The sequence below is a fragment of the Arcicella aurantiaca genome (assembly GCF_003148625.1).
In the GTDB taxonomy this organism is placed as follows: Bacteria; Bacteroidota; Bacteroidia; order Cytophagales; family Spirosomataceae; genus Arcicella; species Arcicella aurantiaca.
Genome location: NZ_QGGO01000037.1, coordinates 1 through 56,878, shown reverse-complemented (window position 1 = coordinate 56,878; position 56,878 = coordinate 1). Strand labels below are relative to the sequence as shown.

The window sequence follows — 56,878 nt, the reverse complement described above, 5'->3', positions numbered from 1 at the left end:
CCGCCAATTTAGCGAGGGCTTTTTTAGACTTTCAAGAAAATATAGGTATAGCATAGATAATGAGCGGTTTTCTTGAAGGTCGTTTTTCTCCGCCCTATTGGTTTTGAATAGATTGTGCAGTGGCTCTGTCAAAAAGGATAGGGCAGTAAACATAAACATTCAGCCGCTTTGAGCGTTAGGAAGTTTTTTCTATATGAGCAAACAAGCTGATTATCTTTTGGTACAAAAGGGTTCTGTTTGTTTGCTCATATAGAAAAACGTGCGTGGCGGTTTTTCAAATGGAAATTTAAAGAACTGATATTGAGCCATTCCTTCAAATCTCCATTCATTATTTCAAATTAAAAACTAATTAACTATCATCTTAGTTTTTAATTCTCTGGTGGTCTTTCATTTGACTTAGTTGTTTACTCAGGTCTGCCGTAAAGTCGTACAATTCGCTTCCTAATCCGTTATCATTTTTACAACTTTCAAGTTTTGCTTGAATTTTAAAGGCAAAGGATAACGTTTTCTCAGGATGGGAAACGTGAACGGTTTGACCGTTCACGTTCACAAGGGTTAGATATTGATTAGTGTCCATATCAAAAGCATTTATCAAATTTAAAACTCTCGAAATCCACGTTTTTTCTTTCTATCACTTTTGAATTACCTGCTTCATCATAACTATCAAAATGTATATATTTACTAATTTCTTCGGGACTAAAAAACGTATAGAATTTATCGCCCTGTTTTGTTCTAAACTGGTACATAATATTATCGTTTAAGAATTGAATTAATTAAAAAATGAGAATTTGGAAGTATTAAAAGGGGATTATCTCCCCTTTTAAATTAACGATTTACTTTATACGTCTAAATCTAATTGTAGGGTATAAACTCAAAAAATGGCTCAATATCGTCTCCACTAACTTCATTGGGTCTTAGAAATATGATAAGATTCAAAATATCTTGAAGGGTTGAAAGACAATTTCCGTCATCCTTTTCATTTTGTTTATTTAGCTCTGTACCAATTACTAACCCATGACCAGCATAAACTTGTGGATAACCTTTGAGTCTAAAATAGCCTTCTTGTTCACATAATAATCCTTCTTCATCAATATAAATAACATCGCTATTTTCTAAATAGATGGGTTCAATGATTTGACATTCAAGAAGTGGGTAATACTCGGAAAACTTATTTTTGATTTCGATGGGTGTAACGGTTTGTTTGACCACATCTATAAAAAGGGCTTTTATTTTCTTCGCCATGATTTCTTAAAATTAAAAAGGTTGGAATGAAAGGGGATTACTCCCCTTTTTAAATTGGTTCAATTAGAAGGGTAAATCGTCTCCTACTTCTTCATTCACAAATGGAGTTTCTTGTTCATCACCTTCTATGGGTTGTGTTCTATTGGTATTGACTGGCTTTGTTTCGTAACTGACTCCTAAAATAAAATCTACCGCTTTCTGTGCTTTGGAAGATGCTTTCAATATCAGGGTTTTATCATCCTTCAATTTCCGTAACCAACTTTGAATGTAAGAAGCTGAACTATTTAGTACATTTAGGGTATCAATTTTAATTTCTGCACATAAAAAAGCTGCTCCTATCTCGGCAGTTAGTTCTTCTTTGGAATAATTTTCATCCCCAAAAAAACTCATACCTTCCAACTCTTCCCTGTCTAAACGGCTTTTGTGTCCTGTTGAATGTACTAACTCGTGGAAAAGGGTAGCGTAATAATCGTGATTACTGGTAAAATATTGTTTACTTGGCATATGTACATAATCTCCAGTAGGGGAATAAAAAGCTTGTACACGGGTTGAAGTTTCTAATCGGGGCTTTTGTGGCATATTAAGATAAATATTCTCTCCTGCAATAATGGTATCACTTTCTTTAAACTCTATTGGCTTGGGGAAATTATACTCAATGTTCTCTGTTTGTGCTACATTAAAAACGTGATAGTGTTTTAACATCGGCTTTTTATCTGCTACTTCTTCTCCTTGTCGGTTGGTATGCGTATCTTTATTACTTTCCAACATTTTCCAAAATACGACTGGAATACCTTTTTCTCCTTTTTTAACTTTTCCTCCTAATTCTTTTACTTGGTCAAAAGTTAAGAAATAAGGGTTTTCATAGTTTAACGATGCTAATAACAGTGTATTAATTCCTCGGTAGGGTCGTTTAGAAACGTAATTCTGTGGAACGCAATAACCTTGATATGGCATTTGCCAAGGAATTACCCCTTCTTCTAATCTTCTGATAACAAAATCTGTTACCATTTGCTGAACATCCTTACGGCTCAATTGAGCGTTTTCGTTAGATTGACTAACACTTGTTTGTGTTGGAGCTGTTTTTTTTGTTTGCTTTTGCATTTTCTTAAATGGGGAGTTTTTAAGATGATTAATACTTGTTTTAACTGCTATAAAGATACAAGCATTTTTTCACAAAAACAATACAAAAATATATCTTATATGTGAATTTTTAATTTATGGCTGACTTTTTTTCCCCTTAGTCTATTATTATATAGTAGTTTAAATATTGTTTAATAAATGGTCGCAATCTTATAACGGTGAATTTCATAAAAAGTCGATTTGGAGTGAGTTGATAGGATAATTGAGTGATTTTCAACGGTCGCAATCTTATAACGGTGCAGGTATATTTCATCAAAAAGTCGCAATCTTATAACGGTAAGTCGCAATCTTATAATGGTTTTGAGTCTAAAGTCGCAATCTTATAACGGTAGGTCGCAATCTTATAACGATACATATAGTCTGGGTCGCAATCTTATAACGGCAAAACAGCTTTCAGTCGCAATCTTATAACGGTTGTGTGGATAAGTAGCCACAAAATGAAAAAGGAGGCATTGCCTCCTTTTTGTTATTTTTTTAAATTTTGTAAGAACTCCGACATCATAAATTGCAATTGTTGGTCTTCGCTAACATCTTTTTCCGAATTCATGTAGGTCTGTCGGTGTGCATCTCGAATTACTTTATCTTTAATGGCTTGGTCATTTTCTCTATCTGTCAGCCAGTTTTGAAAGTTTTCAAAATCATCCGATTTATCAGGAAAACGTTTCTCATAGGCTTCTCTAAACAAATCATAAATCTTCTTGAAATACATATTCTTTTTAATACTTTCTACATTTACATTCGTCATATCAAATGTCAAATTGATAGTATAGGCTTGTTTTTGGTCTTTCCCCACAACAAATTGAGGGTCAAACTTTAACGAAGTATTGGTTCTTATCGTTTCCAAATACTTAATTAATCGCTGTTTTCTGTGTTTGGGTTCTTTATCTTCAATTCCTGCAATACCGCAAAGCATTTCAAAATTTGGAGTTAAAACCGTATTCTTATTATAAATCAATACAGGTAACATTCCTGCCAAATAAACATAAAGATTACGAATTCTTCCACTATGTTTGTTTGAAGCAACAGAAATATAATCTGCCAAACTAATAGAAACATAAAAGTTAATCAAATTCTCCATGAAGCCCCTACCTAAACTTAATGAATATATTTTGTTTTGGGGTCTTCGTGTATCATAGACTATTTTAATGTCGCTGATAATTTGGATAAACGAAACATTAAATGCCTTTAAAGTGGGTATTTGGGTACTCTTAATACTTGAAAGGGGAACATTCTGTGCTGCCAGTTGATACATCACATAATCAAAAGTTGATTTAAACTCATACCCTTCAATCATCGGTGGGCGATTATTGGGGTCTTCAAAAAGAGGATGAAGTTTGCTCAAATTAGGTTTTTTGTACTTCATGGTAGCACAAAAATCATTGAGAGTAAAAGAAGTATAACCAAAAATATCAGACTTATAGCGATGAGCCATAAAGACAATAATATCTTTTGCTAAGGTAGAATCATCATTGAAACTACGATTAATGTCAGGCAAATTTAGAAATAAATTTCTATCAAGGCGAACTTGGTCAATCCAACTATGCAAGCCATTTTTTAATTCAACTGCTTGCATGGAAACACTTTTTTCCATATTTTTACAGGGCATTTAAGAAGCACCATTTTGCTTCTGATTAAACTTGTTATGCCGTAGAATGACGCTGGGGAGCAATGTTCTACGGTTTTTTTATACCTTAAAAATACTATCTTTTCTTGAAAAGAAAAAATATGTATTTATAAAAAGACTATCTATCTTCTCATTTTCATCGTTTTAATTTCTTGATTCTCAATTATTTTCTCTTCTTTTTTAACTTCCGATAAAGGTTCTAAACGGTGTTTTTCGGAAGATTTTAAATCTTCGTTAAAATCCTTATTTACGGGTCTTTTAACAGTAATAAAACGGTCTAAATTTTTGATTTCTAATAATGCTTTTTCAACTCGAATTAAATTTTGTCTGTTATTTGTAAAATGTATTTCTAACTCTGAACCAAACTTAGCGTGTTGAGTTACAACAGCTTTGGCATCGGGTTCTAAACCTAATGGCGTATGTTTGTTTATTTCTTCGGTTAATTTATTACTCAAATTTTCCAAAAGTTTTGCTCCTTCTTCTTGGTTGGGATGGCTAACCTTTAACAGTAACAAAGCATGGGTATTTTGAACAAGATTCAAATGAGTTTTGATATACTGGCTTTGCTCTGAATCTGGGTGCGACAAAGCACCAATCAGATTTAGATTCTGTTTGATTCCTGCGTTATCATTATCATTTGCCAAAATGATTTGTCGGGGTTTGAGCGTATCAATTGCCAATTGGATAAAGCGTGGTTGGGTTTCGCTCAAATTTCCTGCGGTGGCTAAATAAACTCTCTTTTCATCCGTTTTAGGTTTCATCAATTGATGAAAAGAAAGGCTATCAATCGGACTTTCTGAAATAATTAAGCGGTCTGTTTGACCGTCTTTATATTTGGTATTACTAATCCAAGAAGCATCCATTTTGGGTTCTTCTATCTTATTATAAGATTCATTACGAATGATTGCGGCAATTGTGCCTGTCTCATTTTTCAATGGAAAGGCAATATTAATGTGCGTTCGTTGGTTTTCGTAAAAATGTTTATTGTAAATACGATGCTGAAACTCAGGTGAAAAAATTGTTTCGTCCGTCAATCCTCTATCATTCAAATATTTAACATTCGTCAGAGGTAAAAACCGAAATTCGTGTTGGATAGCTTGTTCACGATTGACTGAACCAACAGGTTCAATTTTCACTTTTGGATTATAGTTAGTCGGTAACTCATTCAAGTAGCTGTCTAATTTGGCAAAAACTTCTTTCCAATCGCCATTACTTCTAAATTTTTGAAAGTCCACCACTGAACCTTCATCCCTTGAATCATTAGGATTAAAGTAGCCTTGATAGCCTGTATTCTTATTTTTATAGATGATAATGACATCTTCGTTTGTTGTGTGGTGCATCACCACATAACTTCTACTGGTCTTTTTATTATTGATTTCGTAACCTTGTTGCTCTGCATAATTCACAAAATCAATGCGGTCTTTGTAGTAATTCCAATCCCGTTTTCCGTCTGGAGTAAGTTTCATTTATTGAAAATATAGTGTAAGGTTTAAAACAATTTTGAATAGCATCTTCCGTTTATCTTTAAAAATTTATTCATGTTTAATTACAGCATCATATTGATTTTCTGCTTATTAGCAATCGTTGGATTTAGCTATGCTCTGAGATATATTTACAAAAACAGAAAAATCACTCAGAACATTGAAAATAAAACAGTTAGAGAAAATAAAATCAAAATTTATAATCGACAAAAAGAAACTGAAAAGTCAAAAATGAGAGTTCAATTACTCGAAAACGAATTAAGCAAAAATCAAAGTTCAGTTGAAAAAAATGACTTTTTGCCTCCCTTACTCGACCAAGAAAAATCACCTCAAACGAAATCAAAAATTCAAGTCAGAAAAGCTGAATTGCCCGATGACATTGTATTTGAGAATGTAAATGTAATTGAAAATCAAACATTGAAAGAGAAGATGAAAGCAAAACAATTAGCCATGAAGAACAAAATAGGCTAATTTTCAATATCAGTTTATCTCTATTCCTTTCAAAATCGCTTTACACTCCGATATTATAAGATTAAAATTTAACAAAATATCGTAGTTTTTTGAAATGGTAGGCAACCCTTTAACCGTTATAAGATTGCGACCGATAGGTTTTTGCCGTCTCAATTTTGTATAAAAATTGGGATTAGTTGCCCCGACCGTTGTTCCAATAAATTCTCCTACCTGTAAATTAAAAACGTCTTGTGGATGGATAATCTGTCTTTCCTGCAACGTAATTGACATTCCTTGATTACTTGACCCTGAGCCACGATTGGTTTCAAATAAACTTGTGGGTCTATTACTCCCCTGACTTTCAGTCTTGATAATTTTGTCTGCTTTCCCGATAATTTTACTAACCGTTTCGGCAGTTTTAATGTTGGCTACTCGCCCGTAAAAGTGATTGTTAAGGTTAGAAACGATAGTTTCCGCCTCTTTCATTCCGTAATTTTTCTCAATTTGGGATAAATCCTGAGCCATAAAAATGGTAACTACTTTGTTACTACGTGCAGTTGCAGGGATTTGCTCAAATTTAGGAATATAAAGCGTTGGAGCTTCGTCTAACAAAACAAAACTGTGGTGTTTGTTTTGTTGATTCATTGATTTAAGAGCGACTGTACAAATACAACTAATCAAAGGAGCAAAAGCCTCTACCAAAGATGGACTTGTTCCCAAACATAACAATTTAGGATTTTGAGGATTATTGAGGTCTAAACTAAAATCATTGCCTGATAACACATAAGCAATTTCTTGGGTGTTAATTCTCGCCAATGCAATTTGGAGCGTAGAAATAACACCCGAAATTTGTTCATTAGCTTTTTGGTCAATGGCTGTAATTATGCTTCTCACGATGGCGGCACATTCATAATCTTGTCTAAATAAGTTGATTAAATCGTTATAATCTTCGGAAAGAATTAAATTTACCACGTGCGGAATTGTACAATATTTGGGATGATGTTTACGCATATACCAAATAGTTGCGGTGAGCATTGCGGTTGATGAACGAATCCAAAAATCTTTTTTTTGAATAGACTCAGGCATTAAATTGGAAATAATGGCAGTGCTATATTCTTCTGCGTAAGCTGCTGTTGGAATATATTTCGGGTCAAGAGCATTAACTCGATGGCTCTTGTTAAGGTCTTGAAAATTAATTACATAGAATCCAATTTGTGAAGCAGACCTTTGGTATTGTTGAAAAGCAAAATCTGTTAATGAAGGAAATTTGAAATCATAAATAATCCCCGAATAACCCTTTTGAGCGGTTTGTTCAATGATTGGTTCTGCAACACTATACGATTTACCCGAACCCGCCGCCCCAATCACTAAAATTCCTCTAAATGGGTCGGGGACATTCACCCATGAGCCATTTGAACCTGCAAATGAAAATGAATAAGGGGTTTCAATGGATTGTTTGTCATTAGGGATTTTCTTCTGATTTTCGGGTTTTATTTTCAGTAAATTTCCTAAAAAAATTCCCCCAATCAGCACTCCTAAAAATAACAATGGAAAGAAAAAAATTGGGTACGGATTTTTATGAATAAATATCCAAGCAATAGCTGAAATGGCAAAGACAATCGTTCCGATTATATCTCTACGATGGTTCTTTTTGAATAGGGTATAATTGTTAATTTGAAGCGTTGAGTTTTGAAATGTAAAACAAAGTGGATACAAAATGACACACAAAATTCTAATACCAATTCCTCCTTTTTTATAGAATTTAAAAGCAATGATAACCCATTTTGCAGGATTTGTAAAAAGCCAAAAATGTAGAGCATATTCGCCAAAAGCAAGAATAAATAGGGCAACAACGATTCCATAAATCGCCATTTGGTTTTGAGAATTCATAAAATTATTATTGGTAAAACTTTGATAATCAAATAACTAAATCAATTAAACGAAGGTCGATGTATATTATTTCTTCGTTTCTTTTTTCTCACGTAATCTTCGGGTGAATCTCCTTCATAACCAATATCAAAGCCCTCTTTTGAAATACTTATAATTTTTTCTTGGTTTGTATCTTTCAATAAATTGTCGATTTTTTCAGATGAAAATTTATCTTTTATTGAATTGCTGTATGCTTGGGACATTTGTAATTTTTCTACATAATTTGGTGGTACTCCCCTACCCTCTTTAATTTCCTTCTCAATACTCCGTAAATTTTTATAGAACTCATCGCTATAATTTTTTTCCTTTCCAATTTTCCCAATTTGAGCCGCATCAAATTCTTTATCAGATAAATTATATTTGGTTCTGATATTTTCAACTCTTTCAGCCAAATATTCAGCCTTCCGATTGGTTTTATCACCTGCTAAAATATGATATGGATTAAGTATCAACTCCCCCTTTTCAAGTTTTTGCTCTATCTTCTTTAAATCTCTATAAAATCCACCTTCAAAACCTCTTTCTTTGGCTATTTTAACAACTTTTTCAGTCTCAATGACCTTCCCAATGTCAGGATGATTTTTAGCCCACTGTTCGAGTCTTACTCTCAACTTTTTTTCTTCCAATTCTAAATTTTGGGGTTGGCTGTATTCAAACATCAAATTAAAATCTTTGATGTTCGTAAAAGTCCAATCGGCTTTTGAAAACCTTTTCTGATTTCCTTCTGGCGAAAGTGTAATTTTCTGCTCTGCATCCCTCCTTGACACAATTACGTGAATGTGTGTTTGTAATCCTGGCTTTTGCATACCCGAACGTGCTGAACCCTCTTTTACAGCTTCGTCTGTACCCGAAAATTTACGCTCCTGATGAATGGTTGCGAACCATACCAAATCATCTTTTTGAATCTTTTTATTGTTACTTAATTGGAAATTATTTCCATAATTTTCCATTACTTTTTGGGTATATTCAATCAGCTTTTTTTCATCATTTTTAAGATGAATCAATTCATCTTGACTTGGGCTAATTATCAATGTAAAGAATTTTGATTCACTTGCTTTTACTCCACGAATATTATTATCAATTTTATGTAACACATCGTCAGGTTTTATATTTATTTCTGCCTGATTAAAGAAATAAATATCTGACAAACCATTTTCTTTGGCTTCATGTTTTAGATAATTTATTAACCTTTCTGAACTGCCTTTATTGTCATATACTACATTTCCAGATTCTTTTGTTTTCAATATTCGAGTAACCATATTATTATCTCATTTCATTTGTAAATTTTTCAATTTCCTCATCAAAAATTATCTGCATTTTATGGGATAGATTTTTTATAAAATCTTCATCATTATTACTTAATTTATAGCTTGCTGAAAGTTGTATTTCTTGCATAATTTTATTCTTAAAGGCAAGTAATTGGATTGCTTTTTGGGTATTTTCTATCTCATTTATCCTTATTCTTACCTCTTGCATTGCTTGTGCCATTGGTTTGACAAAATCAATTTCTTGTTTTTTCATAAACCCGAAAATTTGACTTCTCATTTTAGCCATTTCTTTGTCTAATCCTTCTTGTTTTTCTACCTTACTTGGGTCAATTCCTGACCTTAGAACGTACAAACAAGAATTGGCTATAAAATCCTTCATAGACATATCTAATTCCTTAGAACGCTTCTCTATTCGTAATTTCAAGGGTTTTTCAACTTTAATTACTGCTCTTGTCTCTTTTTCAACCATTTTTGTATTTTTTTGACACCCAAAATCTATCTGATAATCAAGCACTTAGAAATTAAAGCACCCAACACAAGCAACTATGTTGCTGATAATCAAAGGATTAACTATGTTAAATCCTTCCATCTTGCTAAAAAATAAGACTCCAACATTTCTCCTCTAATATTAAAACTTTTGGCACTTATTTGTTTACAAATAAACAAGTTGTATTGTAAACAATTTACATATAAAATAACTTATAAACTCTTCCCTATTATTGTTATACTATCGTTATTTTAATCTACCTAACATTTATAATTTCGACTTTTTACGCCTTATCACTTCCAATAACTCCAACTGCTCATTTCATAATAGTTATATTGTAAATTTGTAAACAAAACAACAATATAACAAGACAACTATTTATACTAAAAAAATAGGGCAAAAATAAAAGACAACTTGTAAACAAAACAACAAATCAAATATTAAACGATTTTATATATTATAAAATTGTATTGTAAAAAATTAAATTTGTAAAATAGTAAATTTATAAATCTGTTTATAATTTGATTTATAAACTATTAAATAAATTTACAAATTGCATTATACACTAATTGACAAATAAAATTATTAACAAGTTGACTATTAAATAATTTTACTTTTTGTATATTTGTACTGTTTACAAGTTGATTAATTTATTTATTGACTAATAAACATTTTTACTTTTCAACAAGACAATTATTCAACATGGCAAGAATTATTTGCATTGCAAATCAAAAAGGGGGAATCGGTAAAACGAGCTGTACGCTTTGGCTGGCAGGGGCTTTGTCGATAGATTATAACCAAAAAGTATTAGTTATTGATGCAGATGCTCAACAAACTATCAATGACCTTAGAACGATGGAACGTGAGCAAGGTATTGAAGTATTTCCATTTGAAGTAATTTCAGCATCGCCAGAAAGTATTGAAGCGGTCATTGAAGAGCATTTTGATTCATACGATTTAATATTTTTAGATATGCCACGTATGACTGGAAACGATGAAATGATTGTGGATGTATTAGCGGTTTGTGATTCTATGCTTGTACCGTTCGTGGCTTCTACTGCGGACACAATGTCCACTGGTGTATTTATGAACATCGTGGAAAGTTTAGGCGAAATCAGAAAGGAAGAAAACTTACCATTTTATTCTTTCGGTTTTCTCAATAAATCAAGTCGTAGAAAAGAAAATGACTTCATTCCAGAATATGCAAAAGATTTAGGAATAACCATTTTTGATACGCCAATCAAGGATAAAAAGGTCTTTCAACAAATCAGCACAAGTAAATCAATCTTGGATTTTAAAGATGGGAAAGCAGACTTTAAACCGTTTGTTGATGAATTTATCAAAAAGTTTGAAATAAAAATTTCAACTAAAAAGAAGAAATAAGCAATGGCAAAAGATAATAAAAGTACAGGTTTTGCAAGACCGTCAAGAGCTGCCAAAGATAAGGTATTAGCGACTGCAAATGCGGCAATGAAATTTTCAGAAACGGATGATAAAGCTATTCAAGTAGTATCACCGAAAGTTGAAGAAGAAATTGTTGTGGCAGAAAATATAACTCCTATATTGGCAATAATAGAAGAACCTCAAATCGAGGTTGTTGTAAATAATCCTGTTGAAAATCCAAAAAATCAAGAAGATGGAGTAGGGGAGGGGGAGAAACAAGTTCAACTTGTGGGAAAAAAAGTTAAGCGTAAAGCCAAAGAAGCCCGTATGGATAGTATGAGAGACGGACGTTTTTACATCGCTCTTGACCCTGACTATAAAGAGTTGGTAAAATTGGTTGCTACTCGTAAAAAAATGACTATTGGAGAGTTTATTGAAAGGTTAATTGATGGAGACAGCGAAGCTAAAAAAGTAAAACAAGCATTGATGCTACTGAATAGTTAGTTTTCCGTCATTGAGTAATTCAACGCTCAATGATGGAAAATAATTCTGTTAATTCTTCAAAAGTCCAAAGCTCAGGTTTAGCTTGACGACGGTAAAAAACCTGAGCATCCATACCCATTTTCTTTTGGATAAAATTATTTTTATACCCTGATTCTTTGATTCTACTCTCGATACTGTGTAAAAGTGCCAAAAAATTATAATAAGAGCCTTTATCTACTTTTAAATAGTCCATCAACTTCTCTAATTCTTCAAAAGTCCATTGACGTTTACCCGTAATTTTATTGTGAATGTTACTAATTGAACTACCTAAAATCTCTTGTAACAACCTCAATTCAAGGTTTTTAGCATTTAGGCTTATAGTAAGACTTTGAACGAATTGTTGAAATTCATTCAAAACTTCTATACCTGTACGGTTATTGATTGTTGTTATTTCTGCCATAATTTTTACACGAATATAATATAAAAAATTAATGTAATTGAGTAAATGATAGGCTTTGAAAAAAATATTAAAAAAAAATACAATTCCACAAAATAATAATAATCATTAGAGCGTTACAATAAGAACATTACGAAAAAATTGCATAGAAACCATCATACAAAAGAACCCCTAATTATTAACGAGTAAAGATTATCAAGGGATAATTTTGTTTTGTTCAACCCATTTAAAGATTAATGCCCAATGCAAAAAGCTATTTTTGTAAGGTCAGGAAATGTCGTAATGTCCGCCCTACTGCTATTTATTATTTTATTGACTTCCCATGATGTTGCTGCACAACAAGGTGTTACTCAGGCACTTATTAAAATCAAGAATACCCTTTATTTAGTGGGGAATGCAATCTTCGGAATTCTTCTTATCATCGGTATTGTGAAAGTGGTATCTGGATTTATCACCAATTCACAAAGTGCTGTACGCAATCTCATTTACCTTATTATTGGTGTTGCCATTTGGTTTTTCTTCAATTACATGATTGAGGACTTGGCTGGATTAATTGGCGGTGATGGTGGTTCATTTAACAGATAATCTTATTCAAAAAAGATGCACGTTAGAAAATCGCTCGAAAAGCCAACGAAAATTCTTGGAATGAAATTTCAAGAATTGGGAATTGTCATAGTTTCGTTTGTGGCACTCACAGTCTTTATGAGCCTGTTGAGGATGGTAATTACTGTACCGCCGATTGTACCGACTATTGGATTTATTATTGTCATTGGTTTGCTTGTGGTTGTACGAATTGCTGAGAAAAGAAGACACCCTTCGTTTTTGATTTCAGCCATAAGTTTTTATTTAAAGCAACCAAAGAAAATAATAATGACAAACCCTAACTTTTTGAATAAAGATGTCTATAAGAAAAAAGATAAAAACATTTGAAGATATTTTACCCATATTTTCCATTGAAGATAACGTCTTGATTTTCAAGGATGGTAGGGTAGGAGTGGGGTTTGAAGTTTCGCCCGTAGAAATGGAAAGGTTGATGGGAAATGAATACGATTCCATCAACCAAGCATTTTCTAATGCGTTGAAATCGCTCCCTTTAAAAACGGCTGTACAAAAATTAGATTGTTATTTTCATAAGAAATATTTACCCCAAAAAGGTGGATTAAAATACTTTGAAGAAAAAACAGTCAATCGGTTTTATGAAAAGAAAATACTGCATCACAGAAGCTATTTATTTCTGAGTTTCGGCAGAAAAGAGCAAGTACAAACCAACGCATTTAATACGCTTTATGCGATGGGGGAGAGTTTAATCAAAAATCCATTTGAGGATATTTTGAAAACGGTAAGTTTGGCAGAACATTCTACCAAAGAATTTATCAATATGATTTCTATTTATGGAATCATTTGTAAACGAATGGAAAATGAGTGTTTGATGGATTTCTACCAACAATATTTTAATTTGGATTTTGAAAAAAATCAAGGTGGATTTAATAGAAGTTTTGCTGCTCAATCTGATAAAGTTTGTATTGGAGAGAAACAAGTAAATATTGTTTCGATGATTGGGCAAGGAAGTGTTGTGTTTAATTCTGTTAAATCTAATTACGGAGTTGAAACAAATAACGTATATCCATTAGGGTTACAAATGGACTATCCACACATACTATCCACAAATATTTTGATTGAGGATAGGGAGAAGGTTTTGAGTAACTTAGATATGGAGCAAAAATTGAATAGAAATCTTGATTTCTTGATGTCGCAGGACAACAAAATTAAGATGGTAGAAATTGACGATTTTACGGAAGAAGTGCGTTCAGAGAATAAGAGCTTAGTTTCTGTAAATGTTTCAGTCATTATTTGGGCATTATCCGATGAAAAAAGGGAGGAATATATACAAAGAACGGTGGCAGGATTTCGCCAAATGGCAGGGGCTGAAACGTTCATTGAAACAATTGATTCCGCCAATTTATTTGTAGCAAACGCACCTGCCAATAGTTACCAAAATTATCGTTGGTTACTCATGAGTGGAGATAATGCAGCTACCTACAATAACTTCATTACAAGTTATCAATCGGCAGAAAAAGGGGAATTATTGTGTGATAGAATGGGAAATCCTATATTAGTCAATCTCTTTAACACGGAGTTGAATAATCAAAATTCCATTACGATAGGACCAACTGGTTCTGGAAAATCGTTCACGATTGGCAGTTTAATGATACAAAGATTTGAAGGAAGAAATAGACAAATTATTATTGATGTTGGCGGTACTTATCGTTCTATGATGTCTGCTTTACAAGGAAAATACTTTGAATATGACCCTGAGAGTCCTATCAAATTTAATCCTTTTGTGATTGATAGAGACATGGATGGTCGGTATAACATGACAGGGGACAAAGTTAATTTTCTAACTTCTTTGCTATCAGTCATTTGGAAAGGAACAAAAGGCGAAATCACGCAAGCAGAACGCTCTGTTTTTGTGAAATTAATTCCGATGTATTACCGATATTTTGAAGATAAAATGCCTTTTAGTGTACCATCAATAAAGGGATTTTATGAATATTTGAAGTGGTTTCAGAGTGAATTTAAAGATACTGCGGAGTACCAAAGAATTGCTCGTTCTTTCGATTTTGAGGAGTTTTTTATTGTGCTTGAACCATTTGTTTATGGGCAATATCAAGACGTTTTGAATTCGGATGAATTTGAGGATATTTCAGCAAATACCTTGATTTGTTTTGATATGGCAAAGATAAAATCTAATCAACTGTTATATCCAGTTGTCGCCATGTTGATAACGGAATTAGCCCTTGACCAAATAAGGTTATTTCCCAAAGACCGAAAATATCTTTACATGGATGAAGCATGGTCAATGTTATCTGATACAATGGGGGATTTTGTGGAAACGATGTATCGAACGGTTCGGAAAAATAATGGTGCAATGTGCATCATTACGCAAGGGATTGATGAAATAATTAAGTCTTCGGTGGGTTCTGCTATTATTGCAAATGCGGCAACTCAAATTATTTTGAACCATACCGACAAAGTACAAGTGGATAAATTAGCCCAATATTTGGGTTTTACGCAACACGAAGTTGATAAAATAAACTCGATTAGAGTTTCAACGGATTTTCGTGAAATTTTTATCAAACAAGGAGATTATGCAAGGGTTTATATTTTGGAGGTGTCTGAGGCAATGAACGCTGTTTTAACTTCAAAACCCTTAGAAAGAGAACATTTGAGAACACTTCAAAAGAGATACAACGGCAATATACAATTTGCTGTGAATCAATACATTGAAGATAAAAATGAATTTATTGAAACAGATTAAGTTCATCTATCATTAAAAAAAACTGCTTAAACAAAGAACCTATTTATCATGGAAGATTTAGATAATGCACTCAGTTTTACAACTGCTGCCCTTACGGATATGGCTATGAAACCATGTTTGGGCATTATTCTCTGCTGTACCATTTTACATTTCTTTTTGACTTACGCAAAAACGTATCTCACGAGTAGCGATTTAAGCATTGACTATTCGCCTATTTTGCGTTGTGTTGCAGTCGGATTTTTCGTTGCTTACTATGGAACATTGATGCCGATTCTTGCAAGTGGCATTAATTCAATCACAGGCTCTTTCAATAAAGTACCAGATGTGATGCAAGCATTGAATAACATTACCGATGCAATGGCTCAAAATCCCAAGACTTCAACGACTTTTGAGAAATCATTTTTTTCAGATGGTTTTACGCTTCCCTTCAACGATGGAAAAACGTTTATTACTTACATCGTTCTATGTATCGAACAGGGTTTAACCATGATTGTAAGGCTCTTTGTAGAAAGAGTACGTTCCATTTTATATGCTTTTATGTTTGCAGTCGGACCTTTGGCATTAGCGTTTAGCTGTATTCCTGGACTAACTGGTATTGCAACACATTGGTTCAAAGTGTGGTTGTCGGTATCACTTTGGACGGTAACACTCGCTATCATTGATAATTTGGTAATTGTTATGCAAAAACAAATTGTTCAGTTGGTAGGTGATGCTCAGGACGGTACAGCATTTACGATGGACGTGGTTTGTGTCAATTTGGTATTTATTGTAATGTATTTTAGTGTGCCAGCTTTGACGACTTATTACATCGGTGGCAGTGGGGGAGGAAGTTTTATGGCAAGTACACAAAGGTCATTTTTAGGCTTAGGAAATCAAGCAACGGCATTCGGACAGCAAAAAGCCAAACAAATGTCAAACTGGTATGATAAAACTTACAGCCGTTTAAAAGGAGATAAATAATATGAAAGGTGTTGCACAAAATTTCAATGAGGCTTTTAAAGCGTTAAAGTTTATTACAGCTTTGGCGGTGGCACTTTTGTTTATCTCAAATATAGTTTGGTTCATCTTTTTTTCCCACGAGGTCGAGAAGTTGAATAACAAAATATTTGTGGTGTCCGACAATGGGACAATGACGGCAGTCGCCAAAACGGAGCAAACGCCAAGTATTTATGAAGCAAAAAATCATATCAAAACATTTATGTACATGATGTTTGCTCACGATGCAGAAACGTTCAAAGACCATATTAATATCGGGTTAAAATTGATTGAAAGAACAGATGGTTTAGCCATATATGAAGGATTTAAGCGTGGTCAAGTGTTGGAAAATTACAGTAAGTACAATTCCAGAACACTCCTTGAAATAGACTCTATCCAAGTAAATGTGGCGATTGAACCATACAATGGGATTGTTTATGCAAGACAAATTGCCTTGTACCAAAAAGAAAGAAGTATGAAACCAATTGCGGCACGGTTTGAACTTATCCGCACGTATCGGTCTGAGGATAATCCATTTGGGTTATTATTGAAAAATTTTACATTTATTAGTTACAATCCGCCCGTTAAAACCCGTGAAGAAATTCACGATTAAAACATGAAAAACCTCTTATTTATCTTGCTACTGAATTGCCTTCATCCTTACTCATTCTCTCAGAATTCTTTGGGTTCTAATGATTCTTCACTCGTGGACACAATTTGGGTTGGTCGTGAAAATACCGTGTATGTGATTTTGCCTGAGTCAATCAGTCTATTTGATATTGGCAACAAAGACTACATTGGGAAAATTGAAAATGGCTCAATTATGTTCCTAAAAGCAACCAATCCTTTTGCAAAGCCTTCTACTATGCTAATTCAGTATGGCAATACTATTTTCAAAGGGTATGTAGCATATCGTGAGAAAATAGATAAGCCTTTCTATGATTTTAGAGCTTTACCAAAAATTGATTTAACTCCTAAAACGAATACTGAAAAACCTCCCAAATTATCCCTTGGAAGATTAAAAGAATCGTCAAGCAATATCAACTTGAAGGAAAAAAATAGTGATGTAATTGTGAAGTTGGTTAATGTTTTCAATGACCAACAAGCAACCTATTTGAAATTTGAGGTTATGAATCAATCCACCATTATTTACCAAGTTGATTACGTTTCATTCATTTATAAAACCCATGTAAAACGGAAAAAGAGAAATCAATTAACGCCTCAACAACAAGAAATAGAACCTATTGAATTTGAAGCCCCGATGATGATAGGAGCAGGGGGAATGGAAAGTTTTATGTATGCCATTCCATTATATTCAGCTACGGAAAACGATTATTTAGAAGTAGTTTTTAGAGAGGGAAAAGGGGCAAGATTAATCACAATGAATATTCCTGCCAAGAAAATATTAACAGCAAACTTGCTATAAAACATGGACATTTTCCAAAAAATAAAAGAGGTCTTTACTATTGAAAAACCTTCCGAACAAAAACAACCTAAGAACGAAAAAATTAGTTTAAAAGAGCATTTGCGTTTACTTAGCCAAGGAAAGGTTGCATTAATTGCCATAGGAGTAGGGCTTTGTCTAACGATTTTCGTGGCATGGACAACCATTGAAAGAGCGAAAGAAGAAATGGCTTTGGGCGAGCAAGAAGTACCAGTTCCTACTACACCATCTTTTAAAGAAGATAGTTCTCAGGCAAATAAAAAATATTCTCACCTAAATAGTGCAGATGAAACAATCAAGAAAAAAATGAACGACAATCCTGTTTCAATGGATTGGCAAAAATCTTATGAAATTACCGACAGTTCCCCAGCAAATGGTAATCGCTCTGAAATTGGCAAGAGTGATTCAGTGAAGATGATACCTGCCACTAATAAAAATTTGACTTATGAAGAAAGAAAAATTACTGACCGTTCCAAAAACAGAAAACCCAAACAAAAAAAAGATTGGGTTTTGGAGGAATCAAAACCGAAAACAAGAATTACTGAACCAATTACAGAATCAATTGGAAATGAAGGACAAACCAAATCCGCAAACATAGATGATTATTTTAACACTGTTAAAGCGGATAATAAAAAAGCTGATTCAAAGGAGCAATCTGCAAAACCGCAAGCTAATGAACATTATGTTACGGGAGTTGTGAATGGAAATCAGTTAATAAAAAATGGGAAAAGGGTTAGTTTCAGAATTACAGAAGCGACAACTATTAATGGAAATTATGTTCCTCGAAACACATTAATTACTGGCTTGGCATATTTAGGGAGTAATAGGGTTACGTTTGAAATCGCTTCCATTAAAATCAATAATCAAACTACTCCTTTAAAATTAAAAACACTCGACCAAGATATGGTGGAAGGATTGGCATTTGATGGAGATAATCCAATTCGGACTGATGTTAGACAAGGTACTACGCAAGCATTGGATGATATTTCGAATCAAGCCTTGTCTTATATTCCATACGCAGGAATCGCATACGCAGGAAAAAGTTTGGGGCGTGGGTTATCAAGAGCTTTATCGTCTGGGACTAATCGAAAAAAGGCACAAGAAATCATGCTTGAAGATGGTTATAAAGTATTTTTTGTAGTAAAAAATTGAGAAAATATAGTTACTAAATAGCAACTAAAACATAAAATTACCCTTAAAACGCAATCGGTTTTAACCGTTATAAGATTGCGACTGGAAGAGGTATGCCATTATAACATTGCGACTTAAAACTGTATAAGATTGCGACCGAAAGAATAAATTTTAACCTTTAAATACCTAAGTGTGACAACAAATTGACAGAAATACACATATAATTCACCGTAAATTATGGTTTTTAGCTTCAAAAAAGAGGTTAAAAAATCTTTTCGCAACCGTTATAACATTGCGACCGAAAGAATATTGACTTTTAAACAACTTAATAATGAGACAATTAACAAAAATGGGACTAATCATTCTCTGCTTGATAATGATACCCAAAACAGGATTTTCACAAATTAGCATAGACGTTTCAGCTATTCAGCGATTGATGGAGTTGAAAAATTTAGTTGAGAAGGCAAAGAATCAACTTGTCCAACTAAAAAATGGCAATAAAATAAATAATCGAACTCAGGCAAACACCCAATCCATTCTTAGTCTTGGAAAAGAAGTGGAAGAAATTCTAAGAGATATTAGTGAGTTTGAAAATCTGGTGAGTAAAGATGGTAAGTATAAATTTAATGACTTATCCATTTTTATGAAAACAAATCAGGTTGTCAGTTCAAAACTGAGTGATTACCATAAGCAGCTTACTTTTTTGAATAAGTTAGACCAGATTTTATCACAAAATTCACAAGGAGAAGTTAGTCAGCAAGGAGGGCAACAAATGTATGATTTCTTCTATGATGGTACTTCTCCCGAATTGTCGGCAAGTAACCATGATGATTTTGCAAAAGCCAAGAAAGATGAATTTGCAAAAATTTATGGATTGCAGAATACCATGCAGAAGAAAAAATTTCAAACTGCCTTAGCCTATTATAAAATTTCAGATGAATTATATCATCAGGCAATTGTACTAAGCAATGCCGTTTCGGATGATTCAAATGGAAAACCGATGCAGATTAGCAATTCATCACCTTTCAGTTTGGATAATGTTTTTGGAACAGATGATAGTTTTGATATTGGGTCTTTGTTTGGCGGAGATGTTTTTAGTAGCTCAATGGGTGGACTAATGACAGCAATTTATATGAATATGCCCGATGATGTTTTGCAACAAGAGATTATCAGGTTAAAATCATTCATGCGTTTTCTCGAAGATGTTGAACCAACAGGTTATGAAGGAATGCTGAAAAAGGCAAATCGGGATTTGGAAGATGCCAATAATGCGTATCAATATAAAGTTACCCAAAAATTAAATCAGGCAAGTGGTACATATCCCGGTGTGGGCTTAAACCCTTCTAATCCAAGCGGATTTAGTATCAGCAAAACAGGGCTAAGAATGACTACGGGCGAACGAATACAAGCACAAACGGCAGCTATTCATTTAATGAATGAATCGACAGATTACAAAGAAAAAGGGGATAAATTAATGGAAGATGCCACCACGAAAACGCTATTACAACAAGAAATGGAGTCTCGTTATCAGGCAAAATTAATGCGTAACTCTTTGGCAAAAATTAAATTCTAAAACTATGAAAAGGCTTCTCAAAATATTCCCTCTTTTCTTGATTTTGCCCTCTTTATTCCTTTATAGTTTGATTGGGGGGAAAAAAAGTGCATTGCCAAATCAGAAAGGAATTAAAGAAAGTGCTACTGAAATTTTTAAAAATGCCAATAAAATTGTGAATAAAGACACAATTTATGATTTCAGAATACATTTGTCCAGAGCCTTCAATCAGCAAATCAGAGCAACACCCTTATATCTAAACTTGATGCTCAATCAAGCAACCAGAAATGGACAAATTAAAGATACTCAAATAGTTAGCGAAAACAAAATCAAAAAAGATTCTTCAATCTTGATTGTTAAAATATGGTTCAATACAGATTCTCTTCAATTTGAACAACCGATGGTTTATCAAGATGGTTGGAAAATTGGAGTTAATTATACCAAAGAACGTAATAGGCTATTGTCTAAAAAACAATAACCTTATGCAAGTGTACAGTAAACCCAAATCACTTTGTGGTTTGGGTTTCTTTTTTGATGCGTTCTACAAAAAAGGGGAGAATTTTATTCTTTTGTATCATCAAAATATTTAAACTATATTTTGATAATAGTCATATTTTATATGTATTTTCGATGAGTTTTAATTTTTAAATTAGCGAAATTTACAGATTTCAAAGATACATCTAAAAGCCTTTATACATTACGTGTGAAGGCTTTTTTGTTGTTTAAGATAGCATAAGATAATCTAAATAAAATAAAAATACTTTTCTCTATTCCAAAATTCTGATTTTTTAGGTTAATTTTACTATTTAGGATAATTAACCACAATTTGAAACATCTAAAAATAAGTCTTCCAAATGTCAATTTCATGTTCAAATTGATAGTTTTAATTTCTTGCATATCTTTTAAATATAGCATTTATAGAAATTAATGACATTGCCTTACTTAGCCCAAACCCCTACTTATGTCCTTAATAATCCCATTTATAGAAGAAGAAATTATTGACCAATATCTGTATGACGACAATCCCCGTCCTTGGATAATTGGTTTTAGCGGTGGAAAAGACTCCACGATGCTTTTGCAGTTAGTTTGGATTGCACTCAAAAAAATACCTGCTGAACTTTTAACCCGTGAAATTTATATTATTTGTAATGACACAATGGTTGAAAATCCTCACATTGTCGATTTTATCAATAGAACACTTGAAAGAGTAAAAATTGCAGCCGCTGAACAATCATTGCCATTTTTTGTACGCCAAACAACCCCACGTTTAGAAGATACTTTTTGGGTAAATTTGATTGGAAAAGGCTATCCTGCCCCTAATAATACGTTTAGATGGTGTACGGAAAGATTGAAAATAAACCCTACTACTCATTTTATTAAAAGCAAGATTGATGAAAAAGGGGAAGTGATTATTTTGTTGGGAACTCGGTCTGCTGAAAGTCAAAATCGAGCAAAGTCTATTAAAAAACACGCTGTAAAAGGACAACGTTTGCGAAAACATTTATTGCCAAGTGCCTACGTTTATGCACCCATAAAAGATATTGAAACTAACGAAGTTTGGCAATACCTTCAACAGGTGCCACCGCCTTGGGGTGGTACAAACAAAGAATTGGTTACGCTTTATAAAAATGCCAATTCGGGTGATTGTCCTTTAGTTATTGATGAAAAAACACCAAGTTGTGGCAATAGCCGTTTTGGATGTTGGGTTTGTACAGTAGTAAAGAAGGATAAATCAATGGAAGGGTTGATTTTAAATGGTGAAGAATGGATGTATCCACTTTTAGATTTACGTGATGAATTGGTAGATGGGCGAAATATCCGTGAAAATAGGGAGATTTTTAGAAGACACCGTAGATTTAAGCAAACAAAAAGCGAAGTAGCTAAAAAGAAAGCTAAAATTGAAGAAGAGACTGAGGAAGAAAGGGAAGATGGTTCTTGGGGGGCTTATATTCCTGCTTATCGTGCCAAAATATTAAGAATGGTTTTAGAAGCTCAAAAGGAAATCCAAGAAACACAAGGCGAGACAATTCAATTAATTTCACACCAAGAATTAGTGGCAATACAAGTGATTTGGTACAGAGACGGAATTCTTAGACAAAAAGTTGCCGACATTTATAATTCTATTTATAATACCCATTTAGACATGAGTAAACACGAAGAAAAATTCAGACAAGAAGAAGAATTACTTAGAGAGGTTTTCGTAGATGAAGACGATTTTGACTTTATCCAAAAATCCCTCAATGTTCTGAAAACCAAAACATTAATGGTCAAAAAAAGGGGACTTTCAAGCGATATTGAGAATTTAGTTGAAGAGGCAATAAATAAGAAAAAATAATCTTCTTCCCTAAAACCTACCAAAGTATTGAATTGTAATGTTACAGAAATATACAATTCATATATTGTGATATGCAATATTTTATTATTAATACCACCCAATAAATGATTATCAAATCAATAGAGTTAGAAAATTTCAGAATTTATAAGGACTATAACAAGATAGACTTAACGATTTCAGAAGACAAAAATATTTATATTATTAGTGGAAAAAATGGCTTTGGAAAAACTACTTTCCTAATGTCGTTAGTTTGGTGTTTGTATGGAAAACAGATGCAAGAAGTTGATGATTTATATAGAAAAGAAATTGCCGACCAAGGTGGTTATCCAAAATATATTCCAAATAGTTTAAATCGAAAAGCTAAGGCTGATGGGCAAAAACAGTTCTCAGTTAAAATAACTATTACTGATGCTATTTTACCAGAATTATCATGTGATGAGATTTCTATTAAAAGAACCTTTCACGCTTCGGCAGGTGAAGATTTAGAAATATTGGTTGATGGGTTTGAAAATGAGATGGTAAGAGAATTGGCTGACACAAAAGTAGCAAGTGGCGAAATTTTCATCAGAGAACATTTATTACCAATTGAAATCGCAAAGTTTTTCTTCTTTGATGCTGAAAAAATTGTAACACTTGCCGAAGCAAATTCAGACGACCAAAGAAGAAACCTTAGTAGAGCCTATTCCGAAATTTTAGGCATTAAAAAATATGAATTGCTGAAAGAAGAATTTGATGATATTCAAAAAAGAATAAGGTCAAAAAATGCGAGTAAAGATGAAAAGGAGAAACTTAACTTACTGGAAGCCGAAATTAAAAACCTTGACTTAGGAATCTCTATTAATGAACAAACAATCGGAGAACTTAGAGATAAAAAAGATGAATTACGCTTTGAGTCAAGCAAATTACAAGAGCGTTTAATACGCTTGGGTAATACAATGAGCGTTGATGATTTAGAAGAAATTAGAGAAATTGAAAGAAATCTTGATTCAAGATTAAAGGAAATTGTTTCTGAAATACAGGATTATATGGAAATAATCCCATTCGTTATTGCAGGCGGAAAATTGTCGGAGGTTTCAGAGCAAGTAAATGATGAACTTAGCTATAAAGCTAATTTTTTAAATCAAGAAAAAGTGTTGGCAGTTTCTGAAAATATCATAACTGACCTCATTACTGAACAAAAGAATTTTAAGGGTGTCCTCACAAGAGATATTACTGATTTTTACTATAATACTATTTCAAAATTAGTGAAGAAACATTTTTACGCTGATATTCCTGATTTACCCTTAGATTTTAAGCCAATTCATGATTTTTCTGTATCAGAGAAAAATGAGTTAGATGCTTTTATTCAAAAATTGAAATTTTCATTTAAAGAGAAATTTAAAAGTCTTACCTATCAAAATAATCAAGTACGGAACGAATGGACTCAAATTAGGAGAAGAATATCAGATGCCGAAGCCAAAGCAGAAGATGCCGTTGTGAGAGAAGACCGTGAGAGGAGAGATTTGATTGAGAGAGAAATTCTCAAAATTGAGGCACATTTAGAGCTTTTGCTTATGGGCATTGGAAAGTCAAAACAGGATATTGAGAATAAAAAACGGATAAAAAGTGAGATTACGAGTAAACTTAAAGCGTCGGAAGTAAATAGGGAAAAAGACGAATATTTAACGATACAGATTAAAAAAATAAAAACATTCATCAATCAGTTTAAAGAAAGAAAAAAGGTTTCTTTGGAAAAACAGATTTTGACTGGTTTACAAACACTCATGCACAAAAAAGGCTTTATTAATGAAGTCAAAGTTGATATTACAGGGGAGTTTATTGACATCATTTTGATGAATAAAAAGTCTGGCGTTATTCAAAAACAAGGCTTATCTAAAGGGGAGCAACAAATGTACGCCACAGCTTTACTTCATGGTTTGGTGAAAGAATCTGAAATTGAATTTCCTGTTTTTATAGACTCGCCAATGCAAAAATTTGATGAAGAACACGCATTGAACATTATCAAATTCTTTTATCCAGATATTTCAGACCAAGTAATTTTATTTCCATTGGTTAATAAAGAATTAACTCAAAAAGAGTTCAAATTGCTTGAACCAAAAATTGCCAAAGCATTTTTGATTAATAACATTGACCCTGATAAATCAACATTTTTAGAGACTTCTCCACAGGAGTTTTTTACCACATACAACAACCTTTATAATGCAGATTAACGTTTCTACTTCCGAAGAAACCGAAGCGATTTTGGCTAAATTACAAAGTCGTTTTAGTGTAACTTCCAAAAATATTCTTATGCGTATTGCCCTTGCTTATTCGCTCACAAGGGGAAGAAAACTCTCATTGTCCAAACCAGAAGACACAAAGGGAAATCCTTACAAAGAAATTACCATTGTCGGCAATTATAGAAGCTATTATATCGCTCTGATTTGTCAATTTTACGATATTTATAAGACCGACTCGGATATTCCTAAATACTTCAAACTTCATATTGACGATGGTTTGAGACTACTGGAAAAATTGTTTTCCGAAAGTTCAAATTACAATTTATCGGATTTTCTTTTGGAGCATATTGAACGTGGAATTGACTCTTTGGAACAAGCAGTTTCATCAAATGAACCTATTTTATTTGATGAAAGGATTCGTCATACTAAAGTCTCAAACAAGGGATATTTTGAAGGTGCGTTGAAAATGTTAATCGGAAAAAACTTGAAAGATGAAAGCCCGATTTATGCAACTTTAAATGATACAAACTTACACAATAATGCCCATATAGCTGTTGCTGGGAACTCAGGAACAGGAAAAACACAATTTGCATTGGAGATTCTTCGACAGTTTGTGGAAGTATCAAGCGGTTCGGTCAATTTTATTTACCTTGACTTTAAAGGTTTGAAAAAAGACGATGTGGCAGCACTTACTCCCTTTTTTGAGAATACTCAAACTACTTTTATTGATGCCCCGCAAGTGCCTTTTCCATTGAATCCGATGTCGTTTATTGACACAGTGAATGAGAAAAACAAAATCATGGGAATTAATAAATTGGTGGATATAATTACCAATTATTCCAACATTGGCAAGAACCAACAACAAACGCTACGGGATGCCACAAAAGATGTATTTCAAGGATTAAAAAATGGTGAATATCCTTCATTCAAAGATATTTATGACCGTGTGCTTGAAATGGAAGGTAGCAAAGCCAGTACCTTGAAAGAGATATTGGAAAGTTTGAGTGAGTTAGACCTTTTCGAGACCAAAAACGATGCTAAAAAAAGCATTTTTAATCAAAATTATTATCTTAGTTTATCAGGAGATTTACCTAATGCTATAAGGTTTACGTCAGTGTTTTTGATTATCAATTACATCTACAACAACTTTATGAACATGGAGAATGCACCTGTCAATGACAAATTACAAGCTATCCGTTATGTGCTGTTGATTGATGAAGCTCACGTGATTTTTAAAGACCGCAAAGCCCAAGATTTATTAGAGAAAATTTTGCGAGAAATACGCTCAAAAGGAGTTAGTGTGGTGTTATTATCACAAGGAATTGAGGAATTTAATCAGCCAAGTTTTGATTTTTCAAGTCTTTGTGAAACGGCATTTTTAATGGATATTAAAGATAAAACCAATTTAAAAATGATGTCAAAATTTTTAGGACTTGGGGAAAAAGATAATACTATACTCGCCCGAAATATGGAAGCTATCCAAAAAGGGCAAGCGGTGAGTAATTTGAAAGGATTTAAGAAAGCGGAATTGTTTGAGGTTGGGCAGTTTTGGAAGAGTTTGTAAATTTTAAACGATATAAACTATGAGTATTTTGAGTTCTATTTTACAAGGCTTTAAAGAAGGGTATAACAAGGAAAAAACAGATTTAACAAGGTGGACAAATATTGCATCAGAAATAGGTTCCAGAGTAAATAAGCCGCTTAAATCTCCTACTTTTATAATGTACTTCTTAGGATTAGTTGCCCTGATGGGAGGTATTGGAGTTTATACTACTATTTATTTTGAAATCAATAATAATTACTGCCTTATTAATCATTGGAATATAGCTCTTAGTCTTGGAACATATTTTATAGCATTAATAGCATCATCATCGGTAGATTTAATTTTATCAAGTCAACCAGAACAGAAAGATTTAAAAGCTTTTGGCATAATATTAATTTTATTGGGAATTACGTTATTTTTCCTAATAGCTATAATTCATAACGCCTATAGTTATGTATTTGCCTTTGGGGGGACACTATTGGCTTTTTGTTCTTGGTGGATAGCTAATGCAAATAATGATAATTTGAATCTTGAGCGTAACCCAAAGGATGCTAATCCAACTATAATTGGTCAATTAAAAGGTGATGAAAGTGAATTTAATTTATCCGCAGAATGAAAAGACAATTAGATGCTTTAGAGGTAAAACAACCATTTGGTGTTTTTTATTTATGTGTAATGAAAGCAAAGGATTTGTTAGAGTTAACATTTACAAGCCCTATAAGATACGAAAATGGTAAACTCGTAGGTTCACAACGTTTACTTGATGAAGATAGGAGAGTAAAGGAAATCAAAGAGTTTGTGGAAGGTTATGATGCTGCAATTCCTAATTCGATTATACTTGCTGCCAATTATGATGAAAATGGTTTTAATGTTGATGACGATTCAATTAGGTGGAAATATGAAAAAGGTAAATTAATTATTCCAACAGAGTCCAGAATTACCTCAATTATAGATGGTCAGCATAGACTGTTTGGATTTAAAGATGCGAACTATGCGGCACAGGAAATGGATTTAGTTTGCTCGGTATATATTGACCTTCCTAATGCACTGCAAGCATTTTTATTTGCAACGATAAATTCAAATCAGAGAAAAGTAGATAAGAGTTTAGCCTATGAGCAGTTTGGGTTTAATGTAGATAATGAGAAGAGTGAATCGTGGTCACCCGATAAATTAGCAATAGCTTTGTATAAGAAATTTAATGAAGATTCTGATAGTCCCTTTTTTCATCATATTAAAATAGCCCCTCAAATAGATGAAGTACTAAGGCAAACATTACAAGATTCAGAATGGAGAATTTCAACCGCAACTATTGTTGACGGCATTCTAAGGCTAATTTCAAGTAACCCTAAAAGAGATAAATATGAATTGCAAAAAATATATATATCAGAGCGAAGTAGAGACGCATTGAAGTATGACAATACGCCGTTGAGAATGTTATATTTAAATAATCAAGATTCTGTTATTTATCGAATAATTTTCAATTTTTTCGAATCAGCAAAAGAATGTCTTTTTAGTCATGCTACTCCGTCATCTTATATTTTTAAGACGGTTGGGGTTCAAGGATTATTTGACTTTCTTAGAGATTTATTAAATATGGATTATAAAGAGGATAACACCTTAAAATCCGCAAACTTATCAAAAACAAGATTTGTTGAAGTTTTGCAAAAAGCATCCTCAGTAAATTTCTCAGATAACTATTTTCAGGCTTCTGGTGTTGGAAGAAGTCGTGTTAAAAATCTTCTTCTCTTCGCAAATAATATGTACACAGGGAATAAACAAGAAGAAATTTCAGAGATGAATAGATTACTTGGAAGATAAATTATCCATTATAAGGATTTTATTAGTCAGATGAAATAGCCCCTATCTATACATTTTAATGGATATTAAAGATAAAACCAATCTAAAAATGATGTCAAAATTCTTAGGACTTGGGGAAAAAGATAATACTATTCTCGCCCGAAATATGGAAGCTATCCAAAAAGGGCAAGCGGTGAGTAATTTAAAGGAATTTAAGAAAGCGGAATTGTTTGAGGTGGGGCAGTTTTGGAAGAGTTTGTAGGGGCAATTTTTATCATTTGCAAAATGCGAATATCAGCATAGATTTTTATTTTATAACATTCATATCTTACATTTTAACCATGTCTTTATACACCCCTTCTATAACTAACCAACAGATTTTAGATGACCCAAAGCAAAGATGGAAGACTATTTGCTTAGATTATCGTATTTGGGAAAACCCTACCCAAATGATTGAGACATTCAATCCTAATTGGCTGGAAATTCCTTTTCAACAATCCAATATTTCTAAAATGCCTAATACACAAGGGATTTATATGTTTATATTGAAGCCAAGCAATGCCAATTTGGTAAATAATCAAAATCGGCATATTTTATATATTGGACAAACTAAAAATTTGCAAAAAAGATTTGGTCAATATTTTCATTATGAACATTCTGATTTACCATCTGACCAACTTAAACGAATCATGGTTTTATTGTGGAAAGAAAAATTATCGTTTCACTATTTTGAAACTAATAATGTAACGAAAGAAGATTTGACAACTTTGGAATTTGACTTAATTGATATGATTATTCCGCCAATGAATGACCGATTCCGTGCAGATTCTGTAAAACAACACGTTAAACTTTATAGTCCAAGATAATGATGAACAAAAATATATATTTACCCTCACTTACTGGAAAATTTGGGCAATGGAGATACTATCAGACGGTAATGAAAGTTTCTGATATTGTAGAAAACTTAGGCACAAATGAGAAACCTGACTTTCGGATTAAGACAGTTGAAGAAGTAGAAGAAATTTACTCAAAAAAAGGTGTGAATAATTTATTACAACGAGCTTTTGACCCTACAAGACTTGTTCCAATTACGAATTATTTACTTTCACAAACGGATAAGTATATTAACAATTTAACTGTTGCAATTTTTGGAGGAAACCCTGACTGGCTTACAATAGATGTAGATAGAATCGGTCAAGATGATAGTATTGATGATGATAGCTTAGAATATTTTGAAAAGGCTTTTGGAGTCGTAAAACTTACTGGGACAGAAACTCTTTTTGTGTTAGATGGACAACATAGACTTAAAGGTCTTAGAAATGCTATTTTACAAGAACCTACAATTGGTGAACAAACGGTAGGAATAACTTTGATTATTCATGAAGATTCAGATTTAGGTAGAGAAAGAACTCGAAGATTATTTTCAACCATTAATCGCCATGCAAAACCTGTATCATTAGGGGAAAATATCCTTTTAGATGAAGACGATTTATCAGCTATTATAGTTAGAAAGTTAATTGAAGAACATCCCTTATTTAAGGGGAAAGAATTGATTGCTTATAATAAGGCAAAAAACCTCAATCCAAGCCAATTCAACGATAAATTTACAACTGTTCTAACATTATATAGTATTAATGAGGTACTAATAGATAATGATAGCGTATATAAGGATTTTAAAAATGTAAAAGTTCGCATACGACCAGATGATAATGTCATAGAATCTTGGCAAAAAGTAGTATTTTCTTTTTGGGATAAATTTTTTGAATGTTTTTCTGATGCTAAGGAATTTGTAAATGGAACAAACCCAAGTCTCGGTTTAGAAAGAAAAAATGGTGGAAAATTTTATTTGAGACCTCTTGGGCAAGAAGCATTTGCCTTATTATACAGTAAACTAAAAAAAGAAAATAATTTAGAAAAACTTACGAAAATATCCTTAATTGAACCAAATATTGAAAATGAATTTTGGCATTATACATTTTGGAATCCCTCAAAAAATAATATTATAAATTCGGGTCTTCCTACTAATTATCTTCTTTACCATTTTGGTCTATTAGGTATAAGTTCCATTAAGAAATTGAAAGAAGGATATATCAAAAATTCGGGCAATATCAAACATGATATTCCTGAAATAATTATTAAATAAATTGTATCTCAATGTTCTCTACAAAACTTGTTTCACTGGAACGAGTTTTGTAGTTTAAGCTAAATCCATCCAAAACCTCCATATTTTAGTCTTTGATAATATCAGGTTTTTCAATTAGCCAACCAGTGTCGACCAAATTGAAAATTTTTCTACCAATATTTCACTAATTCCAAGCCCTCAAACTTTCCACCACTTTCCGCACAGCTTCCACCACCACAGGTATTTCTTCCGCTTTATTGAACCGTCCAAAGCTGAAACGAATACATGAAAAGGCTTCGGTTTCAGTCATTCCTAAAGCCATTAGCACGTGCGATGGGTCAATAGAAGCTGAAGTACAGGCAGAACCATTGGAAACTGCAATATCTTGTAAACCCATAATCAAAGCATCGGAATCACATCCTTTAAATTTGATATTTGTGGTGTTATAAAGCCTATGAACAGTATTTCCATTGATAGAAGTATCTGGAATTTGCAATAGTGCCTTTTCTAATTCGTCTCTCAATGCTCCGATACTTTGGGTATCTACCTTCATTTTCTGCTGACATAATTCGGCGGCTTTTCCCATACTTACTATACCTACAACGTTCAATGTGCCAGAACGTTTGCCACCTTCATGTCCGCCCCCATGTAGTAATGCTCCTAATTTTATGAGCCTATTTCGTCTTTGTCGGACAAATAATGCTCCCACGCCTTTTGTGCCGTAGAATTTATGGGCAGACATTGTCATTAAGTCAATATCTAATTCATCAACATTGATAGGCAATTTTCCAACGGCTTGCGTTCCATCAGTCATAAATAACGCCCCAACTTCATGCGTAAGTTTCGCAATTTCTTTAATAGGCTGAATTGTGCCTAATTCATTATTGACTAACATCACCGATACCAAGATAGTATCAGGGCGTAATGAGGCTTTGAAAACAGCTAAATCAATCATTCCATCTGATTGAACAGGCAGAAATGTAATGTCAAAACCTTTGGTTTCCAGATATTTACAGACATCTAAAACGGCTGAGTGTTCTGTTTGAACGGTAATGATATGTTTACCAATTGAAGAATAATTTTCGGCAACACCTTTGATAGCCAAATTAATAGCCTCGGTAGCCCCAGAAGTAAAAACAATTTCGTGAGGTTGTGAGCCAATTAAATCTGCAACTTGTTGGCGAGCATTTTTAACAGCATCATTTGCTCCCAAACCGAAAGCGTGCGTGGAACTTGCATTGGCGAAATTATCAGTAAGAAATGGAAGCATTACTGCCAAAACTTCGGGGTCAATTTGGGTAGTGGCGTTATTATCAAGATATATCATTTTTATTTGGGTAATCTATTATAAGATTAGTTCTATTTGTAATCCTTTTCCAATCGTTCTTCATCAGTTAATATTTATACTTAGAAGTATTGAAACTAAATTTTTCATAAGTTTAGATAGCAACAAAGTTAGTCCATTTTTTATTTTTGTTGTATTTAGGAGTGAATCAAAAAGTGCGAGACAAACACTTCTTATTTCAAGAAAGTCGGTATAAGATTACTTATTGAACCTCATGTGCTTTTAAGTTAAGAGAATCAAAAATCATTTGCCCCACACTTTTGATGCACTTACTTTTACAGGGAGAGCCTGTGTGTCTTGTGACTGAATATTATTTTGTTTACTTCACCAAAACTCATAAACTATTTTGGTAAATAAAAGGGTAATTAAACCCCATATTCTTTGCCATTTGAATTTGAGGTAATATTTGCTTCTTCAAGATTGTTGAAAAATCGTCTTCCTTAAAATCTTTCATTTGATTCTCCTCCATTCCAAAAAGAAGAGTATAATCTTCTAATAATTTAGAATTGTTTCTTTCTAAATGAAAATGAAAAGCCTTAAATTGTGTATTTACAAATGAATCTATGTAATGTTCAGTCGATGGAAGCCAATTATATTTTGAAGAGTTTATATTTTGGAGAGTTGGTATTATGTTCCAAATTTTGTCATGAACAACAAACGACTAAGGTAGAAAATGGTCTAAACTCATATTTTGAACTGTAATGTTTTGACCTGTATAAATACATTTTAATTGGCTATTTTCCTTTAAATAATCCTTCCAAAAAGTATTTGCTTGTTTCAAGTTTCGCTGTTGTGGCTTTTCCAGTTTTTCACTTAGCCCTACGACATTGGGATTATTTTTCTGTAAAAACTTTATTAGATGCCAGAAAATAAAACCTCTAATTATTATTTGATGCTTATTAAAATATTGAATCCAGTTTTGATTTAATTCTATATGGTTAGCATGAAATCTGTATATTACTTTTTGACTATTATTTTCAAAGTTTTGGTTACATAATTCTATAATTTTATTATTAACTTGATGGTCAGGAAATCCCCTTGTCTCTTCAGAAAAATACGGACGAATAAACCTATATGGTACCCATCTTAATAATTCTCGAATTCTATGACTTAACTCTTTAAGCTCTTCTTCATTCATTTTTGAATTAATTTGAGAAAAGAGTTGTGGTGAGTTCACTTTATCATCTATTTTAATTTTATCATTAACAAACTCCGCAACTTGTTTAAATCCATCTTGCTTACCAAATGAGAGTTTGAAATAGTTTAGAGGGTACCAAACATTCGCAATCATTCTTACTGCAATGTCATTATAAGAAATAAGCGTATTATCGTTTTCCTGTAAACTATCTAAAATTGACAGAAACCAATAGAATTTATAAGAGTTCGTGGTATCTGAGAATACCGAAGACAATTTAGCTATATCTAAATCATCATTTTGTGGCAATGTTGTCATTTTTGTTCATTCAATAGCGAATTGAAGATACCATCTTTTTCCCAACACCTAATTTAACGATTGCATCTTCCTGTGTAAACTCATTCCCTTGATTAACAAAACCATAGATTTCCTTTAACTACAAATGACGGCACTGAAAAGACTCATACCCCGAAAATGAAAATCGCATATTTTTTTCTTGTATCATTTTAATTTTTTGTCGCCAACCACCAATACCAAAAAGCCTCTGGGTATTGCTTTTTCAGTTTATTTAGTTTGGTATTGTGTGGTTGTACTATTGTTAAATCTTTAACGGTATTTGCACCTTTAAAAAGGTTTACTTCGGTTTCATCATTAGCTACTAAACGGGTGAGGTAGGCAATTTTACCTGTCATTACCACCACTTTTTCATAGCTAAAATTTTCAGAAAACATAAATCGGCTTACCTTTTTGATGCCAGAAAGGAGTTCTTCAAAATTGCCGATTCCATCTGCTCCTCGCAAAGCCAAACATAAACACGTTTGGTAAGTATCTTGCAATACATCATTATGCGTAATCTCTAATTGACGATATTGTGATTCTATTTCCGCCAAACGTTTGAATGTTTTTCTAACGATGGAAAGGTCATTGATTGATTCTAATAAATTAGCAACGTCATACAATTGTTTAATAATCTCCATACTTTTTGAAAACTTCCCTTTATAGTATGGAATACCCGTTGTATTGGGTGCAAAAGCTGTCATTTTATCCCCAAGTATATCTTCAAATGAGGGAGTTTTAACCGTTTGAACCTCACCGACTTGAAACAAAAATGGTGAATTGAAGGGTGTTTCAACTATCTTTTGGTATGGGTTCTCTTCATACAAGATGTCCAATAATATATAATCTTCTGACTGATTTGTTAGGTGTGTAGGAATATAAAAAAACTTAAAATGCTCTTTTGTAATATTTATCTCAGTTTTTCTTTCTTGCCCTTCAACTCTAATAAATCCCTGATTTTCTGACACTTGCTTTAAAGTCTCTAATAAACTATCCGATACTTTGGGGATAATAATGTCAATATCAATTGAAAGCCTTTTGGGATTATTTTGCTGCATCAACATTAATGCTGTTCCACCCTTGAAAATAAAATTTAGCTTACTCTCTACTAAACCTTCCAACAAAGTTAATGCCCTCACAGTTTTTTCAACCAAAATTTTATCCGCCCCATTGTTCAACTGCGAAAACTTATTGAGCCATTCAAGGGAGTGGCTTACTTCTTTATCAATCATAATTTCTAAAAATCTTCTGTTTGTAAACTCAATTCAATCATAATTTCAACTTTATTACCTTTACGTCGCCGTCTGGCATATCGTAACATTTTATCCTTATTGATAGGATATTTTCGGAAGGCTTCTTTGATAATATAAGCAAGTTCCGCTCCTTGAAATGACTCATAAAGTTTAATATCCACTATTAAATCCACCAAAAGTTTTTCAATCGTTGTGGTTCTAATTCCTTCTATTTTTTGCATTGGAGCTTCGGAGGTCAAAGGAATAATAATGATAGCATCATTCTGGTAGGCAATATATCTATCCAATAATTCATCCGATGGATTCAGATAAACATTTGGGTAATGGTCACGTAATAAATCAAAGACTGCTTCTAATCCGTCTCGCTCTATTTCAACTATTTGGGCAAAACGCCCTGCTTGATGTAAGGTAAATTCATTGATAATGGAGGTTCTCCAAACACAACATTCAAGCAATGGCTTTTCTTCTTGAATTAATCCGTAAATTCCTTTTATTGCGTTTTCTAAGGGTGGGGAATAAATTTGCCGTTTCAATCCAAGTGAATATCTTCCTCTACCTGTTCTTTCGAGCAAACCACTTTTAACTAAACTATTCAATGTATATTCAACATTATAGTTACCAATCGTTCTGAGATAGTCTTCTATACTTTCTCTTCCCAATTCTTGATTTTTCACAAAAATTGGACGTAAATCAGTCGTATGTATATTCTGAATTTTCATGTAAAGAATTAATATTTCAATAGCAAAGATACAAAATTAATATTTCGGCAGCAAATGTATTTTTGTGCCGAAAACTCAAAAAAATAGTATGATTGTTATCATAATAAGTTTCGGGGATAAAGTCTCACGTTTAGATTGTTTATCTCTTTCTATTTTTTGATTTTCAAACACTTACTGATAAGTGTAAATCAATGGAGTAATTCTTGTTTTCAATTAAATGAAACACCAAGAATCCACTCATAAAAAAAGCAGACTTTCGTCTGCTCTAATTTTTAGTGATTGGGTAATATTAAGCGTTTTCATCTAAAAAAGACACCAATAATTCGTTAAGATTTTCATCCTCAATGGCTTGGTACTGTTGGTCATATTGGCTAAGGTCTTCAATGGGTTCTTTATTCACAGAATCCAATACATTTTGCAAAATATGGAAATGTTTGACGCTTCCAATTTTTTCTAAATTCGTGAGTGCTTGTGTAGCAAACATTCCAAATGAACTGGTAAGATAACCAACAAAGCCCTCTGTTTTGACTTGATAATCCAATAAAAGGGTTGTGTAAACAGCTTGTTGCTGTGTGGGTAAATTAACAACATGATTATACCACTCAGGACGATTGCTAACCATGCGGGGTTTCAGATTCTCTACCGCTAAAAGATAATGTGTTCTAATTGTTTCTGGCATAATAGTAATAGAGTTTAAGTTGGAAAACAAGATACCTCCCTGTCTAAAAACGAATGTATCTGTCTGATAATAAACAAATTGTATAAATCATAATAACAAAAAAATAGTTTTGAATAGTGAGACAGAGTCATTTTTGACTTTTACATTTTCTTACAACAATGAGGCAATTTTTCAAAGCCTTCTTTAGTCGCTTTTAATTCGTTGGCATCATACCCCAACTTAGTTAAAGTGCTTTTCAGTTCTGAAACACTTACTTTTTTATTATCAAAATCAATGGTTAAAATATTGCTCTCCAAGTCAAGTGCAACCTTTTCAACACCTTTAATCGTTTTAAAAGCATTTTCTATTTTATCTTGACACATTCCGCAAACGGCAGAAGTCTTAATTTTTACCGTTTGAGTTTTCCCATTGGCACGAGATAAAAACGTAGTAATCGTAAGGGAAGTAGCTAAAAAAAGTCTTCTGTTCATTATTTCATTTTTTTATGTGTTCTTGAATCTAATTTGTGGTCAAAACAATGCAAAGCACACGCAACACCTTTAAAACTTTGATGAACATTCCCGATTTTATTTCCTTTTTTGTCGAAAATATCACAGGTTTCTCCTTTTTCAGTATTTACTCTAAATTGTAATTCACCTTTGGCATTATAATACGTTTTACCATCTTTACCCATTTTCCCCATTTTCATTCCCGTTTTGGCATCAACTAAATTCCCTTGTCCATCCATGAATGCAATTTTTTGACCGTCGGCATTTTTGATAATACCCTCTTTGGAAGTCATACCAATTTGAACACCATTATTAAAAATTTGCCCTTTCTCGTTGATAATGTGTCCTTTGTAATCTTTGTCTTGCCCTTGAACTTGTAGTGCCATAAATCCTAATAGCACCATAAGCATTGCTTGAATAACCTTCATTATTTGTGTTTGCTTTAAATGATTGATAACACAAATTTCGGGCAATGGAAGGAGTATTTTCTTACACAATTATTGAAAAGAGTTATACAATTTTCTCATTAAACTTGGTCGAGAGGTTTTCTTAGATGGTCTTTTAACTTTTTAAAATAGCTGGGATTCAATCCCGTTGTTTTCTTGAATTGGGTTGAAAGATGTTGAACGCTGCTATAATCTAAACGAAAAGCGATTTCGCTAAGGCTCAATTCATTATAAACTAATAACTCCTTAATTTTTTCAACTTTTTGCAAGAGTATATATTTTTCAATGGTGATACCTTCCACCGATGAAAACAGACTACTTAAATAGGAGTAATCTTTATTGAGTTTCTCAACGATAAGGGTCGAGAAATTAAGATTTCGTTCTTTATTTTCCTGCTGTATTTGCTGAATGACCAAGGTTTTAATTATCTCAATTATCTGAACTTTTTTATCTTCAATTAACTCAAAACCATTGTTACTTAAAGACTCTTTAAGGCTTTGTAATTGGGCAGGAAGTCGCCCTTGCTCTACTTCAATTTCACCCAAAGAAATTTGATTGATAGGAATATTTAAAGCATGAAATATATCCTTCACATCTCGTATGCAACGATTACAGACCATATTTTTAATGTATAGAATCATTTTTAAGTGTTTTATTTGAGAAAATATCGAATTTATGGCAATCCTATCAATCCACAATTATCTTTGTAAATCTCGCTAACCACTTATCCACAAGTGGTGCTGTTTCACCATAATCAGTAGATTAACGGTTCTTTGTCAATTTTGGTAAAAATCTATTGTGGACGGCTGTCAAGGTAACGTTGAGTAGATACGTATGGCTAAGTTGCTAAAAATACTTTAGAAATTCAAATGAAGTTTATTTTGTAAAATCAGGCAATTCTACGCTAAAATATTAATGAAATTTAGACTAATATTGTAATCCTCTATTGACACAGAATCAATATTGAAATTTTTAAACCAATTGCTAATGAAATACGCTACACAGGTTTTACCACCTTTACTAATCATTATATCGCAAAATTACTTCATCGAATATCTTTAATTTTCAAAAAAGCAATTCGTGGCGGTTATCTTCCAAATCGGTTGGATAGATGCCATAAATAAACAAGTTTTCACAACTGGTGACGGTTATAGGCTCGTTAGCGGTTAGGCTAAAATTAACAACAAAAAATAAATAACAAGGGAGATAGCATAACGTGGGACTAATGTGCTTTACTTAGAAATAAGTCTAAGAGATGACGGGTTCGAGTCCCGTTTCCCCCTCAAATATTAAAAATCAGATGACAAGGCAAGAAATTAATGACTTGTATGTTTTGCAAAGTAGAAATGTAAGGCGACTTAAACAAGTTCAGGCAAACTTGATTAGGGACATAAATTTCTGTTTGAAAAAAAATGATGATTTTCAGGTTGAAGTAAAGAGTAAACTTTTGGCATTGCTATACTGTACTTTATCCGAAGCACAATTTATACAAATTGTTCATACACCAGACGGTTTTACAAGTGCTGAAATTCAAACTATCAAGTCTGCAAAAAACAACAAACTTGAAGATGGTTGGAAGACTATGATTGACTTGGCAATGAACAAAGTTGGTGATTGGAGCAACAATACAGATTTAACTAATAGACGAAACTCAATACTAAAAATCATTGATGAGTTCATAATAAAGCCAAGTGTATTAAGGAATAAAATTGCTCACGGGCAATGGGAATTTGCATTAAACAGAGAAAATACAAAACAAAATGAAGACCTTACAAATCAATTAAGTAACTTAGACATAGTTCAAATAACTAAATGGTTTAAAATTCATCAGTTTATGGCACTTATTGTAAGGGACTTGATTCAATCCCCTAAAAAAGGATTTCATAATAATTATTGGGTGAACTTGACAAGTTTAGAACAATACTTAGAAACATCAAAAAATTGGACTTTGCAAAATAGAAAAGAAAGAGTTGCTAAAAAAAAACAATTTGATAAAAGCTGAAAAGTGCGAAATAAAAGCCAAACCGCTAACATTATGTTTGCGAAAAGGCGGGCAAATGTGCCTAATTTAGGCTTTTGTACTTTCTATAAACTTTGTGCGTAGGGCAAGGGAAGTGCTATTTAATCCCGCCCTTCGCAAACATTTTTCCGTTGTGCATCACTTTACACAGACAGACTATGAACAATTTTAGAATAATATTTTTAGCCTTATCCAGAAGTCTTGACATTGAAATAAAGTCAGACAATGAAATTGATGAAATAATCTATGACTTTATTATGGTTTTTGCCAAGGATATTGACTATGAAAACTTTAAAGTAAATATTGAATCTCTACAACAAAACACAACAGACTTAAAAAACAAAATTGATTTAGTTATTCAAAAGTATAAGACAAGTGAACCCAAAATACAACAAATAAATTCATACTTTAAAGACTTAAAGGACGATGAATATTTTTTCTTTTTTCCCAATTCTGAAATTTCAAAAGACCAAATTTTCCAATTTTATAACTTTCTATCAGCGAACGAAAAGAATGAAGATTATGAAACACTAACCAATCAAATTGACGACTCGTTTGGAGCGTTAAGAGATAAATATGAAATGTTTGCTTTTGATGAAAACACAAGAAATAAAATTGGAGAAACAGACAAATCAAAACGAATTTGCAGATTTTGCAATAGAGGTTCAGAAGAAGTTAAATTTAAAAAAGTTGCACATTCAATTTCAGAAGCTTTAGGAAACAAAAAAATAATTACTAATGACGAATGTGATTCTTGTAATGAAAAATTTGGTATAGGTATAGAAAATGACCTTATTCTATACTTGAATCTTTACAGAAATGTTTTTGGAATTCGAGGTAAAAGTGGCGTTCCCAAATTGAAAGGCAAAAATTTTGAAATGGAGAATAATGGCACAATTGAAATTAAACAATATTTGACTGACGAAGAGGTAAATGATTCTGAGAGAGACGACTTCAAAGTTAAATTAGAAACATCTCAAGAACTTACTGCACAAAATATATACAGGACTCTTTCTAAATACGCATTAAGTGTAATTGACAAGACCCTTATAGAACATTTTGGCGAAACAATAAAATGGATAAATGGAGACGTAAGTTTTGACAATTTACCAAAAGTTGCAATGCTAACGTCTTATTATTTATTTTCTTACCATCCTAAACTTATTGTATACATTAGGAAATCAGATGACTTTGAATTGCCTTTTGCCGTTGCAGAATTTAGATTTACTTTTTTGACTTTTGCATTTGTCATACCAAAATCAAGTAAGGACAATATTGATTTTACAAACGTAGAAGATTACAAAAAGTATTGGCAATTTTTCAAACATTTTAGTTCCGTTCCTAATTGGACATTTACAAAAATGGACGACACAACGGCAAGAAAATTTACTATGAATTTGAACTTTAAACCGAAGCAAAAGAAATAAAAGCGAACGCACAATAACTAAGGTACTATAATAAATAACAAGCAACTTTTAAATTATTTTCTTTAATTTTACCTTAATAGAAAGGAGATATACTACGATGCTTCGATAGTATTCTACCTTGTGTAATGCCAGTCAGTCTGGCATCATTTATCGTTTGTTAACTTGCCAAAGACAAGTTAACAAGAGAAGGAAAATCCAGTTTGACTTCTCTTGTATTCGTCTTTAAGAAATCTTTTTCAAATTCCACTTCATTTTTCCATAGTGCATAGATAATGACCAATAACTTCTTTTGAACTGCTACATAGCTTTTCATTTTTACTTTATGGTTTTCAAATGTTCGTTTGTATAAATTTTCAAATGGTGCTACTTTATTCCTTACTACACAGAAAGCAGGCAAGTGCAAGATTCGCCTGATGTGACTATTCCCTTTTTTTGAAATCCTCGTTTTACCTGTGTGTTTCCCAGATTGATTTTCAACTACATCGTAACCGGCATAACTGACTAATTGACTCGCATTTTCAAATAAAATAAATCCATTTGTTTCTGCAATCAATACTGCTATGGTTAATATTCCAACTCCTTTTATAAATGCAATATTTGTTACTTTCTTTTCAACTTCTGGGTCAGATTTGATATGCAAACTTATTTTTGCTTCAATTGCTGTAATCTGTTTATCAGTCAAATCTATTTGCTTTTGTATTTGTTTAACAATCGTTTTGTCAACATAAACACCTCTTTTTAAGGCATGTAGCTGATTGCTAAAAACATTTTTTATACTTTTAAGAGCTTCCTGATGCCGTGTCATGGACCGCAATATGTAAAAAAACTTACCCATAGGCTGCCAAAGTTTAAAATGTCTTTCAGCAAACATTTGGGCTAATGATTTGGCGTCAATTATATCATTTTTTGATTTAACACCCATTGCTTGCATGTATTTTTTTGCCTTGTTTGGCAATACGACAACCACTGAAAAGTTTTGCTCAAATAGATAGTAAGCACATTCTTCATAATAAACACCAGTAGCCTCCATGCCAATGATCAACTGATATTTTTCATCTTTTTTGTGTTTTTTAATCCAAACGATTAACTCTTCAAAACCTTTTTTTGTGTTGTTAATAACTTTAGAACTAATTACTTTCACCATTTGTACATCGTCAATAAACGACAAACAGGCATTGATTTTTTTTGAAGAAATATCCAATCCTACTGCATACTTTGCCATATATTTTGAGATTAATTTTTGAGATTTAAAAAAAAAGAGAATATTCTATACTGCTTTTACTCATATATTATACAGCATCATATTATTTAAAATGTGCTTAAGTACTATTGAAGCTAAGTAGAATAAAGCACGGAAGCCTTTCCTTAGTTTGAACATTGCAAAGCATGTTTTCTTTCGATGACCAGGTTACTTCCGTACTCCTTTTTTTTAATAAAACTATGAAAATATTTACAATTCAAAGATATGAGCATTCCTCGTGGCTGCAAGCCATGCGATGAACTTAACACCTCTGGTAGCTGTCGGCTTAGTTAATTTTTTTTATGGCTTGTCATTCGACTTGAAGATATTTAGAAGAGCAGGGTTTCACCTGCTTTTTTGTTTTTTAGGATTTCAGAGGATTGGATAAACTTGTTTCTCCGCAAACTTTATGTGCCTATATCTTCCCAAATCTTATTATTAGGAGATTCCTAATTAGTATTCCATTCGTATATTTTAAGTACAAAATTTCAACTACATTATTTTGAAGATTCGGATTTTGTAGAATCATTGAATTCGTCCTTGGTTCATTGATTCTTGGTTCTGGTTCTTGATTCTTAGTTCTTGGTTCTGATTCTTGGTTCTTGATTCTTAGTTCTTGGTTCTTGGTTCTGATTCTTGATTCTTGATTCTGATTCTTGATTCTGATTCTTGATTTACCAATTTTAATTACACCTCAAAAGTCGTAACTCCCAATTAAAGCGTTCCATAAAAATGAGAGGTTTTATAAAATCGTATCCAAATTAAAGCCAATATTCAAAAGACTACATTAATCATGTTTGCAAATTTTATATTGTTGTTACAAAAATCAAATTATATTTAATATTTACCACAATGAGTATTATAAAATATTAAAATCGAATAGAGACTTATCCCCCACTAAAGAAGTAAACTATGCTCCCTAAAATATTGATAAGCAATATTAAATCAATATGGTATGCAAAATAAAAGTCTAAAACAAAAAAGTTGCCCAAACGGAATCCATTTGGGCAATCTTAATTATTTGTTCTACACCTATTTATCTTTAATATTTCTGAATAATTATTTCTCCATGTTATTATTTAATAAAATATTTTACGCAAACTTTGACTTTATTCTACTTTTATCATACATTTGAGCGTGAAACCTTTGAATCGCTTTAATCAAATCCTTGCAAAATAATCCTTAATTTGCCACCGCCATAGCAACAAGGACTTTTGCAAGGATTTAACTTTTTACGAACTATTGATGCTCTCTGATTATCTTATAAGTTATTTTCAAAATGTTCTTTTCATCGTCTATTGGCATTGCTTTCAGCAAGTAATACATTTCTTATTCTCTCGCTCTTTTCCCGATAGAAATATCATATTCTTTATTCAATTCATTGATAAAAGTTTTCATTAATTCTGTACTTCGATTACCATGTTGATAGGCAATCTCATACGATTTACTATATTGCGGATAAGGAGCTAAAAGGCTTTTCAACACATCATAAGTTAGTGGCATTGACAAACCTGTTTTAGTATCAATAATAGCCTCCATTTTATTTTTCATACCTGTTGAAGCAAGATAGCCTAACAAGCCAAAAGCAGATGTCATTATAGAGGATGTCAGAACAGAAAACGTTTTATCTTTTACTAACGAATATCGTCCCAAGGTATGAATTTTGGCGTAATGGCTTTGGTCATAGGAATAATTGTTGGAATTTATGTAGATATTTTCCCCATCAGAGTAGCCATATAGTCTTAAACGTCTTGCCGATTTGTTAGGGTCTAAAATATTGACTCTATTTTCATCAATTGGTTCAACAATAAAAACCGTTGCGGTATCGGTTGGTGTATTATTGAAAAACTCTTGAAAAGTTCTGTATCCCCCTTTCCTTTTAATTGTCGCCGACAAAATGTTATTTGTGGAGTCCAATCGTTGAAAATGGAATAGTTCTGGTTGTTTCAAATATTTCCAATCAGATTTTTGAAATTCAATAAAAGCTTTATTCAAGAGTTGACGGATACGTTTTGGATGCCCTGCGGTTACGTCCATTCCGCCAGTTTCAATAAAATCTTGAAAGGTAAACAAGGCATTAAAATCTCCTTTCTCATTTTTTTGACAAAATACAACTGTCATATCAGCACGACCAGTTTCTGATAATGCTCCTGTGGCTTCACTTATCCAAAAATTTTGAACAACCATTTCGATTGGAGTTTGTTGGTCAATCTTCGCTGGATATTCTTGGGAAAAGTAATCCAGTAAAACAGAACTAATATTGTCTTCAAAATCTGCCACAACTTTTCTATTGCCCAAACCTTTTTGAACAAACCCAATATTGTCTTTGAACAAACGATTATCCCAAATTCCTTTGACATAAAAATCTCTTTTGAAATCTAAACTTTCAGTTTTATTGATTAGTTTTTCAATACCAATCAGGTGTTTTTCAGTTTGAGAGTACCCGATAATTGTGAAAAATAGGAATAAAGATGTAAAAAGTGTTTTTGCGTATTTCATGTTTTGGATGTTTGAATTTAAAAGAATCGACAATTTATTAAGACAGTTACTATCTTTAATTCCTTAATAAACTGTCGATTTTTAAGAAATGTTATCTCATTTAGATTTTGTCATATCACTCCTATAATTTCACCTATTATACCAAATGCTACCTTCTAAAGTTTCAAGTTCTCTTCCAATAAAAAACTCATTCTCAACGTCTAAATCTTCATAAGAATAAATTTCAGACAATTTGTTATCATACAATTTGTTCATTTTAAGTGATAAATATTGTTTTCGTCAGATGGCAGGTAAAGACACCATGCCACTGGACGGCGAGGTTCTACCGAACAAGTAAACAAGTTTTAAAAAATGAAAACAGCTTAAACCGAGTACACACAAAAAAGGCGAATTAAGCTCTTGAATTAAGCCATATTAAACACCATTTTAGATATTTATATGAATCTTCTTTTTCATTGGTTATCGCAATTTTTTGATTCACTTTTTTTATAGCTTTACTCATAACCTTTTTAGAAAAAAGTTCATTATTTTCTTCTAATACAAGTTTTATCATTTCAAGTGCCTCAAAATTGTCATATTTTGTTTTTAATGAGCATAGAATGACTATCAAATCATAGACACTCTCTCTCAAAAATTTTCCATTTAATGAATATATTAGTGTTCCAATATCTCTTCCATTGATATTTTTTTTTATCTCATCAATTACCATAGAAACAAAATCTTCTACTTCATATTCCGAGAGTAATAAAACAACATCATTTTTATTTTGACCGCTTGGAGTTGTTCTAAACAACTCAATTAAAATGTTTATATGATTTTCCTTCTCTTTCTCAATTGTTTGAATAATGTTTAAAACAGTTTCTGGACTTGATAAAAGTTCTTTTTCTTGAATAATTGTTTTATTTCCCATTTGCTTATTTTTTAGGTTTTCCCAATTAATCGTCAAAAGCTTCTTTAATATCATCTTTTGGAAGAGCTTTTCATTTTTGTCCTGCACGATAGGCTAAAAAAATGATTTTCTTTTAAAAGAAATTTGCATAGGTTGTAGAATTCTTTTTTCAAATTTTTCACGCTCTTTTATAGTTTCAAAATAGTCATAATCTTTATTTAGTTCTTTCCATTTACCTAATTCAAGACCATCATTTATACTTACAATAGCAAATTGAGTCTGTTTTTCATCAATTGCCTTTATCCAAGTAAGAATAATTTGATTTTCTTCTTTATAATAAAAATAACAAATATATCTATTGCCAGTAACAGAATTATTATCTGTTAATTCGGTTACTGATGGAGCATTAAAAGTAGGATTCTTTTGTTTAAAAATTTCAACTTTTTTAATTAATGATGAATCAGACATATTTACTTCAAATATTTCTGAATAAGGATATGACCCTGAGCTAAACACTTTACCTAATTTATAGAATGACAGTATTACAAGTATTACGATGAAAATAATTATCAGTTTCTTCATCCGAATTTTTGGTTTAAGGTTTTCTATTTAAAAAGGGCTTGCTTAATTCAACCCAATCATTATGTGCATCTAAAAATATTCCCTCGTGGTGCTACCGTAAAATTATATGGATGCTTTTTCCGACAAATACCTCAAAAGCAAACTTAACATCTTTAAAGAGTATGCAGTAGGGACATTAGAATCAGACTTATTTCTAAAATTATTTAAATGCTCTATTGAATCATATATTGATGCTAACGTACAATTAACAGGCTCTTTTGAAATATCTAAAAATTCTTCCTTTTGAATAAACCAACAAAAATCATCTTCAATTTCTATTTTCAAATCTCCGTAGTTATTTGTTAAATATTCAAAAATAAATTCTGAATATTCTTTTACATTATTGAATGTTATGTTCATAATTAAAAACCGTTTCTCGTTAAAATTTTATCTATATTATCACTAAATGTTTTTATTTCGTGTTTTAAATGATTAACTCTTGTACTAATAATTCTACGAATAACAGTAGGGTTTGAAGCATTTTTAGCTAAAATTCCTAAATTGTCAAATTTATAAGGGTCTTTCATGTACTGTCGTAACTTAGTGCTGTGTTCTATAATTTGTCGATAATGAGATTTTAATCCTCTAAAATCACTTTTACTAAGGTATTTTCCATATTTGAGAATTTTTCCAGCAGGTGAAACTCCTGGTGTATCTCCACCAATAGGAGAGATACCAACTATGCCTCTATCTTTACCATATTGTAATCCATTTTCTTTTCCACCAGTCCAATAATACTCTATATTACCCAAAAAACCAGTGTAAGGTTCTCTATTTTTAGCACCAAGTAATTCCAATAAATGGATGTCTTCTTCATCATTTTCACTATGAGCTAAATGATTCAGACCACTCACAATCAATCCATTTCTTGCTTCATCCCAAAAACTACCACCAAACACCACCTGATAATAACGTACCTGCACCACCTAAAATTATTTATGCGGACTGGGTGGTTGAAGTTTAAACCACTCAATAGTTTCCCAATTAGGAATCTCTTCTTTAACAATATTACCTTTTAAAAATATCTGTCGTTTGGGGTAATAATCTCTCAATGACCTATTGGTATCATTATATTGATTAATATATATACTTGAATTTTGTTTTTCAAAAGACAAGTACATAATTCTTAATCTATCAGCATTTTGAAACTTATAAACATAAGGTTCAAACTCTTTTTTCAAAAATTTAATCATAGAATACGTTACTTCTAAACTATCTCCTAATCTTTTTTTGGTTTCAATAACTAAATTGATTGTATCTGCATTAAATTCATTTAGCTGAGATTTTCCAAAACTAATAGCCTGTTCTTCTATTAATTTGTCATAATTAACTGTCTCATTACAAGAGTACAGAAAAAATATTAAAATAAAGTACGCAATATTTTTCATTTTTGTAAATATTTAAAAAGTGATTGATTACCTGATAAAAGACCAGATACTGAATAATTCTTTAACTGATAAGATGGCTGATATACACCCTTAAAATAACGAAAGTAATCATATGCCATAACCCGATTATCCCTTGTCAAGGCAAAATTAGTCTTTCCTATTCTTTGAGAAAAGCCTCCATCTTCTGGCGACATTTGATACATACCAGAAGGTAATAACTTACCATCATTTCCTAAACGTTGATGTGTATGCAAATACCCTTTAACATTATACCCTTTACCACCAAAAAAAACTTTTCCACCTCTCAATTTGTAATAATCTGGGTATGAAGTCGTCTGTCCATTTTTAGTTATTGGGGTAACTAATACACCTCCATCAACTAAAAATGCAGAATGTTCAATATCTTTACTTACTGCATTTTTCCACATAAAATTGTAGGCTTCTGTTTCATCCTTATAAAGTTTTCCATAACCATCACCACCTCCCCCATGTGCCAAATGATTCAAACCACTAACAATCAGACCATCTCTTGCACCGTCCCAAAAGTTACCACCAAACAATTCTGCTGTAATACCTCCTGATAAACCACCTGCTAATAATTGACCTACTCCTCCCAAACCTCCCGAAAGACCAGCAAAACTCGATGAAATACCACTACTGGCTGCACCTTGCCAGAAATCACCACCAAAGGCAGCACTTTGCAAACCACCCGATAAGGTGTGTGTACCTGCTTGTAAAAGTCCTTTGCCTACAAAGTTGCTCATGCCTGAAAATGCTCCTCCAATGGCACTGGCTATACCACCTCCAATTGCTCCTTGAACACCTGGCAATAAAAACTGTCCTATATTCGAAGGCATTTTCCCACTTACAGCATTACCAATGGCACTTGTGAAAAGCCCGACCATAAAACCAATACACATCGGACATTTCCCATCAGGGTCATTCAACATACTTGGGCGATTCCAAGAGTAGGCAAAAGGGCTTAATGAAATTTGTCCACCTTCTGTACTGGAAGGGTCAAAGCTATTCATCCTACCAGTTGTAGAATCATAATCTCGCCAATCTAACAACGTATTTCCTGTTATATTATCGTTTTCTTTTCCAGATACCAAATAACGGTCTGAAATAGAAGAGTTTAACGAATATTCTGTACCTGATAATACGTTTGACCAAGCATCATACGACTGACTTTGCGTAATAAAGGCAGTCCCCAAAGAATCCTTATAACTCAATCTAAGATTTCCTACATGGTCGGTATAACTGTACTCCAATTTCCCATTTACAAAACGTCCTTCTGAGTTTTGTATTTCCGAAACCTTAAAATCATTCAAACTTGTTACGTTTCCAGTGAATTGATAAACCATTTCACCATCATAAAGCGTATAACTCGTTACACCATTTTTGGTAACTTTTCTTTGCCTTCTTTCGCCCGTAGAGGTGTAAAAATATTCAACTTTGGTACTATCGTTAAAGATAACTTTCGATACCAAATCTAAGAAATTATATTTGATATTGAAGATACTTTTGTTGTTATCCTTCGTTAATTTTCCATCTACTGAAAAAGCATAATCGTTTCCGGATACGTCTCTAAAATCGTTAGCAGGTGCATTTCCACTAACAGCATCATCAACTTTTTGTAGTTTATTACCATTGTCGAGATAGCTATAAGTTAGATTATCCACCAAACCGTAAGTATTTGCCCCAGTCTTACTATACCGTTGTAAATGCTGAATATTCCCATTAACATCATAGTCCGTTGAAACAGAATAATTTTCAGCACCAACGCCAACAAATTGAGCATTCGTGAGTTTATTTGAACGGTCATAAGAATATGTATAACTTCTATTCTGAGGACTATTTTGAGATTTCCAAGAAAACTTGGAAATTGAACCGTCAAATAATCTGCCGTCTTCATGATAGTCAATCTTATAACTAAACAACTTATCCAGAGACACTTGCGTATTGCCAGAAGCATCCAGATTAACGCCTCTCATTTGTCCACGAACATTATAGCTGTATTCAATGACTTGCAAAGCCGCACCCTTCACAGGGGCAAGCGAACCCATTTGCAATTTACTGTTCGTCAGAAAATTAAGTGTTCCTGCATCGTACAATGTTCCTGCTTGTACGGTCGTGTTAGCAGGAATTGTAATGATATGTCCCGAATTGATAACCGCTGGAGTCGTTAAACTTGGAATCGTGTTATTTGTCCAAATGCTTGCCGTTGTCCAAGTTCCTGACTGTAAACTACTGATAACATTGGCATTAGGTTGAACCATTTTAGTTTTTAGCCTACCAATATCATCAAAAAATAGCGAAACCATTTTGAATCTTGGCACTTTATCAACCGTTCCCTCTTTCAAAGTGTAGTACATTTCTTTGGCTCTACCTGTATGGTCAAGGATATTTTCAGTCGTTCGGGTGCGGTCTAAATCTCCACTTTTGCGGTAAATCATTTGAGATTGTAAAGTTTCTCCAATGAAATTGTACTTAATATCGCTCTGATTACGGGCGTATAAGTCTTGGTAAATGATGGTCTGTAAAGGTCTATTTTTATCGTCATAATATACCGTACTTGGAAAAGCAAAGTCGCCAAAATTATCAATTTTGTGTAAGCCTCCTGTCATTAATCCTTTGGCATTCGCTACTGAGTAAGCTGTTGAATTATAAGGATTTACTTGAAAACCATAAGCAGAAATACTACCTGAGTAGTTGTCATTGTATCTAAAATTATAATCGTCAAAATAATGAATATTTTTCCACGTAGCATCATTAATATAAGTTCTCAGAGCTGATGGAAAACTACGATTGGTATATTTCCGAAAACTACTACTTTGTATGGTATCTCTTTCTTCAAATTGATTAGCATCGGTGAAATTATCAAAGAGATTTTGAAGATAAGCACGTGTATAGGTACTTGGCAATTGTACCTGCCCATCTCTAATTAGTCTTTTTTGTCCGTCTTCTTGTGCGAAATTCCACGTATTATTTTTGGCTAATTCATCATCATCTTGACTCATCACGGCTTGATTCATTCGAGAAAATATCGTCCGTGACCAACCGATACCAGGTTTGTGAGATTCAAAAATACGTCCCCTGCCGTCATAATGAAGAGCATACACGTTTTCGTTAAATTCCGCCCACGATTCAAAAGAAATCGTGCCTAATGTTCCCAAAGCGTTGTAGGCTTTCGGGGGTAGAATAAATCTTAGCCTATTTGCTTCATCAAAAACATAACAAGTTGATAAATAATTAGTTGCATCAACTTGTACGTCTCTTTGTATAACATTCCCTGATTTATCTTTATATTCGATTACCTTATTACCTCGTTCATCAATACTGGTCATTTTTGATAATTCGTAGGTTGGATAAGTATCAATATAAGCAACATCACTATCATAAAAGAGTCTAAATCTTTTTATACCTTTAGCCGTTTCGTATTTATTTTGAACGTATTTACTGCTGTCTCGCCAAACTTTCCCTTCTCCATAACTTTTATAAATTCTACTAAGGGGTGATGCTTCATATTCCAATACTTCCGAATAAGGCATAGCATCTTCGTAAAAACTCTTGGCAGTTGATTTGACAAGGGCAGTATCTAACATACTGCCGTCTGATTTAGAGCTTTCAATGGATAACCAATTTCTTATGGGGCGGTTGAAAATATCATAATCTACCACTCCCGAAATCATATCTTTTCTATTTGGCGATGCTTTGTGGGCTACATTTTCAACCGTTCTACCCGAACCATCAAAATATTGAATACTAATGATACAAGAATCCACTCCTAAACTTAGAGCGTCTGTGGTGGCAAATCTTGGGATTCGGGTAATGATGCGGTTATAGTCTGTATTGGTAGTAACATCAGGGTCGCTGTCTGCTTTCCCACGATAAACGTATTGAAGGTGTTTTAAAACTTTACCGTCTTTGTCGGTTTGTTGTTTTAGTTTTCCGTCGGCATAATATTCATTGCTTACGGAAAGACCATTTGCACTGGTCTGTTTGCTTGCTCCGTATAAGATTTTAGCGTATTCTGTTGTGGCGGTTTGCTCAGATGCTTGCTCAACATTAGACGTTTGACTAATGGCTAAGGTTGGATAAGTAGCATCATAATTGATTTTGGCAGTTGAGCCAAAACGGACGGAACTTTGTATGGGTAAGCCGATAGGCGTATAGGCATCTACGGTTGTTTTTAAATCATAAGAGCCGTCTTTGGTGAATGTATCAGTACTGGCATCATAATTTATTTCGGTAAAAGTGGCTCTTGGTACATTCTCTAAAACATAGTTTGATTTGGGTAATCCTGCCTTAAAAGTTACAGAATCCTTATCGTAATAACTTTGGAAGGAGGCGTTTACAACAAAACTTGTAGCCGTAAAATCTTTTTTGCGAAGGATATTTTCAATAACAGCATTAAAAATGTGCTTTTGTCGGAGTTGATAAATGCCCTTAGCTTCAATATTTGTAGGGGCAACCATTCCAAAATCAAAATCGAAAGGGTATTTTATTGAATTTTCAACCGTATTTCCATAACTATCAGTAGTAATAGTTTTGATGACTTGGTTGTGCTTACCTTGAATTGGGTATTCATAATTGATAAATGAAATAACAGGGTTTGTACCGTCTTGGCTATACGTTTTGGTAGTATCGGAAGTTAGACGAAAGCTATTGTAAAATTCTCCGTAATATTTTTCAAAGTTGTAATTTTTATCAACTAATCGGAAGGAATGATATTGGAAAAAATAAGGCGTTGAACCTTGTAATTGTTGTTCAGTATAAACGCTACTTTTTTGAGAAAGCAATTGATTAGCTCTTCCGTAAACGGATACTTTTGAAGGAACACCAACTGTATTTTCGTGAAAGGGAATCCATTTCCAAGGACGTAAATAGCGGCTTGTATCACAAGTGGTTGTCGGATATGGAACGGCAGGAGGATATTGAGTTACGCAATTATAGGTTACCGTTTCTATCAAATTTATTTCTGTGGTAGGTTGCAAAAACTCAGAAACGGTACTACCCAAACTATCCGTTTCAGTACCTGTTAAAATCGTTTCTTTTACACGAGAATATCCCACCGCTGGACGACCACTTTCTGATAAAAGTTGTTGGTATAAACCTGAGTACCAATATTCATTATGTAAGCCTGTATAATCCGTTTTATCATCAAAATGATAGACAGGTTTTAGACATAAAAAGCCAGAAGATTTACCATTTGTTTGAAGGTAGTCATAGCGTTTAACGGCTTTGAGGTTAGAAATAGAATCAATATAGGTTATTTTCTTTACCCGACTTCCTCCAATAATATTTGAAAAATTACTGGCTTTATGGTTCTCATAATCTAACAAAGTTGTACCACCAGTAGAGTGAGAAATTGCCGTTAAAGTGCCGTATTGCGACCAACCAACACTTGCCGTTTTATTGGCATATTGTCCACTGGTACATACTCTAAAAGCATCTTCGCCAATCATCGTATTTGCAGATAAAACACCATTCAGATAGCCCCAATGGTCAATTCCTTGCGTAAAACGACTTGGTAATGGAAAACCATCATCATAATACTTGAAAGTATATTTGTTACCGTCTGGCTCTTCAATACTTCTTAATTTGAATCTTCGTTGATGGGTATAGCCAAGCATGGCGTAAGAATAACCTGAAAAAATAGAAAAGACATTGGAAGGGTCTGTGCCGTAATTATAATCATAATTGAATTTCCATTCAAAAACTTTTGTCGGGTCGTCTTTACCATAGACCGTTATTCTGTGTAAAGCTCTGGTATTGGAAGAATTAGCAGGATAACGACTATAATTATCTATGTCTTGTCGTGCAGGATAGGTGTTATTGAGATACCAATATAAAGAACCGTCTTCTAATACATCACTCGACCAACCTCCTTTATTAATTTCTACTACTTGTGTTTGATTACTGATTTTAAACAGCGTGGCATTGCGGATAAAAACCTTGTTAATTTTTTTATCCATACCGTTAAAAGTGCAGTTTACAGTAGTAGTCGATTGGTCAGCAACTTTAAAAAATGAGTAATCAGTATCGTGGTATTCAAAGGTGGTTTCGTGTCCAAAAGCCGTTACAATCTTATTCAAATTCCAAGCACTGGTTACTCTTTCAGCTTCAATATATTTATAAAAATTACTTGTACCAAAGTGGTTACTATTATCAGTAGCTTCGGTGGCTTCCATCTCAAAACTACTATCAATGTCCGTACCGTCAAACAGGTATTTTGTGCCGTCTGGCATCGTAACGACCCAATGGCTAAACAATCCAACGATGTCGCCCACATTGTATCTTTCTTGCCATGTTACGCTCACATCAATATCTGCTTCGGGGAAAAAATGAGCTTTGTGGTTTACATCAAAACTAAACTTATAACTTGTTCCATTGATATTGAGAAAAAATAAATCTGGTTGAGAATCATTTTCATCATCATTATCAGCACGAAGACCGTATTGATAATATCCTTTGCGAGCAGTTTTATTAAAACTGTTATCCAAAGTATATTTCCCTTCATCTGGAATCCCTCTTACAATGCGTGAAATTTGAAAAAGAAAGGTAGCAGTCCAATTCATGCCCGTCCAAGAAGCAATATCATGTCCTTTCATACCCGAAGCATTATAACCCATCGCAAGGGGAACGGATGCACCACCATTTTCAGCAAGCGTATAAATAGGGAAACCAATAATAGGCGTTCCCGTATATAGATTTACTGGAATATCTTGAAAACGATTCACAAAATTACTTTCAGCCGAAGAAGTAGGCTTTTGTCCCGATGGTGTACCTCCTGCCACAGAAGCAATTACAGGGAGAGCTTTGTCTAATAGAGTAGGGTCTTGTGTTTTCGGAGCTTCTTTACTTTCGGTAGGCTTGTCCAAAGGTTGAGCTTTGGGGTCAGTAATTTCTTGGGCGATAGAAACAATATTTACGAAGAGTATGCACACAAGCACACTCAAAGAGCGTTGTAAAAATGTAGTCATTTGACGGCTTTTAAAGGTAAAATTTGAGGAACTATTACTATTACACACAATCAACAAAAATTGCGTGGGAACGCATACTTATAACTTTGCTCATGAAGGGGGTCGAATCCCGTGTACACAGAGTTAAAGCAACGTCCCACGCAATTGCATGGGACGTTTAGCCCTAAATCCACCTATGTACTTACTTTCGACCGCTTTACATGAACAGGAGGGTTAGCTAAACGTAATATATTTTAAAATATTTTTTCTTCTATACTCTAAATATTTATGGTTTAAAAAAGTTTGCAATGTTAAACCGTGTTTCTTATACCTCCAAACATTGACCAGATTATTTTGTGTTAAAACCCTAAAATAGGGTAATTCTACGTAATGCCATAAGGTAAATTTACCCTATAAAAACAACTTATCGCTTATATATCACACTCGAAATGTTGATTTTATTCATTGGAAAAGATGCAAAATATACTATTTCGGTTGTTGATTGATTTTTTGCATTTCCTTTATTAAATCTTTATTTCGCTTGTCCGCTTTGGCTTCGCTCCTTGAAGATACCGCCCAAAAAGCGGCTGGCAACCACCCAATTAGAGTGACTTGTAGTATTAAACAGATGATACCTTGTATGATTTTTCCACGCAAAAAGAAGGATAACCAAGGCAATAAAATGGCGACTATTAACATAATTTGTACGAAGGTTTAATGAAATATTTATTATTGTGTATGATTCTATTATTGTTTGGCTCTTATCAAATTCCACCCCCACGAAATGCGTTCCTCTTCTTGACTGTCCATAATTCGATTTCTCTCTTGATGAAGGATTTCCGAAGGAAGTATTTCATTATCCCATTTTCCACCACTAATTCTCTGAGTTTCATAGATAATATTCTGAGCCTGTGCCGTATAAATTACCATCTTATTTAAAGCTTCAGGGTCTTGATACAAAACGTCTGCTACTCTCGGAATATTGTCAAAAGCGGTGTCATGAAGGTCTTGATAAATGAATTGTCCTTTTCCTAAATATGCTTTTTGGCTCTCATAACGCTCGTGAACGCCTACCCATGAACGTTGCTGGTGAACAGCCAGAATATGCGTTTCTATTCGGTAATTTTTCTTTTGGGCTTTATGAATAGTTGTCAATGGAGTTGCCAAAGTTCGCATGGTAACGTCTAAGATAAAACTAATTCTTTTTTCTAAAGCGTATTCTTGAAAATAATCCACCAAAATATTAGCGAATAACTGCGGACTTACCGTAGATTCTTTACTATCTTCTTGGAAATATTCATCATAATTAGGATGAAACCTTTTGAGTTCATTTCCATTGATAATAACAGGTTTGGCTATTTTAGTTTCCCTAAATCCTTCAATGATTCTTTCATTCAAACTTGTTTTTCCAGACGATGGTTGTCCGCCTACAATATAGCAAGTGGGCATTTCTTCCGCTTGGCGATTTCCAAATAATTCTATTCGGAGCATTCCTAAAATCTCGGATATTTCGAGTTGAGTTATTCCTAATGTAAGGAGTTTTTCAACGTGGGGCGGCGTAATAGGTTTTAATTTCTTCACTGTATTGGGTTTTTGATTTTTGAATGACGGTTTCAGTTTGGGTAGAGTCGTAAAGTAGTAGATTGCGTTCAATGCCTAAATCTTGTAATTCTAATCGCCAAGTGGCAATTTTATTAATATCGGGACTTGGTTTATTCATTTCTCTAAGAATCTTGCTCATTCGGATTCCCTTCATTTCTGCTATTATTTCGATGGCTATTTCCAAATCAAGCCAATGTTGGGCGGATTGAATGTGAGGATTTGGTGTTTGATTTTTCATTTTCAAGTGTTTACGGTAAACTAATATGTGTTGATTTCTATGACAGAAAACAAAATCATTACTTACGTGAAAACTGAAAAAGATTTTCTGAATGAAATTCAAAAAAAGTGCGGATAGTGAGGGTAACAATTGGACACGAAAAAAGCGTGAACGTTACTATCACTTAGTATCTGTGGCTCTGGTAAACCTGCACACATAAGCAAAGCAACGCCACGCTTTGAACGTGGCGTTTAAAACTCTACTCCCTGTGTGCATTAAAAAATTTACCAGATTTTCAGTACAGGATTCAGTCTAAACGCAATCTATGTTTTTAATTTAATATTTCTATGTTATCTGTTTTGCGTGCAATGTTAAGGAGGAATTGTAATTTTTTCAAATAAATAATCAATTTTTATTTCATCATATCTTTCTACTCGGATTATTGTAGTTGTATTTCTTATACATCAATATTTATTATCCTATGGTAATTTCAAATAATATACTTGGGAGAATTAGAAATTATTTGTATTTTAAACCTTCGCAATAAATTTCCACAAGCACCTAAAAATCAATCAATTACTTTTAAATACGATTAATTTTAAGCATTGTGCGTAGGCAACGAGCTTGCTCCCACAAAATGCTGCCATTCAAACGTGCGATAGGTTGCGAAAAGGAAGTTTGTTTGGATGCAGTTTGTGGGAGTATGCTCGTAATAATGTTCCAAAACGGTTTTCGTAGGCTCTGGCGGTGGCTCTGAGAAAATGGTTTTGGAACTCACACGAAAGACTCTGCCATTAAAAACCGCTTTGAGCGTTAGGAAATTGGCGGTTAAGAATGAAATAGTGTATTGTAGGGCTTGTGAAAGGGAACACTATTTCGTTTTTAACCGCCAATTTAGCGAGGGCTTTTTTAGACTTTCAAGAAAATATAGGTATAGCAGGGATAATTAGCGGTTTTCTTGAAGGTCGTTTTTTCTCCGCCCCATTGGTTTTGAATAGCTTGTGCGGTGGCTCTGTCAAAACGGATAGGGCGGTAAACATAAACATTCAGCCGCTTTGAGCGTTGGGAAATTGGCGGTTAAGAATGGAATAGTGTATTGTAGGGCTTGCAAAGGGAGAACACTATTTCGTTTTTAGCCGCCAATTTAGCGAGGGCTTTTTTAGACTTTCAAGAAAATATAGGTATAGCATAGATAATGAGCGGTTTTCTTGAAGGTCGTTTTTCTCCGCCC

52 protein-coding genes are annotated in these 56,878 nt (G+C 33.1%); 22 read left to right on the top strand and 30 right to left on the bottom strand.

The features are described from left to right. Positions 1 to 361: 361 nt before the first annotated feature. The 5 genes from LV89_RS22340 to LV89_RS22320 all read right to left on the bottom strand — a co-directional run bounded on the left by LV89_RS22340 (position 362) and on the right by LV89_RS22320 (position 5,472). Positions 362 to 577 (bottom strand): hypothetical protein, encoded by a 216-nt coding sequence (locus LV89_RS22340; protein ID WP_109745153.1) that lies wholly within the window; start codon positions 575 to 577, stop codon positions 362 to 364. A gap of 275 nt (positions 578 to 852) precedes the next feature. Then, entirely contained in the window at positions 853 to 1,242 is a 390-nt protein-coding gene (locus LV89_RS22335) for a DUF3846 domain-containing protein (protein WP_109745152.1), read from the bottom strand. A gap of 63 nt (positions 1,243 to 1,305) precedes the next feature. Beyond that, the gene (locus tag LV89_RS22330; RefSeq protein ID WP_109745151.1) at positions 1,306 to 2,343 is read right to left on the bottom strand and encodes an ArdC family protein; all 1,038 of its coding nucleotides are present in this window, start codon (positions 2,341 to 2,343) and stop codon (positions 1,306 to 1,308) included. A gap of 505 nt (positions 2,344 to 2,848) precedes the next feature. Further along, entirely contained in the window at positions 2,849 to 3,973 is a 1,125-nt protein-coding gene (locus tag LV89_RS22325; RefSeq protein ID WP_109745150.1) for a hypothetical protein, read from the bottom strand. Between the two features lie 155 nt (positions 3,974 to 4,128). Beyond that, on the bottom strand, positions 4,129 to 5,472 hold the full coding sequence (locus LV89_RS22320; protein ID WP_109745149.1) for a toprim domain-containing protein: 1,344 nt from the start codon (positions 5,470 to 5,472) through the stop codon (positions 4,129 to 4,131). Positions 5,473 to 5,544: 72 nt separating this feature from the next. Here LV89_RS22320 and LV89_RS22315 point away from each other — a divergent pair, with 72 nt between their 5' ends. After that, positions 5,545 to 5,958: a hypothetical protein gene (locus tag LV89_RS22315; RefSeq protein ID WP_109745148.1), complete on the top strand. Its 414-nt coding sequence runs from the start codon at positions 5,545 to 5,547 to the stop codon at positions 5,956 to 5,958. A 9-nt stretch (positions 5,959 to 5,967) separates the two neighbouring features. On the opposite strand, the gene LV89_RS22310 is transcribed toward LV89_RS22315, so the two are convergent. Genes LV89_RS22310 through LV89_RS22300 form a run of 3 tightly spaced genes read right to left on the bottom strand, consistent with a single transcriptional unit; the run spans position 5,968 to position 9,600 of the window. Further along, the gene (locus tag LV89_RS22310; protein ID WP_109745147.1) at positions 5,968 to 7,827 is read right to left on the bottom strand and encodes a type IV secretory system conjugative DNA transfer family protein; all 1,860 of its coding nucleotides are present in this window, start codon (positions 7,825 to 7,827) and stop codon (positions 5,968 to 5,970) included. Between the two features lie 41 nt (positions 7,828 to 7,868). Further along, entirely contained in the window at positions 7,869 to 9,107 is a 1,239-nt protein-coding gene (locus LV89_RS22305) for a DUF5712 family protein (RefSeq protein ID WP_146199238.1), read from the bottom strand. 19 nt (positions 9,108 to 9,126) lie between these two features. Further along, positions 9,127 to 9,600 carry a BfmA/BtgA family mobilization protein gene (locus LV89_RS22300; protein ID WP_146199237.1) on the bottom strand — a complete coding sequence of 158 codons (474 nt, stop codon included), beginning with the start codon at positions 9,598 to 9,600 and terminating at the stop codon, positions 9,127 to 9,129. A gap of 720 nt (positions 9,601 to 10,320) precedes the next feature. Between LV89_RS22300 and LV89_RS22295 the strand changes: the two genes are divergently transcribed. Together LV89_RS22295 and LV89_RS22290 are read left to right on the top strand one after the other, a co-directional pair. Continuing rightward, a complete protein-coding gene (locus LV89_RS22295; protein ID WP_109745144.1) occupies positions 10,321 to 11,001 on the top strand; it encodes a ParA family protein in 681 nt (226 codons plus the stop codon). Between the two features lie 3 nt (positions 11,002 to 11,004). Beyond that, positions 11,005 to 11,505, top strand: coding sequence for a hypothetical protein (locus tag LV89_RS22290; protein ID WP_109745143.1), 501 nt, complete (start codon positions 11,005 to 11,007; stop codon positions 11,503 to 11,505). A gap of 19 nt (positions 11,506 to 11,524) precedes the next feature. Here LV89_RS22290 and LV89_RS22285 read toward each other — a convergent pair whose 3' ends face one another. Beyond that, positions 11,525 to 11,944, bottom strand: a complete 420-nt coding sequence (locus tag LV89_RS22285) for a hypothetical protein (protein WP_109745142.1) — start codon at positions 11,942 to 11,944, stop codon at positions 11,525 to 11,527. 240 nt (positions 11,945 to 12,184) lie between these two features. Between LV89_RS22285 and LV89_RS22280 the strand changes: the two genes are divergently transcribed. The 17 genes from LV89_RS22280 (at position 12,185) to LV89_RS22195 (ending at position 30,399) form a co-directional block, all read left to right on the top strand. Then, positions 12,185 to 12,526, top strand: coding sequence for a hypothetical protein (locus LV89_RS22280; RefSeq protein ID WP_229201579.1), 342 nt, complete (start codon positions 12,185 to 12,187; stop codon positions 12,524 to 12,526). A gap of 15 nt (positions 12,527 to 12,541) precedes the next feature. After that, on the top strand, positions 12,542 to 12,871 hold the full coding sequence (locus tag LV89_RS22275; RefSeq protein ID WP_109745141.1) for a hypothetical protein: 330 nt from the start codon (positions 12,542 to 12,544) through the stop codon (positions 12,869 to 12,871). Next, positions 12,840 to 15,260: a TraG family conjugative transposon ATPase gene (locus LV89_RS22270; RefSeq protein WP_109745140.1), complete on the top strand. Its 2,421-nt coding sequence runs from the start codon at positions 12,840 to 12,842 to the stop codon at positions 15,258 to 15,260. Before LV89_RS22275 ends, LV89_RS22270 begins: the two co-directional genes overlap by 32 nt. A gap of 48 nt (positions 15,261 to 15,308) precedes the next feature. Continuing rightward, positions 15,309 to 16,220 (top strand): TraJ family protein, encoded by a 912-nt coding sequence (locus tag LV89_RS22265; RefSeq protein WP_109745139.1) that lies wholly within the window; start codon positions 15,309 to 15,311, stop codon positions 16,218 to 16,220. Between the two features lies 1 nt (position 16,221). Next, positions 16,222 to 16,848 carry a hypothetical protein gene (locus LV89_RS22260; RefSeq protein WP_109745138.1) on the top strand — a complete coding sequence of 209 codons (627 nt, stop codon included), beginning with the start codon at positions 16,222 to 16,224 and terminating at the stop codon, positions 16,846 to 16,848. Between the two features lie 3 nt (positions 16,849 to 16,851). After that, positions 16,852 to 17,661 carry a DUF4138 domain-containing protein gene (locus tag LV89_RS22255; RefSeq protein ID WP_109745137.1) on the top strand — a complete coding sequence of 270 codons (810 nt, stop codon included), beginning with the start codon at positions 16,852 to 16,854 and terminating at the stop codon, positions 17,659 to 17,661. A 3-nt stretch (positions 17,662 to 17,664) separates the two neighbouring features. Continuing rightward, positions 17,665 to 18,831 (top strand): conjugative transposon protein TraM, encoded by a 1,167-nt coding sequence (gene traM / locus LV89_RS22250; RefSeq protein WP_109745136.1) that lies wholly within the window; start codon positions 17,665 to 17,667, stop codon positions 18,829 to 18,831. 310 nt (positions 18,832 to 19,141) lie between these two features. Continuing rightward, positions 19,142 to 20,383, top strand: coding sequence for a hypothetical protein (locus LV89_RS22245; RefSeq protein ID WP_146199236.1), 1,242 nt, complete (start codon positions 19,142 to 19,144; stop codon positions 20,381 to 20,383). 4 nt (positions 20,384 to 20,387) lie between these two features. After that, positions 20,388 to 20,840: a hypothetical protein gene (locus LV89_RS22240; RefSeq protein ID WP_109745134.1), complete on the top strand. Its 453-nt coding sequence runs from the start codon at positions 20,388 to 20,390 to the stop codon at positions 20,838 to 20,840. A gap of 483 nt (positions 20,841 to 21,323) precedes the next feature. Further along, complete coding sequence (gene dndC, locus LV89_RS22230) at positions 21,324 to 22,697, top strand: DNA phosphorothioation system sulfurtransferase DndC (RefSeq protein ID WP_109745132.1); 1,374 nt, start codon at positions 21,324 to 21,326, stop codon at positions 22,695 to 22,697. 104 nt (positions 22,698 to 22,801) lie between these two features. Continuing rightward, the gene (gene dndD / locus LV89_RS22225; RefSeq protein ID WP_109745131.1) at positions 22,802 to 24,907 is read left to right on the top strand and encodes a DNA sulfur modification protein DndD; all 2,106 of its coding nucleotides are present in this window, start codon (positions 22,802 to 22,804) and stop codon (positions 24,905 to 24,907) included. Beyond that, the gene (locus LV89_RS22220) at positions 24,897 to 26,480 is read left to right on the top strand and encodes a DndE family protein (RefSeq protein ID WP_109745130.1); all 1,584 of its coding nucleotides are present in this window, start codon (positions 24,897 to 24,899) and stop codon (positions 26,478 to 26,480) included. Before dndD ends, LV89_RS22220 begins: the two co-directional genes overlap by 11 nt. Before the next feature lie 19 nt (positions 26,481 to 26,499). Continuing rightward, positions 26,500 to 27,075: a hypothetical protein gene (locus tag LV89_RS22215; protein WP_109745129.1), complete on the top strand. Its 576-nt coding sequence runs from the start codon at positions 26,500 to 26,502 to the stop codon at positions 27,073 to 27,075. Further along, positions 27,072 to 28,277, top strand: coding sequence for a DGQHR domain-containing protein (locus LV89_RS22210; RefSeq protein ID WP_109745128.1), 1,206 nt, complete (start codon positions 27,072 to 27,074; stop codon positions 28,275 to 28,277). Before LV89_RS22215 ends, LV89_RS22210 begins: the two co-directional genes overlap by 4 nt. A gap of 58 nt (positions 28,278 to 28,335) precedes the next feature. Further along, positions 28,336 to 28,518, top strand: a complete 183-nt coding sequence (locus LV89_RS25355) for a hypothetical protein (RefSeq protein ID WP_109745127.1) — start codon at positions 28,336 to 28,338, stop codon at positions 28,516 to 28,518. Positions 28,519 to 28,597: 79 nt separating this feature from the next. Continuing rightward, complete coding sequence (locus tag LV89_RS22200) at positions 28,598 to 29,122, top strand: GIY-YIG nuclease family protein (RefSeq protein WP_109745126.1); 525 nt, start codon at positions 28,598 to 28,600, stop codon at positions 29,120 to 29,122. Continuing rightward, the gene (locus LV89_RS22195) at positions 29,122 to 30,399 is read left to right on the top strand and encodes a DNA sulfur modification protein DndB (RefSeq protein WP_109745125.1); all 1,278 of its coding nucleotides are present in this window, start codon (positions 29,122 to 29,124) and stop codon (positions 30,397 to 30,399) included. The genes LV89_RS22200 and LV89_RS22195 overlap by 1 nt, the downstream gene beginning before the upstream one ends. 163 nt (positions 30,400 to 30,562) lie before the next feature. Here LV89_RS22195 and LV89_RS22190 read toward each other — a convergent pair whose 3' ends face one another. The 9 genes from LV89_RS22190 to LV89_RS22150 form a co-directional block, all read right to left on the bottom strand. Further along, positions 30,563 to 31,705, bottom strand: a complete 1,143-nt coding sequence (locus tag LV89_RS22190) for a cysteine desulfurase family protein (protein WP_109745124.1) — start codon at positions 31,703 to 31,705, stop codon at positions 30,563 to 30,565. Between the two features lie 679 nt (positions 31,706 to 32,384). Next, complete coding sequence (locus LV89_RS22185; RefSeq protein ID WP_229201578.1) at positions 32,385 to 33,176, bottom strand: hypothetical protein; 792 nt, start codon at positions 33,174 to 33,176, stop codon at positions 32,385 to 32,387. A gap of 10 nt (positions 33,177 to 33,186) precedes the next feature. After that, positions 33,187 to 33,285, bottom strand: coding sequence for a DUF4007 family protein (locus LV89_RS25970; protein WP_109745154.1), 99 nt, complete (start codon positions 33,283 to 33,285; stop codon positions 33,187 to 33,189). A 79-nt stretch (positions 33,286 to 33,364) separates the two neighbouring features. Beyond that, positions 33,365 to 34,426 carry a nucleotidyl transferase AbiEii/AbiGii toxin family protein gene (locus LV89_RS22175; protein WP_109745123.1) on the bottom strand — a complete coding sequence of 354 codons (1,062 nt, stop codon included), beginning with the start codon at positions 34,424 to 34,426 and terminating at the stop codon, positions 33,365 to 33,367. 5 nt (positions 34,427 to 34,431) lie between these two features. Next, positions 34,432 to 35,166, bottom strand: a complete 735-nt coding sequence (locus LV89_RS22170) for a DUF6577 family protein (protein WP_109745122.1) — start codon at positions 35,164 to 35,166, stop codon at positions 34,432 to 34,434. Between the two features lie 289 nt (positions 35,167 to 35,455). Beyond that, entirely contained in the window at positions 35,456 to 35,845 is a 390-nt protein-coding gene (locus tag LV89_RS22165; RefSeq protein ID WP_109745121.1) for a DMP19 family protein, read from the bottom strand. Positions 35,846 to 35,985: 140 nt separating this feature from the next. Further along, a complete protein-coding gene (locus LV89_RS22160) occupies positions 35,986 to 36,315 on the bottom strand; it encodes a heavy-metal-associated domain-containing protein (RefSeq protein ID WP_109745120.1) in 330 nt (109 codons plus the stop codon). Beyond that, positions 36,315 to 36,761 (bottom strand): hypothetical protein, encoded by a 447-nt coding sequence (locus tag LV89_RS22155; RefSeq protein WP_109745119.1) that lies wholly within the window; start codon positions 36,759 to 36,761, stop codon positions 36,315 to 36,317. The genes LV89_RS22160 and LV89_RS22155 overlap by 1 nt, the downstream gene beginning before the upstream one ends. 98 nt (positions 36,762 to 36,859) lie before the next feature. Continuing rightward, positions 36,860 to 37,420, bottom strand: coding sequence for a helix-turn-helix domain-containing protein (locus tag LV89_RS22150; RefSeq protein WP_109745118.1), 561 nt, complete (start codon positions 37,418 to 37,420; stop codon positions 36,860 to 36,862). Positions 37,421 to 38,079: 659 nt separating this feature from the next. Here LV89_RS22150 and LV89_RS22145 point away from each other — a divergent pair. Next, complete coding sequence (locus LV89_RS22145; RefSeq protein ID WP_109745117.1) at positions 38,080 to 38,781, top strand: hypothetical protein; 702 nt, start codon at positions 38,080 to 38,082, stop codon at positions 38,779 to 38,781. A 176-nt stretch (positions 38,782 to 38,957) separates the two neighbouring features. Next, positions 38,958 to 40,226 (top strand): hypothetical protein, encoded by a 1,269-nt coding sequence (locus tag LV89_RS22140; protein WP_109745116.1) that lies wholly within the window; start codon positions 38,958 to 38,960, stop codon positions 40,224 to 40,226. Between the two features lie 157 nt (positions 40,227 to 40,383). Here the strand turns inward: LV89_RS22140 and LV89_RS22135 are convergent, their stop codons facing one another. The 12 genes from LV89_RS22135 to LV89_RS22085 all read right to left on the bottom strand — a co-directional run bounded on the left by LV89_RS22135 (position 40,384) and on the right by LV89_RS22085 (position 55,668). Further along, positions 40,384 to 41,448 carry an IS110 family RNA-guided transposase gene (locus LV89_RS22135; RefSeq protein ID WP_109745115.1) on the bottom strand — a complete coding sequence of 355 codons (1,065 nt, stop codon included), beginning with the start codon at positions 41,446 to 41,448 and terminating at the stop codon, positions 40,384 to 40,386. Between the two features lie 1,347 nt (positions 41,449 to 42,795). Then, complete coding sequence (locus LV89_RS22130) at positions 42,796 to 43,965, bottom strand: DUF6563 family protein (protein ID WP_109745114.1); 1,170 nt, start codon at positions 43,963 to 43,965, stop codon at positions 42,796 to 42,798. 129 nt (positions 43,966 to 44,094) lie between these two features. Then, entirely contained in the window at positions 44,095 to 44,220 is a 126-nt protein-coding gene (locus LV89_RS25870) for a hypothetical protein (protein ID WP_262509878.1), read from the bottom strand. 136 nt (positions 44,221 to 44,356) lie between these two features. After that, positions 44,357 to 44,875, bottom strand: coding sequence for a hypothetical protein (locus LV89_RS22125; protein WP_146199235.1), 519 nt, complete (start codon positions 44,873 to 44,875; stop codon positions 44,357 to 44,359). Positions 44,876 to 44,968: 93 nt separating this feature from the next. Further along, complete coding sequence (locus LV89_RS22120; RefSeq protein ID WP_109745112.1) at positions 44,969 to 45,322, bottom strand: hypothetical protein; 354 nt, start codon at positions 45,320 to 45,322, stop codon at positions 44,969 to 44,971. A 216-nt stretch (positions 45,323 to 45,538) separates the two neighbouring features. After that, complete coding sequence (locus LV89_RS22115; RefSeq protein WP_109745111.1) at positions 45,539 to 45,835, bottom strand: hypothetical protein; 297 nt, start codon at positions 45,833 to 45,835, stop codon at positions 45,539 to 45,541. A 2-nt stretch (positions 45,836 to 45,837) separates the two neighbouring features. Then, entirely contained in the window at positions 45,838 to 46,398 is a 561-nt protein-coding gene (locus LV89_RS22110; protein ID WP_146199234.1) for a hypothetical protein, read from the bottom strand. 9 nt (positions 46,399 to 46,407) lie between these two features. After that, positions 46,408 to 46,863 (bottom strand): hypothetical protein, encoded by a 456-nt coding sequence (locus tag LV89_RS22105; RefSeq protein ID WP_109745109.1) that lies wholly within the window; start codon positions 46,861 to 46,863, stop codon positions 46,408 to 46,410. Further along, a complete protein-coding gene (locus LV89_RS22100; protein ID WP_109745108.1) occupies positions 46,860 to 53,849 on the bottom strand; it encodes a DUF6443 domain-containing protein in 6,990 nt (2,329 codons plus the stop codon). The genes LV89_RS22105 and LV89_RS22100 overlap by 4 nt, the downstream gene beginning before the upstream one ends. 465 nt (positions 53,850 to 54,314) lie before the next feature. After that, positions 54,315 to 54,527, bottom strand: a complete 213-nt coding sequence (locus tag LV89_RS22095) for a YqaE/Pmp3 family membrane protein (protein ID WP_109745107.1) — start codon at positions 54,525 to 54,527, stop codon at positions 54,315 to 54,317. A 48-nt stretch (positions 54,528 to 54,575) separates the two neighbouring features. Beyond that, positions 54,576 to 55,409: a zeta toxin family protein gene (locus LV89_RS22090; RefSeq protein WP_146199233.1), complete on the bottom strand. Its 834-nt coding sequence runs from the start codon at positions 55,407 to 55,409 to the stop codon at positions 54,576 to 54,578. Continuing rightward, positions 55,372 to 55,668, bottom strand: coding sequence for a hypothetical protein (locus LV89_RS22085; protein ID WP_109745105.1), 297 nt, complete (start codon positions 55,666 to 55,668; stop codon positions 55,372 to 55,374). Before LV89_RS22085 ends, LV89_RS22090 begins: the two co-directional genes overlap by 38 nt. Between the last annotated feature and the right edge of the window lie 1,210 nt (positions 55,669 to 56,878).

Bases quoted from the DNA above. Each gene is read 5' to 3' on its own strand.
- LV89_RS22315 (WP_109745148.1), top strand. From the start codon at position 5,545: ATGTTTAATTACAGCATCATATTGATTTTCTGCTTATTAGCAATCGTT.
- LV89_RS22150 (WP_109745118.1), bottom strand. From the start codon at position 37,420: ATGATTCTATACATTAAAAATATGGTCTGTAATCGTTGCATACGAGAT.
- LV89_RS22175 (WP_109745123.1), bottom strand. From the start codon at position 34,426: ATGATTGATAAAGAAGTAAGCCACTCCCTTGAATGGCTCAATAAGTTT.
- LV89_RS22085 (WP_109745105.1), bottom strand. From the start codon at position 55,668: ATGAAAAATCAAACACCAAATCCTCACATTCAATCCGCCCAACATTGG.
- LV89_RS22255 (WP_109745137.1), top strand. From the start codon at position 16,852: ATGAAAAACCTCTTATTTATCTTGCTACTGAATTGCCTTCATCCTTAC.
- LV89_RS25355 (WP_109745127.1), top strand. From the start codon at position 28,336: ATGGATATTAAAGATAAAACCAATCTAAAAATGATGTCAAAATTCTTA.
- LV89_RS22300 (WP_146199237.1), bottom strand. From the start codon at position 9,600: ATGGTTGAAAAAGAGACAAGAGCAGTAATTAAAGTTGAAAAACCCTTG.
- LV89_RS22245 (WP_146199236.1), top strand. From the start codon at position 19,142: ATGAGACAATTAACAAAAATGGGACTAATCATTCTCTGCTTGATAATG.
- LV89_RS22105 (WP_109745109.1), bottom strand. From the start codon at position 46,863: ATGAAAAATATTGCGTACTTTATTTTAATATTTTTTCTGTACTCTTGT.
- LV89_RS22190 (WP_109745124.1), bottom strand. From the start codon at position 31,705: ATGATATATCTTGATAATAACGCCACTACCCAAATTGACCCCGAAGTT.
- LV89_RS25870 (WP_262509878.1), bottom strand. From the start codon at position 44,220: ATGAACAAATTGTATGATAACAAATTGTCTGAAATTTATTCTTATGAA.
- LV89_RS22240 (WP_109745134.1), top strand. From the start codon at position 20,388: ATGAAAAGGCTTCTCAAAATATTCCCTCTTTTCTTGATTTTGCCCTCT.
- LV89_RS22260 (WP_109745138.1), top strand. From the start codon at position 16,222: ATGAAAGGTGTTGCACAAAATTTCAATGAGGCTTTTAAAGCGTTAAAG.
- traM (WP_109745136.1), top strand. From the start codon at position 17,665: ATGGACATTTTCCAAAAAATAAAAGAGGTCTTTACTATTGAAAAACCT.
- LV89_RS22195 (WP_109745125.1), top strand. From the start codon at position 29,122: ATGATGAACAAAAATATATATTTACCCTCACTTACTGGAAAATTTGGG.
- LV89_RS22210 (WP_109745128.1), top strand. From the start codon at position 27,072: ATGAAAAGACAATTAGATGCTTTAGAGGTAAAACAACCATTTGGTGTT.
- LV89_RS22135 (WP_109745115.1), bottom strand. From the start codon at position 41,448: ATGGCAAAGTATGCAGTAGGATTGGATATTTCTTCAAAAAAAATCAAT.
- LV89_RS22145 (WP_109745117.1), top strand. From the start codon at position 38,080: ATGACAAGGCAAGAAATTAATGACTTGTATGTTTTGCAAAGTAGAAAT.
- LV89_RS22100 (WP_109745108.1), bottom strand. From the start codon at position 53,849: ATGACTACATTTTTACAACGCTCTTTGAGTGTGCTTGTGTGCATACTC.
- LV89_RS22270 (WP_109745140.1), top strand. From the start codon at position 12,840: ATGTCTATAAGAAAAAAGATAAAAACATTTGAAGATATTTTACCCATA.
- LV89_RS22310 (WP_109745147.1), bottom strand. From the start codon at position 7,827: ATGAATTCTCAAAACCAAATGGCGATTTATGGAATCGTTGTTGCCCTA.
- LV89_RS22265 (WP_109745139.1), top strand. From the start codon at position 15,309: ATGGAAGATTTAGATAATGCACTCAGTTTTACAACTGCTGCCCTTACG.
- LV89_RS22200 (WP_109745126.1), top strand. From the start codon at position 28,598: ATGTCTTTATACACCCCTTCTATAACTAACCAACAGATTTTAGATGAC.
- LV89_RS22325 (WP_109745150.1), bottom strand. From the start codon at position 3,973: ATGGAAAAAAGTGTTTCCATGCAAGCAGTTGAATTAAAAAATGGCTTG.
- LV89_RS22165 (WP_109745121.1), bottom strand. From the start codon at position 35,845: ATGCCAGAAACAATTAGAACACATTATCTTTTAGCGGTAGAGAATCTG.
- LV89_RS22185 (WP_229201578.1), bottom strand. From the start codon at position 33,176: ATGACAACATTGCCACAAAATGATGATTTAGATATAGCTAAATTGTCT.
- LV89_RS22320 (WP_109745149.1), bottom strand. From the start codon at position 5,472: ATGAAACTTACTCCAGACGGAAAACGGGATTGGAATTACTACAAAGAC.
- LV89_RS22125 (WP_146199235.1), bottom strand. From the start codon at position 44,875: ATGGGAAATAAAACAATTATTCAAGAAAAAGAACTTTTATCAAGTCCA.
- LV89_RS22170 (WP_109745122.1), bottom strand. From the start codon at position 35,166: ATGAAAATTCAGAATATACATACGACTGATTTACGTCCAATTTTTGTG.
- LV89_RS22285 (WP_109745142.1), bottom strand. From the start codon at position 11,944: ATGGCAGAAATAACAACAATCAATAACCGTACAGGTATAGAAGTTTTG.
- LV89_RS22215 (WP_109745129.1), top strand. From the start codon at position 26,500: ATGAGTATTTTGAGTTCTATTTTACAAGGCTTTAAAGAAGGGTATAAC.
- LV89_RS22095 (WP_109745107.1), bottom strand. From the start codon at position 54,527: ATGTTAATAGTCGCCATTTTATTGCCTTGGTTATCCTTCTTTTTGCGT.
- LV89_RS22280 (WP_229201579.1), top strand. From the start codon at position 12,185: ATGCAAAAAGCTATTTTTGTAAGGTCAGGAAATGTCGTAATGTCCGCC.
- LV89_RS22120 (WP_109745112.1), bottom strand. From the start codon at position 45,322: ATGTCTGATTCATCATTAATTAAAAAAGTTGAAATTTTTAAACAAAAG.
- dndD (WP_109745131.1), top strand. From the start codon at position 22,802: ATGATTATCAAATCAATAGAGTTAGAAAATTTCAGAATTTATAAGGAC.
- LV89_RS22340 (WP_109745153.1), bottom strand. From the start codon at position 577: ATGGACACTAATCAATATCTAACCCTTGTGAACGTGAACGGTCAAACC.
- LV89_RS22115 (WP_109745111.1), bottom strand. From the start codon at position 45,835: ATGAACATAACATTCAATAATGTAAAAGAATATTCAGAATTTATTTTT.
- LV89_RS22335 (WP_109745152.1), bottom strand. From the start codon at position 1,242: ATGGCGAAGAAAATAAAAGCCCTTTTTATAGATGTGGTCAAACAAACC.
- LV89_RS22130 (WP_109745114.1), bottom strand. From the start codon at position 43,965: ATGAAATACGCAAAAACACTTTTTACATCTTTATTCCTATTTTTCACA.
- LV89_RS22275 (WP_109745141.1), top strand. From the start codon at position 12,542: ATGCACGTTAGAAAATCGCTCGAAAAGCCAACGAAAATTCTTGGAATG.
- LV89_RS22220 (WP_109745130.1), top strand. From the start codon at position 24,897: ATGCAGATTAACGTTTCTACTTCCGAAGAAACCGAAGCGATTTTGGCT.
- LV89_RS22330 (WP_109745151.1), bottom strand. From the start codon at position 2,343: ATGCAAAAGCAAACAAAAAAAACAGCTCCAACACAAACAAGTGTTAGT.
- LV89_RS22290 (WP_109745143.1), top strand. From the start codon at position 11,005: ATGGCAAAAGATAATAAAAGTACAGGTTTTGCAAGACCGTCAAGAGCT.
- LV89_RS22140 (WP_109745116.1), top strand. From the start codon at position 38,958: ATGAACAATTTTAGAATAATATTTTTAGCCTTATCCAGAAGTCTTGAC.
- dndC (WP_109745132.1), top strand. From the start codon at position 21,324: ATGTCCTTAATAATCCCATTTATAGAAGAAGAAATTATTGACCAATAT.
- LV89_RS22295 (WP_109745144.1), top strand. From the start codon at position 10,321: ATGGCAAGAATTATTTGCATTGCAAATCAAAAAGGGGGAATCGGTAAA.
- LV89_RS22155 (WP_109745119.1), bottom strand. From the start codon at position 36,761: ATGAAGGTTATTCAAGCAATGCTTATGGTGCTATTAGGATTTATGGCA.
- LV89_RS22160 (WP_109745120.1), bottom strand. From the start codon at position 36,315: ATGAACAGAAGACTTTTTTTAGCTACTTCCCTTACGATTACTACGTTT.